Raw genomic sequence first — 47,845 nt, forward strand, 5'->3', positions numbered from 1 at the left:
GCGCACCTCCAGGAACTCCTCGCCGACCGCATCGAGACCCTGGGCGAGGGCTACACCCTGATCCGCCGCGAGTACATGACGGCCATCGGCCCGGTGGACATCCTGTGCCGGGACGCGGACGGCGCGACGGTCGCGGTCGAGATCAAGCGCCGGGGCGAGATCGACGGCGTGGAGCAACTCACGCGCTATCTCGACCTGTTGAACCGCGACCCGCACCTGGCCCCGGTCCGCGGTGTCTTCGCCGCCCAGGAGATCAAGCCCCAGGCCCGCGTCCTCGCCACCGACCGCGGCATCAACTGCCAGATCCTGGACTACGACGCCCTGCGCGGCATCGAGGACGACAAGCTGCGGCTGTTCTGACGAGCCTGTTCCGCGCCGCCCGCCCCGTTCGAGAGGGGCGGGCGGCGCGGGGCGGTCAGGCCACCGTGCCGGAAGGCTGCGGTGCGCTCTGAGGCGCCGACGCGCTGCTCGTCGTGGTGCCGGACGTGCCGGTGGTGGATCCGCCGGTCGTGCCGCCCGAGCCGCCCGTGGTGCCGCCCCCCGTGGTGCCGCCCCCCGTGGTCCCGCCCGGGGTGCCACTCGTGGAGCCTCCGGTGGTGGTCCCGCCGGTGCCGCTGCCCGTCGTACCGCCCGTGCCGCCGCTGGTCGTGCCGCCGGTGCTGCCACTGCTCGTGCCGCCCGACGGGCTCCCGCTGGAACTGCCCGTGGACCCTCCCGTGCCGCTGCCGGACGTCCCGCCCGTCGGCGAGGTGGAAGACCCCGACGGCTTGGGCGACTTGGACGGCGGGGTCGAGGTCCTGCCGGACCCGGACGGGCTGATGCTCTCCGACGGCCGGGCCGGGTCCGTCGACGGCCCCGAGCCGCCCGTCGTGGCGGACGTGCCGCCCGAGCCGGCGGTCGTCGGCCGCCCGGCCGCCCCGCCCGTCGTACCGCCGCCGCGGCTCTGCCCGGGGTCCGCGCCGAGGGAGCCGCCGTCCGTGCCCTCGCTGATGGAGGGGTTGACGTCGACCTTGCCGGCCGGGTTCTTGTCGGCGTTCTCGTGGGACGTCATGCCGAGCGTGACGACCGTGCCGAGGACCGCGGCGAGCAGCGCGCCGGAGCCGGCCGCCACCAGGTTGCGGCGGGCCAGCCGGCGGACGCCACCGATCCCGCCGCGCGCCGGGGCCGCGGGCAGCTGCTGGGTGACCAGGGGCTCGCCGAGCGGAGCGTACGGCGGCGGCGCCGACTCCTCGTGCCGTATCTCCGGCAGCTCCTCCCCCGCCATGGCCGCGATCCCGGGCAGCTCGCCCGAGCGGTCGGCGACCAGCGCGAGGGCCCGGCGCCCGGCGACGGTGCCCCGCTTGTCGGCGAGTGCGCCGCGCAGCCCGATGGACGCCTCCAGCTCGGCGCGGGCCCGGTCCAGCTGGCCGCAGCAGAGCGCCAGGACACCCAACTCATGGTGAAAATAGGCCTGTTCATGTACGTCACCGGCCGGCCGGGCGGCCTCCGCTCCGGAACGCAGCGCACGCTCCCACGCGCCCCACTGGAGCCCGGCGGCGAAGGAGGGGGCGGCCGTACGGGCGAGCCGTATCGCACAGCTCTCCTCGCCGTCGACGGGCGCGGCGGCCTGCGGGACGACGGCGGCGAGGGCGGCCAGCACCGCGTCGGCCTCCGCGCTCACCCGCTCGGGGGTGACCGAGGGGTGGCCGGTCCACCAGGTGTAGTGCTCGGCGGCGGCGAGCGCCCGGTCCGGGGCGTCGTCGGCGTATCCGGCGGCCTCCAGCTGGGTCTGCACCCCGGCCGCGAGCCGGTAGCGGGCGCCCACCGGGGAGACCAGTCCGCAGGCGGTCAGCTCGCCGAGGGCGGCGTCGGCGTGGGTGTCGCCGACCAGCGCCGGCAGATGCGCCTGGTGCGGCACCTCGCCGCCGAGGGCGACGGCGAACCGCAGGGTGGCGCGGGCGGAGGCGCTGAGCCGGGAGGCGAGCAGCGGGGCGGGCGCGGCGGCCTCGCCGAGGGCGGGCAGCGGGACGGCGTCCGCCGGCTCCGCGGCCGGGTCCACGGTCAGGTCCACGGCCACGGGCAGGCGCACGTCCGGTCGTACGTCATCGAAGACGCCGTACTCGCCGTACGCGCCGTACTCGTCGTGCCGGTCCACCGCCTCCGGGCCGGCCCGGAGCTCCTCGCGCTGCCTGAGCAGGGCACCGGCCTGGACGAACCGCAGGGGCAGACCCTCGGACTCGAACCACAGGTCGCCTGCCCAGTTGGCCTCCTCCTCGGTGAGGACGCGGCCGACGGTGCGCTCCAGGATCTGCACACCGGCGGCGCGGTCGAGGCCGCCGAGGAAGACCTCCTCGACCGCGGAGGCGGCGGAGGGCGCGGGCACGTCGGGGGTGGCGCCGATCAGGAAGGCGCACTCGCGGGCGGTGTCGAGGAGCTCGTCCAGACCGGCGCCGCCGAACTCGATGTCGTCCAGGACGACGACCGCGCCGATCTCGGCGACGAGCGCGCGCAGGTCCTCCGGGGCGGGGCGGTGGCCGGGGGCGTCGTACGCGGCGTGGAAGAGGTCGTGGAGGACGTCGCCGGCGGTGCGGCGGAAGCCGCTGAGCCGGACCACGCCGTCGGGGGCGAGGTCCTGGCAGTCCTCGGCGACGAGGTCGAGCAGGGCGGTGCGGCCGGAGCCGCCGGGGCCGGTGAGGCGCACGGAGCGGCCGCGGGCCAGCAGCCGGACCAGGCGCTCGCGCTCGTCCTGGCGTTCCAGCAGGGCGAGGGGCGGCTGGGCGGGACCGGCCGGGGCGGGCGGCCTGGCGGCCCGCTCGGTCTCGGCGCGCTCGGCGGCGGTGCGCTTGCGGGGCGCGGCGGGGCGCCGGGCCGGCGGGCAGGGCTCTATCTCGCTGCCGTCGACGGGGTTGACGGTCAGCAGCAGATCACCGGCGACGAGCTGCGCCGTGCGGGCGGGCGCGGGCGTGCTCGTGCCGAAGTCGGAGGTGAGGGATTCCCGGGGCGCGCGGCGGGCCGGCGCCTGTCCGTGTCCCTCGGGTCCCTCGGGTCCCAGGTGGCCCGGGTGGCCCGGATGTCCCGGGCCGATCGGGTCGGTGGGTTCCATCGGTTCCATGGGTTTCCTGCCCCCCAAAAGCGTCGTGTGCCCGTGATCCGGCCCCTCCCGGCCTTGTCGCACACAGCGTCGTCGCTTCTGGTCCGGGCCCGCTCGGTCGAGGGTTGCGAGGCGGCGGGCGACCGAACCCTAAACCTTGGCTCAGTATCTCCGACAGGGCGGGGTGCCGTACGGTCCGGCACGTCACGGTCCGGTGAGGATTGCCCACGCAGTGCGCACCCGTCCCGGCCGCCCGGCGCTTCACATCCGGGGACCGGCCGTGCGGCGCGTCACACGCGGGGCAGCGACTCCACGCCGATGCCGCCCTCGATGGCGAGGATGCGGTGCAGCCGGGTGGCCACCAGCAGGCGCTGCATCTGCGGCGGGACGCCGCGCAGCACCAGGCGGCGACCGCAGCGGCCGGCCCGCCGGTGGGCGCCCATGATCACCCCGAGCCCGGTGGCGTCCCAGGAGTCCAGTTCCGACAGGTCGAGCACCAGGTCGCCGATGCCGTGATCGACGGCGCGGTGCAGGGCCGTACGGGCGTCCGCCGCGCTGCGGACGTCGAGGCGGCCCCCGACGACCAGCTCGGCATGGTCGCCCCTGATGTGCATAAGCGCTCCCCGTTGAGTGCGGTTGGCGGACTCCGTGACGCTGCCTCGTCCTGATCGGTACCCGTGACGTTGCAACGTCTGACTGTGCGAGTGGTGGTGCGGTTGCTGTTTGTAAGCGAACCGATACCGAATTCACCCCGGGGAGTGATACTCCCGGGGGTGAGATCCGGCGGATGTCCGTACAGATGGTGCTCAGTACTTGTAGAAGCCCTGCCCGCTCTTGCGGCCGATGTCACCGGCATCCACCATCCGGCGCATCAGCTCCGGCGCGGCGAACTTCTCGTCCTGGGACTCGGTGTAGATGTTGCTCGTGGCGTGCAGCAGGATGTCGACGCCCGTGAGGTCGGCGGTCGCGAGCGGGCCCATGGCGTGGCCGAAGCCCAGCTTGCAGGCGAGGTCGATGTCCTCGGCGGTGGCGACCCCGGACTCGTAGAGCTTGGTGGCCTCCACGACGAGCGCGGAGATGAGCCGGGTGGTCACGAAGCCGGCCACGTCGCGGTTGACGACGATGCAGGTCTTGCCGACGGACTCGGCGAACTCCCGTGCGGTGGCGAGGGTTTCGTCGCTCGTCTTGTACCCGCGGACCAGCTCGACGAGCTGCATCATCGGCACCGGCGAGAAGAAGTGGACGCCGACGACCCGCTCGGGGTGCTCGGTGGCCGCCGCGATCTTGGTGATCGGGATGGCGGAGGTGTTGGAGGCGAGCACGGTGTCCGGGCGCACGATCTTGTCGAGCGCGCGGAAGATCTCGTGCTTGACCTCCAGCTTCTCGAAGACGGCCTCCACGACGACATCGGCGTCGGCGGCGGCGTCCAGGTCCGTGGTGGCGGTGATGCGGGCGAGGGCGGCCTCGGCGTCCGCCGCCTCCAGCTTCCCCTTGCTGACGAACTTGTCGTACGAGGCCTCGATGCCGTCGGTGCCACGCTTCAGTGCCTCGTCGGTGACATCGCGCAGGACGACGTCCCAGCCCGCCTGCGCGGCGACCTGAGCGATGCCGGACCCCATGAGTCCGGCTCCGATGACGGCGAGCTTCCGTGCCACTGACGACTCCCTTGAATCGCGCTCCAAGTCTGCTTCTCCGGCGGACCCTAGCGCTCTGGAGGCGCTGTGTGAGCGGTTAGTAACGCGTGTCACGGTCTCAGGTGGTGAGACGCCGGTCACTCCGCGATCCCGAATTCCTCGCGCTCTCACGCCGGTTGGCGTTTCGGGTGATGCGGCACGGTTGTCCGCTTCGGATCGATACGCTACGTGCCCGACCTGTCACACAACGACCATGTGAGGGGGCACCATGCCCGTGCGGAGGGTGGTCACCGGACGCAGCCAGGAGCCCCGGCGGCGCTACGCGGAAGAACTCCGCCGCCTGCGCACGACCAGGGGCCTGAGCCTGCGGGCACTGGCGGATGCGGTGGGCTGGGACCCGTCGCACTTCAGGAAACTGGAGAGCGGGGAGACTCCGGGCGGCCCGGAGGTGGCGGAGGCGCTGGACCAGTTCTACGGGACGCCGGGGTTGTTGCTGGCGATGTGGGAGATGGCCCTGGCAGATCCGACGCAGTTCAAGCAGCAGTACCGGCGGTACATGATGCGGGAGGCGGAGGCGGTGAGGCTGTGGCACTTCGGGGTGAGCATCCTGCCGGGTTTGTTGCAGACGGATGCCTACGCCCGCGAGGTGCTTGCCCTTGGCGGCTACAAGGGCAAGGAGTTGGACCAGCAGGTGGCGGCTCGCACCGGGCGGCGGATGTTGCTGGAGGGGGATCACGCCCCGCCGTTCCGCGCGCTCATCGCCGAGACGGTGCTGCGCACGCCACTGCGCGACACGGGCGCATGGCGGGAGCAACTGGAGTATCTCCTAGAGATGTCGGAGCGTCCGAACATCAGCCTTCAGGCGTTGCCGGACCATTCCGGCCTGCACGGCCTGGTGAGTACCGCCGTCATGTTCCTGCGACTGACGAACGGGACTACGGTGGCCTACACGGAGAACGCGCACCGAGGTGAACTGATCGAAGAACACGCGGCAGTTGAGAAGTTGCAACGTGCGTACGATGCCATGCGCGACCAAGCGCTGAATCCAGCCGAGTCGCGGAAATTCATCCTGCGGATGTTGGAGGAAGTGCCGTGCGAGCTGTCGACCTGAGCAGCGTGACCTGGCGGAAGAGCAGCTACAGCAACCCCGACGGCGGCAACTGCCTCGAAGTCTCCGACGATCTCCTGACCACCGTCCGCTGGCGCAAGAGCAGCCACAGCAACCCCGACGGCGGCGAGTGCCTCGAAGTCTCCGACAGCCTCCCCGCCACCGTTCCCGTCCGCGACAGCAAGGCCCCTGACGGCCCGGTGCTCCTCTTCGCGGCCCGGCCCTGGGCGTCGTTCGTCGCGGCCGTCGGGGGCGGGGAGTTCCGCTAGGCCCTCCCCCGTACCGCGTACCCGAGGACCCGTTCGCTCAGCAGGTCCTCGATCTCGTCGATGAGGGCGAGCACCTCGCGGGACACTTCGCCCGGTTCGCGGCCGGCCATCATCTCGCGGCCGATGGTGACGAAGACCGTCTGGTGGATCCAGCAGATCTGGCCGGCCATCAGGTCCGGCAGCGGGTCGCCGTCGGCGGCGCCGGTCTCCTCGCGCAGGGCGGCGGTCACGTTGTCGTGCACCTCCTGCTGGAGGGTCCACAGCCGGGAGCGCAGCGCCGGCGCCTCGTGGATGACCCGCATGAAGCGGTCGTAGCCCGTCATCAGGCCGACCCGGGGTGAGACGGCCTGGACCTCGCCGCGCAGCTCGCGCAGGACGGCGCCCGCGGCGGACTCCCCCGCGTCCCGGCTGCGGATCCAGCGGGCGAGCCGGTCGACCATGCCGGCCGAGCGGTCGAAGAAGAGGTCTTCCTTCGCCGGGAAGTAGTTGTAGACCGTGTTGACGGAGACGTTGGCGGCCTCCGCGATCTCCGCGACGGTCACGGCCTCGAAGCCGCGCTCCAGGAACAGACCCGTGGCGACATCCGAGATGTACTGCCTGGTCTGCCGCTTCTTCCGCTCCCTGAGCCCCTCTGCCATGTCCGCATCCTAGCTTCGCTGGACCAACTGAAAAGTTGGAGAGGGGGAAATTTTGGGGACGTTGCAAAATTTCAGGAACTCTGTTTTTCTGGTCGGCATGGCAGCAGTCATCAGCGCGGCGGGCCTCGCCCGCACCTTCCAGAGCAGGACCGGCCCCGTCGAGGCCGTCCGGGGCATCGACCTCACCGTCCACGAGGGCGAGATCCTCGGCTTCCTCGGACCCAACGGCGCAGGCAAGACGACCACCCTGCGGATGCTCACCACCCTGCTGAAACCGACGGGCGGCGCGGCCACCGTCGCCGGGCACGACCTCGCGAGCGACCCGGCCGGGGTGCGCCGGGTGTCCGGGTACGTCGCCCAGTCCGGCGGGGTCGATCCGCAGATCACCGTGCGGGAGGAACTGGTCACCCAGGGCCGGATGTACCGGCTGTCCAAGTCCGAGGCGACCGGGCGGGCCGAGGAACTCGCCCGCGACCTGGACCTCGGCGACCTCCTCGACCGGAAGACGGCCGCCCTCTCCGGCGGGCAGCGCCGCCGCCTCGACATCGCGATGGCGCTCACGCACCACCCGAAGGTGCTCTTCCTGGACGAGCCGACGACCGGACTCGACCCCGCCAGCCGCGCCGACCTGTGGGACCTGGTCCGCCGGCTGCGCGACCGGCACGGCACGACCGTGTTCCTGACCACCCACTACCTGGACGAGGCCGACGCCCTCGCCGACCGCCTGGTGATCGTCGACCGGGGCACGGTCGCCGCCGAGGGCACGCCGGGCGCGCTCAAGCTCCGGCACGGCGGCTCGCTCGACGCCACCCTCCAGGACACCTTCCTCGCCATCACCGGCCGCGGCGCCGCCCCGGCCGGCACCACCCCCGTATCCGTCTAGCGATCCGGCGAAAAGGAAGAAGAAAAGGGAAGAAGATGCTGCTCCACGACACGGCCCTCATCTACGGCCGTTATCTGCGCCAGTCCCTGCGCTCCCGCTTCGCGCTGCTCTTCGGCGTGCTCACCCCGCTGCTCTATCTGCTCTTCTTCGGACCGCTACTCACCCGTCTCCCGCTGGGCGGCGGCGGCAGCTCCTGGCAGGTGCTGGTGCCCGGCCTGCTGCTCCAACTCGGCCTGTTCGGCGCCCTGTTCGCGGGGTTCACGGTCATCATCGAGAAGGGGCAGGGGGTGCTGGAGCGGATGCGTGTGACCCCCGTCAGCCGGCTCGCCCTGCTCCTCGGCCGGGTGCTGCGCGACGCCACGGTGTTCGTCTTCCAGGCGGTGCTGCTGGTGCTGGCCGCGCTGGCGATGGGCCTGCGGGCGCCGCTCACCGGCATCCTGATCGGCTTCGCGTTCGTCGCCCTGCTCACCCTCTCGCTGGCCTCGCTGTCGTACGCGCTCGGCATGGTGGTGCGCACCCCGCAGGAGTTCGGCCCGCTGATCAACGCGGTGTCGATGCCGTCGATGCTGCTGTCCGGCCTGATGCTCCCGATGACCCTCGCGCCCACCTGGCTGGACGTGCTCTCGCACTTCGTGCCGTTCCGCTATCTCGTGGACGCGGTGCGCGACGCGTACATCGGGCAGTACGCCACCGCGCACATGCTCTACGGCAGCCTCGTCGCCGTCGGCTTCGCGGTGCTCGCGGTGACGGTGGGCACACGAGTGTTCCGAACGGCCGGGGCGTAACTAGGCTGGCCTTATGGTCAATCTGACGCGCATCTACACCCGGACCGGCGACAAGGGCACCACCGCCCTCGGTGACATGAGCCGGGTGCCCAAGACCGACCTCAGGATCTCCGCCTACGCCGACGCCAACGAGGCCAACGCCGTCATCGGCACCGCGCTCGCGCTGGGCGGCCTGGAGGCGGAGGTCGCGCAGGTCCTCACCCGCGTCCAGAACGACCTGTTCGACGTGGGTGCGGACCTGTCGGCGCCCGTCGTGGAGAACCCTGAGTTCCCGCCGCTGCGGGTCGAGCAGTTCTACGTCGACCGGCTGGAGGCGGACTGCGACCGCTTCAACGAACGCCTGGAGAAGCTGCGGTCCTTCATCCTTCCCGGCGGCACCGCGGGCGCGGCCCTGCTCCACCAGGCCTGCACGGTCGTCCGCCGCGCCGAGCGCTCCACCTGGGCGGCCCTGGAGGTGCACGGCGAGACGATGAACCCGCTCACCGCCACCTACCTCAACCGCCTGTCCGACCTGTTGTTCATCCTGGCGAGGTGCGCCAACGGGGAGACGGGCGACGTGCTGTGGGTGCCGGGCGGGGAGCGCTGAGCAACACCCCCGCTCCCCGCCGGGTCACCGGTCCGCCGTGCTCGTCGCGTCCTGGTCGGCCGCGGCCGCGGCGGACTCGGCCGCGTTCACCTTCTGCTGCATCTGCGCGTATCCCGAGGGCGCGCCGGAGGAGGCCGGAGCCTTGGGGGACGCGCCGTCGTGGTGCGCGCAGCCCGCGGTGAGCGCCACGAGCAGCGCCACCGCCGGCAGCACGGCAGAGCGGGCCCGCATCAGCTCGCCGCCTTGCCCTCGCCGTTGTCCTTGCACCAGGTGGAGACGGCGGCCAGGTCCTTCTGCCGCTGCTCCAGGGTCGTCACCAGCGACGTGCGGAAATTCAGCCTGTCCTGAAGATAGGTGGCGATCGCCGTGTGGCCCGCCTTCTTCGCGTTGTCCACCCGCTTCTCCAGCCGGGCCACCGAGCCGCGCGTGCCCGCCCCGGCTTCGAGCCGCTTCAGGGCCCGTGCGATCCGCCGGTCGATCTTCGGCAGCCGCTTGCACAGCGACTTCGCCCCGTCGCCGGTGGGACCCGGTGCGGGGGTGCTGCCGGCGGCGGCAGCCGTGCCCGCCGTGCCGCCCGCCAGGACGGCCGTCACGGCGAGCCCCGCGAGCAGCGTGCGCGTGTGTCGTCGTACGTACATCTGCCTCTCCGTTCACTTACCGGGCGGCCTCGGCGGCCGTCCGTCGCGGACGGAGGCTAGGCAGTGTCTTTGGGGAAACTCTGTGACCGGTTTGCTCCGGCTGTTCCGATCAGCCAGTCCCGCCGGTCGGACATGCCCGGCGGTTCGCCGCCGTCCACGGGCAGCCGTACCGCGAAGCGGGCACCCACGCCGTCCGGGCCGTCCGTCACCGCCACGCTCCCCCGGTGCAGCGCCGCCTGCTGCGCGACGAGCGTGAGGCCGAGTCCGGAGCCGGTGCTGTCCCGGCCGCGCTGGAACCGCTCGAAGACCCGGGACCGGGCCTCGGCCGGCACGCCCGGACCCTGATCGTCCACGGTGATCAGCACCTCGCCGGCACCGCCCCGGTCCACGGCCACCCGCACCCGGGCCCGGCCCGCCCGGTCCCGGCCGTGGGCCAGGGCGTTGGCCAGCAGGTTGTCCAGGAGCAGCCGCAGCCCCGGCTCCCAGCCGTGCACGGTGAGCCCGGGCGGCGCGTCCAGGGTGATCGCGGCGTCGGGCGCGCGGCGGCGGGCCTCGGCCACGGCCGCGTCGGCCACCTCGGACAGGTCGACGGACCGGAACGCCTCCGCCTCCACCAGGTCGCCGCGCCCCAGCTCCCGGAGCATCACCAACAGGCCGAGCAGCCGGGCGTGTTCGCGTCGCAGATCGTCCATGACCTCGGTGCGGTCCGGCTCCGGCAGGTCGGGGTGGCCGGCGAGGATGTCGAGGTTGGTGCCCATGCTCATCAGCGGGGTGCGCAGTTCGTGCGCGGCCGCCGACGAGAAGGAGCGGGCGGTGTCCAGGGCCTCGGCGGTGCGCGCGGCCTGTTCGTCGTAGCGGGCCAGGACGGTGCGCACGGTGGCCGCCAGTTCGTCGACCTCGACCACGCCGGTCCGCCACTGGCCCAGCCGGGCGCCGCTGGTGCGCGGGTCGAGGCCCGCGGTGCGGCGGGTGAGCCGGCGCAGCGGGGCGCTCGTCCCGGTGGCCAGGCCCCAGGCGAGCAGCCCGGACAGCGGTGCGGCGAGGATCGCTGTGCCGACCACCCGGCGGCGGACGAGCGGGATCTGCACGCGCTGCGCGGTGTCGGGCGAGAAGAGCCACAGCGTGCCGGAGGCCGTCCCGGCGCGCAGCGGCCGGGCCAGGGCCCGCCAGGTGCGGCCGCCGGCGTGGACGACGGCGAAGCCGGACGTGCGGTCGGGCAGCGCCACCGCGGGGTCGGGCTGGGGGCCGCCGCTGAAGGCCGAGTCCTGACCGACGACGCGTACGCCGACGTCGAGGGCCGCGTCGAACAGCTGCCGCTGCCGTGTGTCGGCGGCCTTGGGGCGGTCGTTCGCCGCGGCCCGCAGCAGGGATCGGGCGTCCGGGGCGAGGGCCGCCGCACGCTTGCGCAGGTGCTGGTCCTCGGCCCGGCGCAGATCGCCGGAGACCAGGTGCAGCAGCAGCCAGCCGCCGGCCAGCACGAGCAGCGGGACGGTGCAGCCGACGGCGAGGCCGATGCGGGTGGAGAGCCTCATGGTGCGTCCCCAGGCTGCCGGGGCTCCTGCGGTTTTCCGGGCTCCCTGGGCTCCCTGAGGACGAAGCCGACGCCGCGGACGGTGTGGATGAGCCGGGGGCGGCCCCGGGTCTCCAGTTTGCGCCGCAGATAGCTGACGAAGGTGTCGACGGTGTCGGTGCGTACGTCGAAGTCGTAGCCCCACACCCGTTCCAGGAGCTGGTCGCGGGTGAGGACCAGTCCGGCGTTGCGGGCGAGCACCTCCAGCAGCTCGAACTCGCGCCGGGTCAGCTCCAGCGGGATGCCGTCGCGCTCGGCGGTGCGGGCGTCCGGGTCGATCACCAGGCCGGCCGTGCGCAGCGGCGCCGTGCGGCCGGTGCCGGCCGGCGGGCGACGGCGCAGCAGGGCGCGCAGCCGCAGCACCAGCTCCTGCAGGGCGAAGGGTTTGACGAGGTAGTCGTCGCCGCCCGCCTGGAGCCCGGCGATCCGGTCGGCGGTCTCGTCCAGCGCGGAGAGCATGAGCACGGGCAGGTCCCGGCCCGCGTCGCGCAGCCGGGTGCACACCTCGATGCCGCTCATGCCGGGCATCGACACGTCGAGGACGAGCACGTCCGGCGGGGCGTCCTCGATCGCGGCCAGCGCCCCGGGGCCGTCGGCGGCGGTCCGCACCGCGAAGCCGCCGAGTCTGAGCCCGCGCTCCAGCGAGCGCCGGATCGCCGCGTCGTCGTCGACGACCAGCACCGCGCCGGACCCCGCCCCGTCACCCATACGCCCTCCTCATCGTCCGGTCAGCGTACGGCCCTCCGCCTCGCGCGCGGCAGTGCCGGCCGGTGCCTTCTTCGGCCACAGCAGATAGGTCAGGGCGATGACCCCGTGGATCGCGAGGACCCGCAGCGCGGTCCACTGCCAGGAGCGCAGCGAGCCGGTGGCGGTGCCGTCGCCGACGTACCAGATCGCGCACTGGAGCAGGGCGAGGGAGACGGCCGCCGCGAGCAGCGTGCGCAGCCAGAGCCGGCCTTCGTACCGGGCGCGGGCGAGGCCGTACCTGGGCGGCCTCGGGGGCCGGGGGGCGCCCGCGAGACGATGGGCGGCGTGGCCGTCCAGCCAGGTGATCGTGGAGTGGCCGTAGGCGACGGTGAAGCCGATGTAGAGCGCGGCCAGGCCGTGCTCCCAGCTCGGCCGGGCGCCGCCGCGCAGGTCGACGGCCGTCGCGAGGAACAGCACCACCTCCAGCAGCGGCTCGCACAGCAGCAGCGCCACGCTGGTGCGGCGCCATTTCAGCAGGTAGCGGACGGCCAGTCCGGCCGCCAGCAGTACCCAGAACGCCACCTCGCAGGCGATGACCAATCCGACGACCACGGCTCGCTCCTTCCCGTCGTCCTCCCAGCCTCGCCGCCGTTCTGTCCGCTTTCGTCGTCTGCGGGGGCGACCTCGCCGTAAACGAAAGTTGCAGTTCGGGACCCTTCCCAAGGACCAGGCGGGGGCCGGGCCGAGCGTGTTGGATGGACCCATGGCACGAGCGCTCGCCCACCCCCACCCCGACGACCTGCGCATCGCGCTGGGCGGACTGCTCGGCGGGGTGGTGCTGTGGACGCTCGGGATCCATCCGCGCACCGCCTCGGACCCGCTGGTGCTGTGGCACGCGGCCTGGGCCCCGCTGGTGCCGCTGGCGGTGACGGCCGTGTGCGAGCCGCTGCGCCGCTCCCGGCCCCGGCTCGGCGTGTTCGTCGGCACGCTCGCGCTGACCCTGGACACGGTGACGCTGGGCAACGTCGTCACCGTCGTCATGTACACCGACCTGATCTACGCGTCGGTCCTGTACGGCGACCCCGCCTCGGCCCGCCGCGTCCCCTGGATCACCGGGATGCTGACGGTGCTCGGCGGTGTCGTGCCCGCGGCGGTCTGGCGCGATCCGCAGGCGCTGCTGATCGGTGTGGGGATCGGTGTGGTCGCGTTCGCGCCGGCGGCGACCGGCTGGGTGGTGCGCAACCACCGCGACGCCGCCGAGGCGGCCCGGCTGCGCGCCGAACAGACCGCGCTGCTCGCCGAGATGGACCGCAGCCAGGCGGTCACGGCCGAACGGTCGCGGATGGCACGGGAGTTGCACGACATGGTCGCCAACCACCTGTCCGCGATCGCCATCCACTCCACGGCCGCACTGTCGCTCGACGACGCGCGGACCTCCCGGGACGCCCTCACGGTGATCCGGGAGAACAGCGTGGAGGGGCTGGCCGAGATGCGCCGGCTGATCGGTATCCTGCGGGACAGCAGCGGCGACCTGGAGCCCGCGGCCACCCCGACGCTCGACGGCCTGGCCACGCTGGTCAAGGGCGCCCGCGCCAACGGGCTGGACGTCCGCCTCGCGGACGGTCACGGCCGGGTTCCGGCGCCGGTGGAGCTGGCCGCGTACCGGATCGTGCAGGAGTCGTTGACCAACGCGCTCAAGCACGCGGCCGAGGGGCCCGTCGAGGTCTCGCTGCGGCAGGAGGAGAGCATGTTGCACGTCCACGTGACCAGCGCCTACCGGCATGGTGACACCCCGCGCGCGCCCGGCTCGGGCTCCGGGCTCACCGGGATGCGGGAGCGGGCGGCACTGCTCGGCGGCACCTTCGAGGCCGGGCCCGGAACAGGCCCCGGCATCGACCGCTGGACCGTACGCGCCACCCTCCCCCTCGACCGGGAAAACCCCGCATGACCCGCACCCCGCACACCCGCGCCGCCGACCACCGACCCCCTCCCCGCCTGGGACGTGCGCGCCGCGCTGCCGTGCGCCGAAGGAGACCCGCATGACCGCCTCCGCCATCCGGGTCCTCGTCGCCGAGGACCAGTCCGCCGTGCGCGCCGGGCTCGCGCTGATCCTGCGCAGCGCGCCCGACATCGAGGTGGCCGGTGAGGCGGCGGACGGCGAGCAGGCGGTGGAGCTGGCCCGGGAACTGCGGCCGGACCTGGTCCTGATGGATGTGCAGATGCCGCGCCTGGACGGGGTGTCGGCGACCCGGGCCATCGTCGCGGAGGGCCTCGCGGACGTGCTCGTGCTGACCACGTTCGACCTGGACGAGTACGTCTTCGGGGCGCTCAGGGCGGGGGCGTCCGGGTTCCTGTTGAAGCACACCGAGGCACGGGACCTGCTGGAGGCGGTGCGGACGGTGGCGCGCGGCGAGGGGATCGTGGCCCCGGCGGTCACCCGTCGGCTGATCGCCGAGTTCGCCGCCGTACCGGCGCACGCGGCGACGTCCGACCCGGCCGTGCTGGAGGCGCTGACCCGGCGCGAGCGCGAGGTGCTGTCGCGCATCGGCGAGGGCCTGTCCAACGCCCAGATCGCCGAGCGGCTGGGGATGGCCGAGGGCACGGTGAAGACCCACGTCAGCCGGCTGCTGGGCAAGCTCGGGCTGCGCAGCCGGGTCCAAGCGGCCGTACTGGCACAGGAGTTGGGGATCTAGCGGCTGTCAGGACCGGGTCCTGTGAATTGGTCCAGACCTATTGACCCGTGGTCCAGACCTTTCTACTCTCGCAGCACCATGGGCGTGAAGGCTCAGTCATGCCCACGACACCCCCATACATTCCCCGATACGGAGGAGGCGCACCATGCGCTTCAGACACAGAGCCGCGGCAGGCTTCGCGACCCTGTTGCTCCCCCTGGCCGGCCTCGTCGGACTCGCCGACCCGGCCCATGCCGCGACGGCCGAGGCCACGGCGAGCTTCACCAAGACCACCGACTGGGGAACCGGCTTCGGCGGCCAGTGGACCATCAAGAACACCGGCTCCAGCAGCATCAGTTCGTGGACCGTCGCGTGGGACTTCCCTTCCGGCACGTCCGTCACCTCGGCCTGGGACGCGGACGTCACCAACTCCGACAACCACTGGACCGCCAAGAACAAGTCCTACAACGGCACCCTCGCCCCCGGCGCCTCCGTCTCCTTCGGCTTCAACGGCTCGGGCCCGGGATCGCCGAGCAACTGCACGCTCAACGGCGGCAGTTGCGACGGCGGTACGACCGTCCCCGGCGACAACCCGCCCTCCGCACCCGGCACCCCGACCGCCTCCGGCGTCACCGACACCTCGGTGAAGCTCAGCTGGGGCGCGGCCACCGACGACAAGGGCGTCAAGAACTACGACGTCCTGCGGGACGGCAAGGTCGTCTCCACCGTGACGACGACCTCGTACACGGACACCGGTCTGACCGCCGGCACCGACTACTCCTACACCGTGCAGGCCCGCGACACCGCCGACCAGAGCGGCCCGGTCAGCGGCGCCGTCGCCGTCCACACCACCGGCGGTGGCTCCACTCCCCCGGCCACCGGCGACAAGGTCAAGCTGGGCTACTTCACCGAGTGGGGCATCTACGGCCGCAACTACAACGTCAAGAACCTGGTGACGTCCGGCTCGGCCGCGAAGATCACGCACATCAACTACGCCTTCGGCAACGTGACGAACGGCCAGTGCGCGATCGGTGACGCCTACGCCGACTACCAGAAGACGTTCACCGCCGACCAGTCGGTCAGCGGTACCGCGGACACCTGGGACCAGCCACTGGCCGGCAACTTCAACCAGCTGCGCGAGCTGAAGGCCAAGTACCCGAACCTCAAGATCCTGTGGTCCTTCGGCGGCTGGACCTGGTCCGGCGGCTTCGCGCAGGCCGCGGCCAACCCCACCGCGTTCGCGGACTCCTGCTACAACCTGGTCAACGACCCGCGCTGGGCCGACGTCTTCGACGGCATCGACATCGACTGGGAGTACCCGAACGCCTGCGGCCTGTCCTGCGACACCAGCGGGGCCGCGGCCTTCAAGAACGTGCTGTCCGCGCTGCGCGCCAAGTTCGGCAGCGGCAAGCTCGTCACGGCCGCGGTCACCGCCGACGGCTCGGCCGGCGGCAAGATCGAGGCCGCCGACTACGCCGGGGCCGCGCAGTACGTCAACTGGTACAACGTGATGACGTACGACTTCTTCGGCGCCTGGGACGCCCAGGGCCCGACCGCCCCGCACTCCCCGCTCACCTCGTACTCCGGCATCCCGAAGGCGGGCTTCACCACCGCCGACGCGATCGCCAAGTACAAGTCCGTCGGGGTGCCGTCGGGCAAGCTGCTCATCGGCATCGGGCTGTACGGCCGCGGCTGGACCGGCGTCACCCAGGACGCCCCGGGCGGCACGGCCACGGGCCCGGCGGCCGGCACCTACGAGCAGGGCATCGAGGACTACAAGGTGCTCAAGACGTCCTGCCCGGTCACCGGCACCATCGCGGGCACGGCGTACGCGCACTGCGGCAGCAACTGGTGGTCGTACGACACCCCGTCCACCATCGCCGGGAAGATGAGCTGGGCCAAGTCCCAGGGGCTCGGCGGCGCCTTCTTCTGGGAGTTCAGCGGTGACACCAGCGACGGCGAGCTGGTGAACGCGATCAGCAGCAACCTGTAGTCGGGCAGCCCATCAGAGCCACATTCGCTCCCCCCGGCTTCGTCTGGGGGAGAGTGAATGTGGCTACGCCACATTCACTCGCTGTCCGGGCGGGGCTGCCTCCAGCCACGCGAGAAATCCGGTCAGCGCGTCTTCGCTCATGGCGAGTTCGAGGCGGGTGCCCCGATGCGTACAGGCGAGGACCACCGCGTCGGAGAGCAGCGCCAGCTCCTCCTCGCCCTCGGGCAGCCGGCGCCCGGCCACCTCGATGGCGGCGCGCTCCAGCGTGCGGCGCGGGCGGAAGCCGTAGGAGAAGACGCGGTACCACTCGATGCGGTCGCCGTTGTAGCGGGCGACGCCGTAGCTCCAGCCCTTGCCGCTGGCGTCCGGGGGCTCGGCCACGTCCCAGCGCAGGGAACAGTCGAAGGTGCCGCCGGAGCGCTGGATCAGTCTGCGGCGCAGTCCGAACAGGAACAGTCCCGCCACCACGAGCGCGACCACGACCCCGCACACAGTCAGAGCGAGGATCATCGGCACCGACCTCCTCGTCTCCCAGGTAGCGGAACTGCTTCTGTTACTGAGTAATGAAACTTAAAAAACACCCACATCTGCCTCAGCCGCGACCGGCACCGGATTGCTCCGGGCCGGCCGCGGCTGAGTGACGTCATACGGCAGCCGTGCTGTGGGCTCAGCTCGCCGCCGCCGCACGAAGGCGGACATCCGCGCGGCGCTCGGCGGCGGCGTCGCCCTCCGCCTTCGCACGCTCCAGCTCCCGCTCCGTGCGCTGGACATCGATCTCGTCCGACAGCTCGGCGATCTCGGCCAGCAACGACAGCTTGTTGTCCGCGAACGAGACGAAACCGCCGTGCACCGCGGCGACGACCGTTCCGCCATCACTCGTACGGATGGTCACCGGGCCCGACTCCAGCACACCGAGCAGCGGCTGGTGACCGGGCATGACGCCGATGTCGCCGGACGTGGTGCGCGCGACGACCAGGGTGGCCTCGCCGGACCAGACCTCTCGGTCGGCCGCGACCAACGCGACGTGCAGCTCAGCAGCCAAGGTGGCTCCTCGGGTCACCACCCGGCGGTTGTGCCGGGTGTTGGTTACAAGTCTAGTGGGCGTGGATGAGGGGGCGGGACGCGCCCGCCCCCTCACACGAACTCAAGGAGTTCACACGAACTCAGGGAGTTCAGGAGACGCCCAGCTCCTTGGCGTTGGCCTTGAGGTCCTCCAGGCCACCGCACATGAAGAACGCCTGCTCCGGGAAGTGGTCGTACTCGCCGTCGCAGATCGCGTTGAACGCCGCGATCGTCTCGTCCAGCGGGACGTCCGAACCGTCCACGCCGGTGAACTGCTTGGCGACGTGGGTGTTCTGGGACAGGAAGCGCTCCACGCGACGGGCACGGTGGACGACGAGCTTGTCCTCCTCGCCGAGCTCGTCGATACCGAGGATCGCGATGATGTCCTGGAGGTCCTTGTACTTCTGCAGGATGTTCTTCACGCGCATCGCGGCGTTGTAGTGGTCCGCCGCGATGTACCGCGGGTCGAGGATGCGGGACGTCGAGTCCAGCGGGTCCACGGCCGGGTAGATGCCCTTCTCGGAGATCGGACGGGAGAGCACCGTCGTCGCGTCGAGGTGGGCGAAGGTGGTGGCCGGGGCCGGGTCGGTCAGGTCGTCCGCGGGGACGTAGATCGCCTGCATCGAGGTGATCGAGTGACCACGGGTCGAGGTGATGCGCTCCTGGAGGAGACCCATCTCGTCGGCCAGGTTCGGCTGGTAGCCCACCGCGGAGGGCATACGGCCGAGCAGGGTGGAGACCTCGGAACCGGCCTGCGTGAAGCGGAAGATGTTGTCGATGAAGAACAGCACGTCCTGCTTCTGGACGTCACGGAAGTACTCGGCCATGGTGAGGCCGGCCAGCGCGACGCGCAGACGGGTGCCCGGGGGCTCGTCCATCTGACCGAAGACCAGCGCGGTCTTGTCGATGACGCCCGAGTCGGACATCTCCTCGATCAGGTCGTTGCCCTCACGGGTGCGCTCGCCGACACCGGCGAACACGGAGACACCGTCGTGGTTGTTGGCGACACGGTAGATCATCTCCTGGATGAGCACCGTCTTGCCGACGCCGGCGCCGCCGAACAGGCCGATCTTGCCGCCCTTGACGTACGGGGTGAGCAGGTCGATGACCTTGACGCCGGTCTCGAACATCTCGGTCTTCGACTCGAGCTCGTCGAAGTTCGGGGCCTTGCGGTGGATGCCCCAGCGCTCGCCGTCGTACTGCTCGTCGACGTTCAGCACCTCACCGAGGGTGTTGAACACCTTGCCCTTGGTGAAGTCACCGACGGGCACCGTGATGGCGTTGCCAGTGTCCGTCACCGGGGCCTGGCGGACCAGACCGTCGGTGGGCTGCATGGAGATGGTGCGGACCAGGCCGTCACCCAGGTGCTGGGCGACCTCCAGGGTCAGCGTCTTCTTCTCGCCCGCGTTCGCCGGGTCGGCGACCTCGACGTGGAGGGCGTTGTAGATGTCCGGCATCGCGTCGACGGGGAACTCCACGTCGACGACCGGGCCGATGACCCGGGCGACGCGGCCCGTAGCCGTCGCGGTCTCAACAGTGGTGGTCATTTATCGGTCACTCCCCGCGGTCGCGTCGGCCAGGGCGCTCGCGCCACCGACGATCTCGCTGATTTCCTGGGTGATTTCGGCCTGGCGGGCCGCGTTGGCAAGACGGGAGAGCGTGTTGATCAGCTCGCCCGCGTTGTCGGTGGCCGACTTCATCGCGCGCCGCGTGGCGGCGTGCTTCGAAGCGGCCGACTGGAGCAGCGCGTTGTAGATGCGGCTCTCCACATAGCGCGGCAGCAGGGCGTCGAGGACGTCCTCCGCCGAGGGCTCGAAGTCGTACAGCGGCAGGATCTCGCCCTTCGGCGCCTCCTGCGCGACCTCTTCGAGACGCAGCGGAAGGAGCCGGGCGTCCAGCGCCGTCTGCGTCATCATCGAGACGAACTCGGTGAAGACGATGTGGAGTTCGTCCACGCCGCCCTCGGCCGTCTCCTTCTCGATGGCCTCGATCAGGGGCGCCGCGACCTTCTTGGCGTCCGCGTACGACGGCTCGTCCGTGAAGCCCGTGAACGACTCCGCGATGGTGCGCTCACGGAAGTTGTAGTGGGCGACACCGCGCCGGCCGACGATGTACGTGTCGACCTGCTTGCCGTCGCGCTCCAGGCGCTCGGTGAGCTGCTCCGCCGTCTTGATGGCGTTGGAGTTGAAGGCGCCGGCCAGACCGCGGTCGCTCGTGAGGAGCAGGACCGCGGCACGGGTCGGGTTCTCCGTCTCCGTGGTGAGCGGGTGCTTGGTGTTCGAACCCGTGCCGACCGCCGTGACCGCGCGGGTCAGTTCCTGCGCGTACGGCGTGGAGGCCGCCACCTTGCGCTGCGCCTTGACGACGCGCGAGGCGGCGATCATCTCCATCGCCTTGGTGATCTTCTTGGTCGCGGTGACGGATCGGATGCGACGCTTGTAGACCCGGAGCTGGGCTCCCATGAGTCAGGTCCCTTCCTTACGTCACTTGGCGGCAGCGGCCGGAGTGTCCTCGCCGAGCAGCTTGCCGTCCGAGGTCTCGAACTGCTTCTTGAACTCGGCCACGGCGTCGTCGACCGCCTGGATCGTGTCGTTCGACATCTTGGCGCCCTCCTTGATGGAGGTCATCAGGCCCTGGTGCTTCCGGTGCAGGAAGTCGATCAGTTCCTTCTCGAAGCGGCGGATGTCGGCGACCGGGACGTCGTCCATACGGCCGTTGGTGCCGGCCCAGACGGAGACGACCTGGTCCTCGGTGGCCATCGGCTGGTACTGGTCCTGCTTCAGCAGCTCGACCATGCGCGAACCGCGCTCCAGCTGGGCCTTGGAGGCCGCGTCCAGGTCGGAACCGAAGGCGGCGAACGCCTCCAGCTCACGGAACTGGGCGAGGTCCACACGCAGACGGCCGGAGACCTGGCGCATCGCCTTGTGCTGCGCGGAACCACCGACTCGGGAGACGGAGATACCGACGTTCAGCGCGGGACGCTGACCGGCGTTGAACAGGTCCGACTCCAGGAAGCACTGGCCGTCGGTGATGGAGATGACGTTGGTCGGGATGAACGCCGAGACGTCGTTGGCCTTGGTCTCGACGATCGGCAGACCGGTCATCGAACCGGCGCCCATGTCGTCGGAGAGCTTGGCGCAGCGCTCCAGCAGGCGGGAGTGCAGGTAGAAGACGTCACCCGGGTAGGCCTCGCGGCCCGGCGGGCGGCGCAGCAGCAGGGACACGGCGCGGTAGGCGTCGGCCTGCTTCGAGAGGTCGTCGAAGATGATGAGGACGTGCTTGCCCTCGTACATCCACTGCTGGCCGATGGCCGAACCGGTGTACGGCGCGAGGTACTTGAAGCCGGCCGGGTCGGACGCCGGGGCGGCGACGATGGTCGTGTACTCCAGGGCGCCGTTCTCCTCCAGCGCGCGGCGCACGCCGGCGATGGTGGAGCCCTTCTGGCCGATGGCGACGTAGATGCAGCGGACCTGCTTCTTCGGGTCGCCGGTGCGCCAGTTGTCACGCTGGTTGATGATCGTGTCGACGGCCAGGGCGGTCTTGCCGGTCTGGCGGTCACCGATGATCAGCTGACGCTGGCCGCGGCCGATCGGGGTCATCGCGTCGACGGCCTTGTAGCCCGTCTCCATCGGCTCGTGCACCGACTTGCGCTGCATGACCGTGGGGGCCTGCAGCTCAAGGGCGCGGCGGCCGGACGTCTCGATCTCGCCGAGGCCGTCGATCGGGTTGCCGAGCGGGTCGACGACACGGCCGAGGTAGCCCTCGCCCACCGCGACGGAGAGGACCTCACCGGTGCGCGTGACCGGCTGACCCTCCTCGATGCCGCTGAACTCACCGAGGACGATGGCACCGATCTCGCGCTCTTCCAGGTTGAGCGCGAGGCCGAGGGTGCCGTCCTCGAACTTCAGCAGTTCGTTGGCCATGGCCGAGGGAAGACCCTCGATCTTCGCGATGCCGTCGCCGGCAAGGGTGACCGTACCGACCTCCTCGCGCGAGGCCGCGTCCGGCTTGTACGACTGGACAAAGTTCTCCAGCGCGTCCCGGATCTCCTCCGGCCGGATCGTGAGCTCCGCCATCTGGGTTCCCTGCTCTCCTTGTTGGGCCCGAAGTTTCACTTTGGGGGTCTGGGGGCGACCCCCAGGATTCTTCTGCACGGCCCAACCAGGGCCGTTCTGAGTACTACTGCTGTTCTCGAATACCGAGCGTCAGCTCGCCATGCGGCGGGCGGCGTCCTCCAGCCGGTCCGCGAGGGAGCCGTTGATGACCTCGTCACCGACCTGTACGCGGATACCGCCGACGACCTCGGGGTCCACGTCCAGGTTGAGGTGCATCCGGCGGCCGTAGAGCTTGGCGAGGGCGGCGCCGAGGCGCTGCTTCTGGCCATCGCTCAGCGGCACCGCCGAGGTGACGACGGCGACCATGCGGTCCCGGCGGTCGGCGGCCAGCTTGGACAGGGACTCCAGTCCCGCTTCCAGGCTACGTCCACGCGGCGCGGTCACGAGGCGCGCGACCAGACGCTCGGTGGCGGGCTTGGCCCGTCCGCCCAGCAGCCGGTGCAGCAGCTCGGTCTTGGCCTCGGCGCCGGCGGCGCGGTCGGTCAGCGCGGCGCGCAGCTCGGTGCTGGAGGAGACGATCCGGCCGAACCGGAACAGCTCGTCCTCGACCTCGTCCAGGTTGGCCCGCTTGTCGGCGGCGGTGAGGTCGGCGATGTTCGCCAGCTCCTCCAGCGCGTCGACCAGGTCGCGGGACTGCGACCAGCGGGCGCGGGCCATCCCGGACACCAGGTCGGCGGTGGGACCGCTGACCTGGCCGCCGATCAGGCGCTGGACCAGCTCCGCCTTGGCCTCCGCCTGCTGCGCCGGGTCGGTGAGGACCCGGCGCAGGCCGGCCTCGCGGTCGAGCAGCGCGGTGACCGCCGCCAGCTCGTCGGCGAGCTGAGCAGCGTCCACCGACGTGGAGTCCGTCAGCGTGTCGAGACGCTCACGGGCGGCAGCCAGGGCCTCGCGGCTCGCTCCGTTCATCGAGTCGCCTCGGCCTTCTCCTCGAGCTCGTCGAGGAAGCGGTCGATCACACGGCTCTGACGGGCGTGGTCCTCAAGGGACTCGCCGACGAGCTTGCCGGCCAGTTCGGTGGCGAGCTTGCCGACGTCCTGACGCAGGGTCTGGGCGGCGGCCTTGCGGTCGGCCTCGATCTGGGTGTGGCCCGCGGTGACGATCTCCTCGCGCTGCCGCTGGCCCTCGGCCCGCATCTCGGCGATGAGCGCGGCACCCTGCTCCTGCGCCTCCTGGCGCAGGCGCGCGGCCTCGTGCCGGGCCTCGGCGAGCTGAGCCTTGTACTGCTCAAGCACGCTCTGGGCCTCGACCTTCATGGCGTCGGCCTCTTCGATACCGCCTTCGATCGCCGCTCGGCGCTCCTCCAGAACCTTGTTGATGTTCGGAAGCAGCTTCTTCCAGAAGAAGAAGAACACGATGGCGAAGGCGATGGTGCCGACGAGCAGCTCGGGACCGGCGGGGACGAGCGGGTTCTGCTTCGTCTCCTCGGCCGCCAGCTGTGCCAGGTTGGCGATCACATCAGTGCCTTTCGTCGTTACGTGTCGGTAGGGAGTCTTACTTCACACCGAACACGAACGGCATGACGATGCCGATGAGGGCGAGCGCCTCACAGAAGGCGAAGCCCAGGATCTGGTTGGCGCGGATCAGACCAGCGGCCTCGGGCTGACGGGCGAGGGCCTGGGTGCCGTTACCGAAGATGATGCCGACGCCGATGCCGGGGCCGATGGCGGAGAGGCCGTAACCGACGGAACCGATGGAACCGGAGACAGCGGCGAGGGTCTCAGTGGCAGCCATGCTGAATCTTCCTTCTCTTTACGGACCGGTGGGGGTTGGCCACCGGACGACAGGGGGGTGGGGTGGTGCTCAGTGGTGCTCGGCGAGAGCGCCCTGAACGTACGAGCAGGCCAGCAGTACGAAGACGTACGCCTGAACCGCCTGGACGAAAAGCTCGAAGCAGATCATGGCCATGGTCATCACGAAGGAGACACCGGCGGCCGGGACCATCCAGCTGTTCAGCAGGTACCAGGAGGCGACGGTGAACATCACCAGCATCAGGTGACCGGCGAACATGTTGGCGAAGAGTCGCACCGCGTGCGTGAACGGGCGGACCAGCAGGTTCGAGAAGAACTCGATGACCATGACCAGCGGGAGCACCGCACCGAGCGACTTGTCGTAGCCCGTGACGTTCTTGAAGAAGCCCACGAAGCCGTGGCGCTTGAAGGTCAGCCCGACCCAGAGGATCCAGACGATCGCGGCCAGCACCATCGGGAAGGCGATGACCGAGGAGACGGGGAACTGCGCCAGCGGGATCACGGACCAGATGTTCATGATCCAGACGAAGAAGAAGAGGGAGACCATGAACGGCACCCACTTCTCGCCCTCGCGCTTGCCGAGGGTCTCGTACACGATGCCGCGGCGCACGAAGTCGTAGCCGGCCTCGCCGATCATCTGCAGTTTGCCGGGAACGACCTTGGCCTTGCCGAACGCCGTCCAGAAGAACGCGACGACGAGCACGGAGGTGATGAGCGCGAGCAGCATCACCTTGTTGAACTCGAAGCCTCCGACCGTGGCGAGCGGCTTGAACAGAAAGGAGTGCAGGCCCGGAGCCGGGAAGCCACACCCGTTGTCGGACATGATCCGACAACTCCAGTCAAAGGCGAGCTGGGTCTGGTCAGCACTCACCACGGGCTCCTTCGGCGTGACGCATGGGTACGGCAACCTCGTTGTGTCGGCGCGGCGCGTGGCCGCGGATCGGCACCGGACTGGTGTTACGGATGTGGGGGCGGCTGGGGGGCGTCGAGCCTCGCCATTGAGCAGGCGTCAGCTCGGCTGCCCGCGCCCGCGATGCCGCAGTTGGCACCGGACGATAGCAGGAGATCTCACAAGCCTTTATCCCGCCCCTACCTCTCACGACGACGGCCCTGTCTTCTCGGGCTTATCGCTCTTCTCGGAGTCCGGGTCGACGTAGAAGATCTTGGCCTTCATGTGTGCACGGGCCTGCGCGGCCATCCACACGACTGTCGCGACCACGATCCCCGCGGCGAACGCCCTCGGGTTGAAGAGAGAGGTGCCCTTGAAGACGGCGACGAAGATGAAGAGGAGCAGCAACTGGGCCATGTAGAGCATGAGGCCCATGGCCTGGAACAGCTGCGGGAGCGTTTTTGCCGTCCACTGGAGGACGTAGAGGCCGATTCCCATGAACAGGATGGCCAGCAGCGTGCCGACACCCGCGCCGAGCGCACCCTTGCCCCCCGCGACCGCTGCGCTCACGGCGACAGTGATCACGCCTGCGACCGCTGTGGGCACAGCGATCTGCAGAAGGTTCCGGGCGTCTTTGGACGGCATGGCGGCAACTCCGCTTTCACAAGGGGGCAGGGTGTCGTCATGGACGAGCGTAGTCCCGGGCTGAGTGATCGAGACCTCACACCAATGGACCGTCGCACTACGGTCCTTCGGCTCTATCCGGGGTTCTCGTGAACCGTATCACAAACTATTTGATGAGGTCTTTACCCGCTTGGTGTGCTTGCTGTCACACATGAGAGTGACGGTGCGCGTCTGTGCAAAAATGGCGCCCACTTGTCTGGTATTAGGGGGCTTTGGTCCCCCACGAATTGGCAATGCTCTCGCCAGATTCTTACCTTGTGCGTCTCAGTGACGATCAACAAAACGCGAACGAGGGCCAATGGCGGTCGCCCCGTTGACGCCCGCGATCCCGGCCGTGACCGGCGCCCGTTCGGTGGTCTCCTCCGCCTCCCGGACCGCCCCCGCCACGGCGGCCTCGGCCGCCTCGGCAGCCCGGCGCCGCCTGCGGTAGCGGGGCGGCACGAAGGCCTGCGCCCACACCGGCACACGCGGGGTGAAGCGCGGGAGCAGCAGCAGGACCAGTCCGATCGCGCTGAGGAAGACGACGCCGAGCACGATCCACATGGACGCCGAGTTCACTGAGTAGGCGAGGGCGCCGAAGGCGATCAGGGCCGACCAGAAGTACATGATCAGCACGGCCCGGCTGTGCGAGTGGCCGATCTCCAGCAGCCGGTGGTGCAGGTGCCCGCGGTCGGCGGCGAACGGCGACTGGCCGCGCCAGGTGCGGCGGACGATCGCGAGGACCAGGTCGGCGGCCGGCACGGCGATGATCGTCAGCGGCAGGAGGAGCGGGATGTAGACCGGCACCGTCGCGTGCACCGCGGCCCTCTCGGAACCCACGTACAGGCCCAGCGCGTCCGGGTCCAGCTGACCCGTGATCGAGATCGCGCCCGCGGCCAGCACCAGGCCGATCAGCATCGAGCCCGAGTCGCCCATGAAGATCCGCGCGGGATGCATGTTGTGCGGCAGGAAGCCCAGGCACATGCCCATCAGGATCGCCGAGAACAGGGTGGCCGGGGCGGCCGCCTCGATGCCGTACGAGTACCAGATCCGGTAGGCGTACAGGAAGAACGCGCCGGCCGCGATGCAGACCATGCCGGCGGCGAGGCCGTCCAGGCCGTCCACGAAGTTCACCGCGTTGATCGTGATGACGACGAGGGCGACGGTCAGCAGGGTGCCCTGCCACTGGGTCAGCGCCACGTTGCCGACGCCGGGGACGGGCAGCCACAGGATCGTCAGACCCTGCATCACCATGACGCCCGCGGCGATCATCTGGCCGCCCAGCTTGATCAGCGCGTCGATCTCGAACTTGTCGTCCAGGACGCCGATCAGCCAGATCAGGGCCGCGCCGGAGAGCAGGGCGCGCGGCTCGTTGGACTTCTCGAAGACCTCGTTGAGGCCGGTCAGGTGGTCCGCGACGAGCAGGCCCGCGCACAGGCCGAAGAACATGGCGATACCGCCGAGCCGCGGAGTCGGTTCCCGGTGCACGTCACGGGCCCTGATCTCCGGCATCGCCCCGGCCACGATCGCGAACTTCCGCACCGGCCCTGTCAGCAGGTACGTCACCGCGGCCGTGATGCAGAGCGTCAGCAGGTATTCACGCACGGGCTTCCCCACAGGTCTCGCTGGCCATCACAGCCCCACACCCTAGCGATGGACGTATATGGATGGGGACTTCCGGGTAGCGACGATGGTTGCACGTGTGGCTGTGGTGTACGGCGCACATAGGGGTGTACGGCCCGACGCCTGCCCCGGTTCAGGCCGGATACGGCGGAAAATCACCGGTCAGTTCCCGCACCTCCTCCCGCGCCCGGGCCGGCTCGACGGTGCCCCGCAGCACCCCGGCCATCAGTGCCGCGATCCGGGCCATCTCCGGCTCGCCCATGCCCTGGGTGGTCACCGCGGCCGTGCCCAGGCGCAGCCCGCGGCCGTCGTCGTGCGGCAGCACACAGCAGTCCAGGACGATCCCGGCGGCGGCGAGGCGGCCGCGGGCGGTGCGGCCGTCCACGCCGAGCGGGGCGGGGTCGACGGTGATCAGATGGGTGTCGGTGCCGCCGGTGGTGACGGTGAAGCCCTCGGCCTCCAGCAGCGCGGCCAGCGTCCTGGCGTTGGTGACCACCCGATGGGCGTACGCGGCGAACGCCGGAGTGGCCGCCTCGCCGAACGCGACGGCCTTGGCGGCGATGGTGTGCATCTGGGCGCCGCCCTGGGTGAAGGGGAACACGGCCCGGTCGATCCGCTCGGCCAGCTCGGGGGTCCCGCACAGGATCATGCCGCCGCGCGGCCCGCGCAGCACCTTGTGCGTCGTCGCGCACACGACATCGGCGTACGGCACAGGATTCGGCGCCGCTCCCCCGGCGACCAGCCCGATCGGATGCGCGGCGTCGGCGATCAGATAGGCCCCGACCTCGTCGGCCACCTCGCGGAAGAAGGCGTAGTCGAAGTGGCGGGGGTAGGCGATGGACCCGCACACGATCGCCTTGGGCCGGTGGTTGCGCGCCAGATGGCGCACCTGGTCGTGGTCGATGAGCCCGGTCTCGGCGTCGACGCCGTAGCCGACGAAGTCGAACCAGCGGCCCGAGAAGTTCGCGGGCGAGCCGTGCGTGAGGTGACCGCCGGAGTGCAGACCGAGGGCGAGGACGGTGTCCCCGGGGCGCAGCAGGGCGGCGTAGGCGGCCAGGACGGCCGAGGAGCCCGAGTGGGCCTGGACGTTGGCGTGCGCGGCCCCGAACAGCGCCCTGGCCCGCTCCACGGCGAGCCGCTCGGCGATGTCGACCAGTTCGCAGCCGCCGTGATGGCGGGCGCCGGGATAGCCCTCGGCGTACTTGTTGGCGAGCGGCGAGCCGAGCGCGGCCAGCACGGCGGGCGAGGTGAAGTTCTCGGCGGCGATCAGCTGGAGCGATGTCGACTGCCGGCGCAGCTCGCCCAGCAGGATCTCGGCCAGTTCGGGGTCCTGTTGCCGCAGGACATCGGTCGGGAGGGCAGAGGTGACCGACATGGCGGGCTCCCGGGCGGTCGACGGTGACGTAAACCCAATGTAGGCCCGCCCCGCGCCCCCCGCGCGACCGTTACACCCGCGTGTATCCCTTATGTACGAGTGGCCACGCCGGTCAGCGCCGTCACCACCGGGTCCAGCGCCTGGTGTATCTCGCCCCCGACGGACCGGAAGAACGGCAGCGGGGCGCCGTACGGGTCGTGCACCTCGTCCGCCTCCGCCGTGGGCGCGAGCAGCCAGCCCCGCAGCGCCGCGGCCGCCCGCACCAGCGCACGGGCGCGCATCACCACACCGTCCTCCAGCGGCGGCAGCGTGGCGGGGTCTATCGCGCGGACCAGCCGGGTGAACTCCTTCAGCGTGAACGTCCGCAGCCCCGCCGAATGCCCCATCGAGATCACCTGCGCCCGGTGGTCCCGCGTGGCCGTGAGCACCAGGTCGGCCCTGATGACGTGCTCGTCCAGCAGTTCCCGGCCGAAGAAGCCGGAGGCGTCCGCGCCGAACTCGGCCAGCACCGCCTCCGCGTTGGCCTCCATCGGGGCGCCCTCGTGGCCCCAGGTGCCCGCGCTCTCCACGATCAGCCCGCCGCCGAGCACGCCGAGCCGCTCCGCGACGAAATGGCGGGTCAGCCGCTCGGTGATGGGCGAGCGGCACACGTTGCCGGTGCTGACATGGAGGATGCGGAAGGTGTCGCGCGGAAAGCCGAACGTCGTGGTCGTCTCTGCCGCACTGGCCCCGATGCCTATGCCACGCCCCGCTTCAGGGGCCGTCAATTCGCCACCTCGAGGTCAGGTACGACCTTCCGCAGCTCCTCCGCCGAGATCGCGCCCTCGCGCAGCAGCACCGGCACGGAACGGCTGACGTCCACGATGGACGACGGCACGATGCCGGGGGTCGGGCCGCCGTCGAGGTAGACCGAGACGGAGTCGCCGAGCATCTCCTGGGCGGCGTCGCAGTCCTCCGGCGCGGGGTGCCCGGTGAGGTTCGCCGACGACACCGCCATCGGGCCGACCTCGGTGAGCAGCTCGATCGCGACGGGGTGCAGCGGCATGCGGACGGCCACCGTGCCCCGGGTGTCGCCGAGGTCCCACTGGAGCGAGGGCTGGTGCTTGGCGACGAGCGTGAGGGCGCCCGGCCAGAACGCGTCGACCAGCTCCCAGGCCAGCTCGGAGAAGTCCGTGACGAGGCCGTGCAGGGTGTTCGGGGAGCCGATGAGTACAGGGGTGGGCATGTTGCGGCCCCGGCCCTTGGCGGCGAGCAGGTCGGCGACGCCCTCCGAGGAGAACGCGTCGGCGCCGATGCCGTAGACCGTGTCGGTCGGCAGCACCACCAGCTCGCCCCGGCGGACGGCGGACGCGGCCTCGCGCAGACCCGTCGCGCGGTCGGTCGCGTCGTTGGTGTCGTATCGCCGTGCCATGTCTAGCGGGCCTCCTCGTACACGTACAGCCGGATGGAAATCGTCGGGGTGCTCACGGCAGCGCCTTGCGGGCGGTCGCGAACCGGGGGCGGTTGTTGAGGTCGGGGTGGTCGGCCGCGTCGGCCCAGCCCCGCTCCTCGGTGAAGATCCACGGCACCTGGCCGCCCTGGGTGTCGGCGTGCTCGATCACGACGACCCCGCCGGGGCGCAGCAGCCGGTGGGCGGTGCGCTCGATGCCGCGGATCAGGTCGAGGCCGTCCTCACCGGAGAAGAGAGCCAGCTCCGGGTCGTAGTCGCGGGCCTCGATGGCGACATACTCCCACTCGGTGAGCGGGATGTACGGCGGGTTGGAGATGACCAGGTCGACCTGGCCGTCGAGGTCGGGGAAGGCGGTCAGGGCGTCGCCCTGGCGCAGGTCGACCCTGGAGCCCGCCACGTTCTTGCGGGTCCACACCAGGGCGTCCTCGGACAGCTCCACGGCGTGCACCCGCGAGCGCGGGACCTCCTGTGCGAGGGCCAGCGCGATGGCGCCGGAGCCGGTGCACAGGTCCACGATGCACGGCTCGACGACGTCCATGGCGCGCACGGCGTCTATGGCCCAGCCGACCACGGACTCGGTCTCCGGCCGGGGCACGAACACGCCCGGCCCGACCTGGAGTTCCAGGTAGCGGAAGTAGGCCCGCCCGGTGATGTGCTGGAGCGGCTCGCGCTGCTCGCGCCGGGCGATGACCTCCCAGTACCGGGCGTCGAAGTCGGCGTCCTTCACGGAGTGCAGTGCGCCGCGCTTCACCCCGTGCACGAACGCGGCCAGCTCCTCCGCGTCGTTGCGCGGCGAGGGCACGCCGGCGTCGGCCAGCCGCTGGGTGGCCTGGGCCACCTCCGCGAGCAGCAGGTTCACGCGAGTCCTCCGTGTCGTACTGGGTCGAGCGTAGATGCCTTTATGCAGCTGCCAGCTTCGCCGCCGAGTCGGCGTCGACGCAGGCCTGGATCACCGCGGCGAGGTCGCCGTCCAGGACCTGGTCCAGGTTGTACGCCTTGAAGCCGACGCGGTGGTCCGAGATGCGGTTCTCCGGGAAGTTGTAGGTGCGGATCTTCTCGGAGCGGTCGACGGTGCGGACCTGGCTGCGGCGGGCGTCCGCGGCCTCCCGCTCGGCCTCCTCCTGCGCCGCGGCGAGCAGCCTGGAACGCAGGATACGCAGCGCCTGCTCCTTGTTCTGGAGCTGGCTCTTCTCGTTCTGGCAGGAGGCGACGACGCCGGTCGGCAGGTGCGTGATGCGCACCGCGGAGTCGGTGGTGTTGACGGACTGGCCGCCGGGACCGGAGGACCGGTAGACGTCGATACGGAGGTCGTTCGGGTTGATCTCCACGTCCACCTCCTCGGCCTCGGGGGTCACGAGGACACCGGCGGCGGAGGTGTGGATACGGCCCTGCGACTCGGTCGCCGGCACGCGCTGCACCCGGTGCACACCGCCCTCGTACTTCAGCCGCGCCCACACGCCCTGGCCGGGCTCGGTGGCGCCCTGGCCGCCCTTGGTCTTCACCGCGACCTGGACGTCCTTGTAACCGCCCAGCTCGGACTCGGTCGCGTCGATGATCTCGGTCTTCCAGCCGACGCGCTCGGCGTAGCGCAGGTACATGCGCAGCAGGTCGCCGGCGAACAGCGCCGACTCGTCACCGCCCGCGCCCGCCTTGATCTCCAGAATGACGTCCTTGTCGTCACTCGGATCGCGCGGGACGAGCAGCAGACGCAGCTTCTCGGTCAGCTCCTCGCGCTGCTTCTCCAGGTCCTTGACCTCGGCGGCGAAGTCGGGGTCGTCGGCGGCCAGCTCGCGCGCGGTCTCGATGTCGTCGCCCGACTGCTTCCAGGAGCGGTACGTGGCGACGATCGGGGTCAGCTCGGCGTAGCGCTTGTTCAGCTTGCGCGCGTTCGCCTGGTCGGCGTGGACCGACGGGTCGGCGAGCTGCTTCTCCAGATCGCCGTGCTCGGTGACGAGTTCCTCGACGGCCTCGAACATCTTGGGCTCCTGTACTGCGGTGACGGGAAGGGCGGGCGACCAAAAACGCCGGTCCCGGGCACACCCCGGGGAGGGTGTGGCCGTGGACCGGCGAATGGGGGCTCGCTACTTCTTGGAGCCGGCGGCAGCCTTGCCGAAGCGGGCCTCGAAGCGGGCCACACGGCCACCGGTGTCGAGGATCTTCTGCTTGCCCGTGTAGAACGGGTGGCACTCGGAGCAGACCTCGGCCCGGATGGTGCCGGACTCGATGGTGCTACGGGTGGTGAACGACGCGCCACAGGTGCAGCTGACCTGCGTCTCGACGTACTCGGGGTGGATGTCGCGCTTCAAGGTGTCTCCTAGGTTTCGGGAGGGCGCCGGGTCGCCGCCGCGGGATGCGGGAGCGTGAACCGGAGCCGACGTACCAGTCTGCCAGGACTGGCGCCATCCCCCAAAACCGGGGGTGCTCGTCATCTATTCCCCGGGGGCGGCGCCGGGGAATGGAGAGGGGGAATCACCCCTCAGGAGCTCACCACGCCCTTGGCCTCGCCCGCGGCCGTACCCTCCGTCGCCGACTTCGGGATCGGCCGGTCGTTCTTCAGGGCGGACCAGACCTGCTGGGCCTTGGCGGTCTCCAGGACCACCCGGTTCGGGTCGGCCGGGTCGTACTGGACCGGCATCGTGACCATGTCCATGTGCTTCGCGCTGATGCCCTTGAGGCCGTTGGCGAAGTCGATGAGGGAGTTGACCGAACCCAGGTCCGAATCGGTGGTCACGGCCTTGGTGGCGGTGTCGGCGAGGTCGTACAGCTTCTTGGGGTTGCTGAACACGCCGACGTTCTTGACCTGGTCGAGCAGCGCCTTGACGAACGCCTGCTGGAGCTGGATGCGGCCCAGGTCGGAGCCGTCGCCGACGCCGTGCCGGGTGCGGACCAGGCCGAGGGCCTGCCTGCCGTTCAGGGTGTGGGCGCCGGCCCGGAGGGTCAGGTGGCTCCGCGGGTCGTCGATGTTCTTCGTGGTCGTGACCGGGACGCCGCCGAGGTCGTCGATGAGCCGCTGGAAGCCCTCGAAGTCGACCTCCAGGTAGTGGTCCATGCGGATGCCGGTGAGCGACTCGACGGTCTTCACGGCACAGGCCGCGCCGCCGGTGGAGTACGCCTCGTTGAACATCACGCCGGTCGCGGCCGGGTGCGCGGTGCCGGCGGTGTCGGTGCACGAGGGGCGGTCGACGAGGGTGTCCCGGGGGATGGAGACGACGCTGGCCTTCTTGTGGCCCTCGTAGACGTGGACGATCATCGCCGTGTCGGAGCGGGCGCTGCCGTCGTCGGTGCCGCCGCCGAGCTTCTTGTTGGAGCCGGAGCGGCTGTCCGAGCCGAGGACCAGGATGTTCTCGGAGCCGTTGTCGGCCTTCGTGGGCCGGTCGGCACCGAGCGCCTGGTTGATGTCGACGCTCTTGAGGTTGCCGTTGAGCTTGAAGTAGACGTACCCGGCGCCGGTGCCGCCGAGGACGACCACGCCCGCGGCCGTCCAGGCCGCGACCCGCAGCGCCCTGCGGCCCTTGCTCGGGGCCTTGCGGCGGCGTCCCCTGCCGGTGCGGGGACCTGCCCCGTCCGGCTCGGCTATGACGGGCTCCGGCGTGCTCTGGGCGGACACATCGCTCCTCGGTCTCGTCGGTCGGTGGTACCCCCTGCTTTCAGGGTCGGGCGGGCGTCACCGCTCCATCGTCGCTCCGTACGGTCGGACGGAGAAACTCGGGACAGAGTTGCACAACGCAGAGTGCCCACCGCGTACAGCGATGGGCACTCTGTGTAGTCACTCCTGGTGGGCGACGCCCGTGAACCCTGTGGCAGGGATCTCGGTTGTGACCTTTCCGACGCTCTTGTCCTAGTCGCCGTTGCCGGGCATCGGCGTCGTCTTCTGGATCTGCAACAGGAACTCGGCGTTCGACTTCGTCTGCTTCATCTTGTCCAGAAGCAGCTCGATCGCCTGCTGCGAGTCGAGCGCGTGCAGCACTCGGCGCAGCTTCCAGGTGATGGCCAGCTCCTCGGCACCGAGCAGGATCTCCTCCTTGCGGGTGCCGGACGCGTCCACGTCCACCGCCGGGAAGATGCGCTTGTCGGCGAGCTTCCGGTCGAGCTTGAGCTCCGCGTTGCCGGTGCCCTTGAACTCCTCGAAGATCACCTCGTCCATGCGGGACCCGGTGTCCACCAGGGCGGTGGCGAGGATGGTCAGCGAGCCGCCGTCCTCGATGTTGCGGGCCGCACCGAAGAAGCGCTTCGGCGGGTACAGGGCGGTCGAGTCGACACCACCGGACAGGATGCGGCCGGAGGCCGGCGCCGCCAGGTTGTAGGCACGGCCCAGACGCGTGATGGAGTCGAGCAGGACGACGACGTCGTGACCCAGCTCCACGAGACGCTTGGCGCGCTCGATGGCCAGCTCGGCGACCGTGGTGTGGTCCTCGGCCGGGCGGTCGAAGGTCGAGGAGATGACCTCGCCCTTGACCGACCGCTGCATGTCGGTGACCTCTTCCGGACGCTCGTCGACGAGGACGACCATCAGGTGGCACTCGGGGTTGTTGTGCGTGATCGCGTTGGCGATCGCCTGCATGATCATGGTCTTGCCGGTCTTCGGCGGGGCCACGATCAGACCGCGCTGGCCCTTGCCGATCGGCGACACGAGGTCGATGATGCGGGTGGTCAGCACGCCCGGGTCGGTCTCCAGGCGGAGCCGGTCCTGCGGGTAGAGCGGGGTCAGCTTGTTGAACTCCGGTCGGCCGCGGCCGTGTTCGGGCGCCATGCCGTTGACGGAGTCGAGGCGGACCAGCGCGTTGAACTTCTCGCGGCGCTCGCCCTCCTTCGGCTGGCGGACCGCACCGGTGACGTGGTCACCCTTGCGCAGGCCGTTCTTGCGGACCTGGGCGAGGGAGACGTACACGTCGTTCGGACCCGGCAGGTAGCCGGAGGTCCGGATGAAGGCGTAGTTGTCGAGGATGTCCAGGATGCCCGCGACGGGGATCAGGACGTCGTCCTCGGCGAGCTGCGGCTCGTTCGCGAACTCCTCGCGGCCACGGCGGCCACGGCGGTCGCGGTAGCGCCCGCGACGGCCCCGGCGGCCGCCCTCGAAGTCGTCGTCGTCCTGCGGGCCGTTGTCGCGCTGGCGGTCCTGACGGTCCGGCCGGCCGCCGCCCTGCTGCTGGCCGCCCTGCTGCTGACGGTCCTGACGGCCGCCCGGGCCCTGCTGGTCGTCGCCCTTGCCGCGACGGTCGCGGTCCCGGCCGCGCTCACGGCGGTCGCGGCGGCCGCGGCCCTCGCCCTCGGCGGCGTCGCCCTTGGCACCCTCGCCCTGCTGCTGGGCTTCGGTCCTGGGCTCGGCCTTCGCCTCGGCGACGACCGTCTCGGCGCCGCTCGCGGTGGGGCTGCCGGCCTCGGCGGTGGCGCGGCGGCGACGGCGCTCGGTGGGCGCGTCGTCGGAGGCCGGCTGGCCGGGGATCTCGATCTGCTGCTGGGCCACGGCCTTCTCGGCCGGAGCCTCCGCCTTCTTGTCGCCGTCGGCGGCGTCACCCGTGCGGGCCTTGGAGGTGGCGCGGCGCTTGGGCTTGGTCTCGGTGGCGGTCTCGGCCTTGGCGGCGGCTCCCCCGGAGGGGGCACCCCCACCGGCGGCCTGCGCCTCCTTGATGACCTCGATCAGCTGGCTCTTGCGCATCCGCGCGGTGCCCCTGATGCCGAGGCCCGAGGCGACCTGTTGCAGCTCGGCCAGCACCATGCCCTCAAGGCCGGTACCGCGGCGCCGCCGGGAGCCGGCACCGGTGGCAGGCGCGGAGGCGTCCGTGGCGGGCGCGGCAGCGGTCTCCTCGACACGTGCGCCCATCAGATCGGTGGTGTCGCTCACGAAGGGTCCTTCCCTGGAGCGGACGTCGGCCTGTCTGGCTCGGCGACCGGTTGTGCTGTCCGGCTACGGTCCTGCTTCTGTGAACCGCGCCGGGGCGGTGGTCCGCCAAAGCGGCGGAAGAGAAATGTGCGGTGATCGGCGCTTCCGCGAGTCGTGGCACCCAGTGTCACGTGGCGTGGTAGCACCGGTTCCGGAGCGTGCCCGGCGGCCCGCTCAGTGCTCGCATACGTCGTACTGCCCAGGTGCGGCGCAAGGAACACGGAGTGGCGTGGGAGGCTCCCGGAAGAATGTCTGTCCCGGACGGGGACACGAGGCACCTCGCCATGGTGGGGTCGGGTGCAGACTTGAGATTAACACTACCGGATCCAACAAACATTCCCCCTCTCCAAATCCGGCAACCGGACGCAGTTAATCAACACCGGAGGTCGCGAGCGGCAGCACGCTCGCGCCCTGTACGTCCAGGTCCAGCCGGTTGGCGGCCCAGCCCTCACCCGCGAGGTGAGAGACCTTGTCGGCGCTGTCGGCGTCGGCCAGCGCCATGACGGTGGGGCCGGCGCCCGAGATGACGGCCGGGATGCCGTCGGCGCGCAGCCGCTCCACGAGCGCGGCGCTCTCCGGCATGGCCGGGGCGCGGTACTCCTGGTGAAGGCGGTCCTCGGTGGCGGGCAGCAGCAGCTCGGGGCGCCGGGTGAGGGCCTCGACGAGCAGGGCGGCACGGCCCGCGTTGGCGGCGGCGTCGACGTGCGGCACGGAGCGCGGGAGCAGGCCGCGCGCGGTCTCCGTCAGGACCGGCTTTCCGGGGACGAAAACCACCGGAACGATGGAATCGCTGGGCTCCATCCTGATCGCCCGGGCGGCGCCGGCCTCCATCCAGGACAGGGTGAATCCGCCGAGCAGACAGGCGGCGACGTTGTCGGGGTGACCCTCGATCTCGGTGGCCAGTCCGAGGAGGGCGGCGTCGTCGAGCCTGGCCTCCCCGCCTATGGTCACCGCGCGGGCGGCGACGATGCCGGCGCAGATGGCGGCGGAGGAGGAGCCCAGGCCGCGGCCGTGCGGAATGCGGTTGGCGCAGACGATTTCCAGGCCGCGGGGCTGTCCGCCCAGCAGATCGAAGGCGGTACGCATCGAGCGGATGAGGAGGTGGCTCTCGTCACGCGGAAGGGTCTCGTTGCCCTCGCCCGCGATGTCGATGTGCAGCCCGGCGTCGGCCACCCGGACGACCACGTCGTCGTACAGCCCCAGCGCGAGGCCGAGGGCGTCGAAGCCCGGGCCGAGATTGGCGCTGGTGGCGGGGACGCGCACCCGGACGGCGGCGGCGCGGAACGCTGGACCGGCCATCGCTCGTTGACTCTCCTTGAGCTGCGTGACTGTCGAAGACATTCGATGACGTTCGATACGTGCGTGGAGACCCGCGGACCGCGCAGACGGCGCGGCGTCACCCATATGCGCAGGCATATGCAGTGGGCGGGTTCCCTACAGCCTATCGAAGGAAGGTTCTGTGGCGACATAGGGCGCACAGGAGGCGCACGATGCGTGTCGTAAGCCCCCTGTGCACCCTGTCAGGGTTTTACCAGGGCTCAGGCCAGGCCGAGGCGCTCGGCGGCGGTGGCCGCGTCGACCGGCACGGTGACCGGCTGCGGGGCGCCGGCGACGGCCCAGTCGGGGTCCTTCAGACCGTTGCCGGTGACGGTGCACACGATCCGCTGGCCCGGGTCGACCTTGCCCTGCTCGGCCGCCTTGAGCAGACCGGCCACGGAGGCGGCGGAGGCGGGCTCCACGAAGACACCCTCCTGCGCGGCCAACAGCCGGTAGGCGCGCAGGATTTCACGGTCCGTCACCTCGTCGATGGCGCCGCCGGACTCGTCGCGGGCCGCGAGCGCGTACTCCCAGGATGCGGGGTTGCCGATGCGGATGGCGGTGGCGATGGTCGAGGGGTCCTTGACGACCTCGCCGCGCACGATCGGCGCGCTGCCGGAGGCCTGGAAGCCCCACATCCGGGGGGTCTTCGCGCAGATGCCGTCGGCGGCGTACTCCTTGTAGCCCTTCCAGTAGGCGGTGATGTTGCCCGCGTTGCCGACCGGCAGGACGTGGATGTCGGGCGCGTCGCCGAGCATGTCCACGATCTCGAAGGCGGCCGTCTTCTGGCCCTCGATCCGCACCGGGTTGACCGAATTGACCAGCGCCACCGGGTAGTTCTCGCTCAGCTCGCGCGCGAGGGTGAGGCAGTCGTCGAAGTTGCCGTCGACCTGGAGGATCTTCGCGCCGTGCACGAGGGCCTGGCCCATCTTGCCGAGCGCGATCTTGCCCTGCGGCACGAGGACGGCCGAGACCATGCCGGCCCGCACGGCGTACGCGGCCGCGGAGGCCGACGTGTTGCCGGTGGAGGCGCAGATCACGGCCTTGGCCCCGTCCTCCTTGGCCTTGGAGATGGCCATGGTCATGCCGCGGTCCTTGAAGGAGCCGGTGGGGTTGGCGCCCTCGACCTTCAGGTGGACCTCACAGCCCGTGCGCTCGGAGAGCACCTGCGCGGGCACGAGCGGCGTGCCGCCCTCGCGGAGCGTCACGACCGGCGTGGTGTCGGATACCGGCAGCCTGTCCCGGTACTCCTCGATGATTCCGCGCCACTGGTGGGTCATTGCTGGTTACTCTCCTTCAACCCGCATGATGCTGGCGACACCCCGCACGGTGTCGAGCTTGCGCAGCGCCTCGACGGTCCCGGTGAGGGAGGCGTCGGACGCCCGGTGGGTGACGACGACGAGGGAGGCCTCGCCGTCCTTGCCCTGCTGGCGAACGGTGTCGATCGACACCCCGTGCTCGGCGAAGACGGTGGCGACCTGGGCGAGCACGCCCGGCTTGTCCGCGACGTCGAGGCTGATGTGGTAGCGCGTGACGACCTCGCCCATGGGCGAGACGGGCAGGGCCGCGTACGCCGACTCACCGGGCCCCGTTGCGCCGTTGAGCCGGTTACGGCAGACGGCGACGAGGTCGCCGAGCACGGCGGAGGCGGTCGGGGAACCGCCGGCGCCGGGGCCGTAGAACATGAGCTGGCCGGCCGCGTCGGACTCCACGAAGACGGCGTTGTACGCGCCGCGCACGGAGGCGAGCGGGTGGCTCAGCGGAATCATGGCGGGGTGCACGCGCGCGGTGACGGACGCCCCGTCCTGCGCCCGCTCGCAGATGGCGAGCAGCTTGATCGTGCAGCCCATCTCCTTCGCCGAGCGGAAGTCGGCGGCGGTGACCTCGGCCATGCCCTCGCGGTAGACGTCGTCGAGACGCACGCGCGTGTGGAAGGCGATACCGGCGAGGATGGCGGCCTTGGCGGCGGCGTCGAAACCCTCGACGTCGGCGGTCGGGTCGGCCTCGGCGTACCCGAGCGCGGTGGCCTCGTCGAGCGCCTCCTGATAGCCGGCGCCCGTGGAGTCCATCTTGTCGAGGATGAAGTTGGTGGTGCCGTTGACGATGCCGAGCACCCGGTTGACCTTGTCGCCGGCGAGGGACTCGCGCAGCGGGCGGATCAGCGGGATGGCACCGGCGACGGCGGCCTCGTAGTACAGGTCCCGGTCGTGCTCCTCGGCGACGGCGTGCAGGGCGGCGCCGTCCTGGGCGAGCAGGGCCTTGTTCGCGGAGACGACGGACGCGCCGTGCTCGAAGGCGGTGGTGATCAGGGACCGGGCGGGCTCGATGCCGCCGATCACCTCGACCACGACGTCGATGTCCCCCCGTTTGACGAGCGCGGTGGCGTCGGTGGTCACGAGTTCCGCCGGGATGCCCTCGCGCACCTTGGAGGGCCGCCGTACGGCGACGCCCGCCAGCTCCACCGGGGCGCCGATCCTCTGGGCGAGGTCGTCGGCGTGCGTCGTCATGATGCGCGCCACCTCTGAGCCGACAACCCCACAGCCCAGCAGCGCCACCTTCAGCGGACGCGTACGCATCATCCGACCTCGTTTCCTCATACCGTCTACGGTTGGACCAGTCTCACTCACCGGACGGGAGTTTCTACCCTTGGTCCGGATCGTGAGACATGAATTTCATTTGTACGGGGCCGGCCGACAGGAGATCTTCCAGCCCCTCTTGTTCGGCCGGTGACTAGCCGACGTCGAGACGCAGCAGGTCCTCCTCCGTCTCACGCCGGACGATCACCCGGGCCTCCCCGTCCCGCACGGCGACGACGGGCGGCCGGAGCACATGGTTGTAGTTGCTGGCCATGGACCGGCAGTACGCGCCCGTGGCCGGTACGGCGATGAGGTCCCCCGGCGCCAGGTCGGCCGGCAGGAACGCGTCCTTGACCACGATGTCCCCGCTCTCGCAGTGCTTGCCGACCACGCGGGCGAGCATGGGCTCGGCGGTGGAGGTGCGCGAGACGAGGGCGACGCTGTACTCGGCGTCGTACAGCGCCGTCCGGATGTTGTCGGACATGCCGCCGTCGACGGACACGTACGTCCGCAGCCCGTCGAGCGGCTTGACGGTGCCGACCTCGTAGAGGGTGAAGGCGGTGGGCCCGACGATGGCGCGGCCGGGCTCGACGGAGATCCGGGGGGTGCGCAGCCGGGCGGCCTCGCACTCCCGGGTGACGATCTCGGTGAGGGCCTTGGCGATCTCGTGCGGCTCGCGCGGATCGTCGTCGCTGGTGTAGGCGATGCCGAGCCCGCCCCCGAGGTCGATCTCGGGCAGCTCGACGCCGTGCTCGTCCCGGACGTCCTTGAGCAGTCCCACCACGCGGTGCGCGGCGACCTCGAAGCCGGACATGTCGAAGATCTGCGACCCGATGTGGGAGTGGATGCCGATCAGTTCGAGCCCGTCGAGCTGGAGGGCCCGCCGCACGGCCTCGGCGGCCTGCCCGCCGGCGAGCGGGATCCCGAACTTCTGGTCCTCGTGGGCGGTGGCGATGAACTCGTGCGTGTGCGCCTCCACGCCGACCGTGATCCGGATCTGGGCCTTCTGCCGCTTGCCGAGGGACTGCGCGATGTGGGCGACCCGCACGATCTCCTGGAACGAGTCGAGCACGATCCGCCCGACCCCGGCCTCGACGGCGCGACGGATCTCGTCCGTGGACTTGTTGTTGCCGTGGAAGGCGATGCGCTCGGCGGGCATGCCGGCGGACAGGGCGGTGGTCAGCTCCCCGCCGGAACACACGTCGAGATTGAGCCCCTCCTCGTCGAGCCAGCGCACGACGGCACGCGAGAGGAAGGCCTTGCCGGCGTAGAACACGTCGGCGTCGGGCCCGAAGGCGGTGCGCCAGGCACGCGCCCGCGCTCGGAAGTCCGCCTCGTCGAGGACGTACGCGGGAGTCCCGAACTCCTCGGCGAGCCGGTTGACATCGACCCCGCCGACGGTGACGACCCCGTCGGCGTCCCGCCCGACGGTCTGGGCCCACACCTTGTGGTCGAGGGTGTTGAGATCGGCGGGCGGCGCGGAGTAGTGGCCCTCGGGCAGGACATCGGCGTGACGGGGCCCGGCGGGATGGGCGGAACGGCTCATGACGGTGACTCTCAGACTCTCTGTCTCTCTCCGGGGCACGTCTGCACTGGGGCCTCAGAGATGTTCGGGTGCGTCGATACCGAGCAGGGACAGGCCGCCGGCCAGCACCGTCCCGGCGGCTTCGGCGAGCGCGAGCCGGGCGCGGTGGGCGGCCGAGGGTTTCTCCTCGCCGCAGGGGAGCACGGAGGCGAGGAAGGGCAGCGCGGCATCGGCGACGGTGACGAGATGCCGGGCGAGCCGGTCCGGGGCACGGTGGGTGGCGGCCGCGGCGAGGATACGGGGGTGTTCGGCGAGGGCGGCGAGCAGTTCGCGGTGAGCGGTACCGCTGTCGAAGCCGGTGTCGGTGTCGCTGTCGAGCCCGAGAGGCCCGGGTTCGGCGCTGAAGCCCAGGCGGCCGGCGTTTCTGCCGAGGGACCGGACACGCGCATGGGCGTACCGCACCCGGAACAGCGGATTGCTCTCCCGCTGGACGAGATGGTCGGCGGTGATCCGGGGCCGGTCGTGCGGCGCGGGATGCAGCAGCGCCCACTGGGCGGCGTCGGCCCCGAGCGGGGCGGGGTCCTCCGGCGCGGGCACCGGCCGCAGATTGACGGGCTCGCCGTGCTCGACGGTGGCCCGCCCGCCCTGCGCGGCGACCAGCCGTACGACGGCGTCGGCGAGGACCTCGGCCCGGACCTCGTACGGCACGCGCAGCGCGACGATCCGCCCGGCGAGGGCGTCGCCGTGGCCGTACGCGGCACCGCGGGCGCCGATCTCCCGGACGACGGCGGTGACGAGGTCGGCCTGCGCCCGCTCGGCGAGGCTGATGTTGAGGAACCCGGGGCCGGTGACGACGACGTCGCGGATGCCGTCGGCGTCGGCGAGCCGGGGCACCAGGATCTCGGCGACCCGTCGCGAAGGCCGCCCGGCCGACCGGGCGAGCTGGAGGGCGATGGTCGTGGCGTAGTCCCCGCACCCCCCTGGCCCCGGCACGGTCACCACGGCCCGCTCGGGCACCGTCACACTCAGCTCCCCGTCATCGACAGCACGGCGCACCGCATGCAGCACGGTGCGGGACAACTCGACGGGGGTCACGGGACAAGCGTAGGGGAGGGAGGGGGTGGGTATGCGACGTGGTTTCTCACTGTGGGACGGGCGGGCGATTTACGGGCTTTCGGGAGGGGCGAGCGGCCAGCACATCCCTGCTCACGACCCACCGACCGCACGGGCTGCGGTCTAGCCGCCGTAGAAGATCCGGTGGCTCGGAACGCCGTCGGCGGCGCTGTCCTGCCTGCCCCCGCCGCCCGGTTCCTCGTCGCCGTCGCCCTCGCCGTCGTCTCCCCCGTCCTCGCCGCCGCGGCGGCCGCCGTCTCCCCCGTGCCCCGCTCCCCCGCGGCCGTCCCCGCACTGGATGAGCTGCTTGACGAGCCGGACCAGGTCGGCCGGTTCGAAGGGCTTGGCGAGGAAGGCGTCGACGCCGACGTCGAGGCCGCTCTCGACCTCGTGCTGCGTGCACGCGCTGATGATGGCGAGCGGCAGATGGTGCGTACGGGGATCGGCGCGCAGCCGGGCCGCGGTGCGCAGGCCGTCCAGCCGGGGCATGACGACGTCGAGGGTCACGACATCGGGCCGCACCTGGTGCACCACGTCCAGGCACTCGGCACCATCGGCCGCGGTCACGACCTCGAGCCCTTCCAGCTCGAGATTGACCCTGATCAGCTGCCGGATGACCTTGTTGTCGTCCACAACAAGCACCCGACCCGAGGCGCCTGGCACACGTCGAGAGTAGGTCCGGACCGGCCACCGCGTCCGGGTTTTCCCCACTTCCGCCCCGTACAGGGGACCCGTTCCGCCGACCACCGCACACCGGCCCCGCCGCACCCCGCTCCCCACCCCCGGAAACGGGTTCCTGATCACCCCGCCGGACCTGCTAGTGTTCTACCCGTCGCCGCGAGCGAAGCGCTCAACAGCCGACACGCCCCCGTAGCTCAGGGGATAGAGCAACGGCCTCCGGAGCCGTGTGCGCAGGTTCGAATCCTGCCGGGGGCACCCAGCATGAGGTGCCCAAAGACCCCGTCACCAGCGGAAACGCTGAGGCCGGGGTCTTCGCGTATGTGCAGCCGTATGCGGCCCGGAGCGGCCGCATGTCGGGGTCTGTGGACGAGGCGTGGACGGGATCTTGCAGCGTCCACCGAGGCCAGCCGCCCCATTCGACGGCCCGTCAGCTGCATCCGGCCGCCCCTCCGAGGGCTCCGACGCCGCCAACCGCTCCGCTCGGCACCAAGTGGGCGCGTGGCGCCATGTCCGGCTCCAGCGGCACCCGATCCTGCTCAAGCGCCGCCCCCTGCTCGACGGTCAGACCGTGACGTAACTCATTAAGCGGTCAGATATGAACTATCTCGTAAAACCGATACAGCCCATATCAAACCGGTCACGACCGTGCAGGAGACAGCCCGACACGCGAAGGTCCCGCTGCCGCCTGGACTGAAGCGGTGCGACAACCAGGCCGGCATGCACCCTCGATGGGGTGCCCAGACCATGCGGAACACGCTCGATATGGGCATAGAGCAGCGAATCGGATGAAGCAGTGACAAGCCACACAGGGGCAAACCCTTGCCTCATGGACGGCCTCGGAGTGAGATCGACGGTCAACGGGCCGAGCATGGTCTAGTCCACTTCGAGGAGCATCTATGCGCAGGATTCATGCGCGGCGGCGCACTGCGGTCGCCGCAGCCTGGATCACCAGCCTCACCAGTTTCGCAGCGATAGCAGGGCTTTTCTCTGGTTCCGTCGCCGTCGCTGCACCCGTGCAACCGGCGCAAGGAGTCAAGCTCGTGCCGGCGGCCGGACAGCATTCGAAGAGCGCGCCCGGCAGCCTGATGACCACTGCGCAGTGCCGGGAGCAGTGGGGGTTCGACTGCTACAACGCGCTCCAGTACCGCCAGGCGTACAACCTGGACCCGCTATACAAGGCAGGAGTGACCGGCAAGGGGCGCACGATCGTGATCGTGGATCCGTTCGGCTCGCCGACCATCCAGAAGGACCTGGACGTCTACAGCGCCCGGTTCGGCATGAAGAGCACCCATGTCGACGTGGTCAAGTGGGGCAACGTCCCGCGCTTCGACCCCAGCGACCCCGACCAACTCGGCTGGGCCGGGGAGACCACCCTCGACGTGGAGATGGCGCATGCCATCGCCCCGGACGCACACATCGTCCTGGCGGAGACCGCGGTCGGCCGGATCGGGGACGGCACCACCGGCCTGCGGGAGGTCATGGACGCCGAGAAGTCGCTCATCGACCGCGGCGTGGGCGATGTGATCAGCCAGAGCTGGGGCGTGGCGGAGAACAACTTCCCCGGCTTCAGCAAAGGTGACTTCTCCAGCATCCAGAACCTGCGGTACGCCTTCAAGGACGCAGCCAAGCACGGTGTGACCGTCACCGACGCTTCCGGCGACAGCGGACCCACCGACACCACCTCGAACGGCCAGACCACCTATCCGTACAGGGTCAACGCCTGGCCGACCGACGACCCCCTGGTGGTCTCGGTCGGCGGGACCCAGCTGCACCTGGACGCCAACGGCAACCGCATCGCGCCGGACAGCGTCTACAACGACCACGGCGCCAGCGGCGGCGGCCAGTCCCACGTCTTCGCGCGTCCCTCGTATCAGAACGGGGTGGCCGGCAATCACCGCAGCACCCCGGACGTCTCCATGTCCGCCTCTCTGAAGGGCGGCGGATGGGTGTACTCCAGCTACAACCCGAAGCGGGTCGGCTGGGACGTCTACGTCGGCACCAGCGAGGCCAGCCCGCTCTTCGCAGGAATCGTGGCCCTGGCCGACCAGGTCGCCGGGCACCGGCTGGGGGACATCCACCAGGCGCTGTACTCGCTGTACGCGCAGTCCTCGTCGAACCCGTCCACCGGGATCGTGGACGTGAAGGACGGCACGAGCAACAGCTATGCGGGAGTCCCCGGCTACACCGCGGTGAAGGGCTACGACATGGCGACCGGTGTCGGAACGATCGACGCGGAGCGCTTCGTCCCGGCCCTCGCCAAGGCGGGCTGACCGCATCCTGTCCCCGAGTCGCGGGCGCCCGGCGTACCACTGCCGGGCCCCGCGCCGGGACGGCGGCTCGTACACGCAGACGTACGCCGCCGGAAGTGGTCGTATACCGGGGTCTGTGCACGAAGCGTGGACGGGATCTTGGAGCGTCGCTGCAGGTGCGGGCCAGGAAATGGCGAGGCCCGCACCACCTCCAGGCGCCCCGCCCCACACGAATCATCACGCCGCGGGGCTAACAACGGGCGTCCATGAGGACCGCTGGCACTCCGCTGAGGCGACCAACTCAGGCCTGGTTCCAAGCCTGACGATGGCGAGCGACGCTGTACACCTGCTCCACCTGGTCTGCTGTGAGTACGCCTGAGAGTGGAGCGAGTGCCGATACTTGGCGCTCCTGGTAGACCCGGACACTGAGCTGCGTAGCCACCACTTTCAGCTCGGTGACGCCGACGAAGACGAGCACTGGCTCCACCGGTACCGGGAAGTCGCAATAGCGCTCAAGCACTCGGGCGACCCGCTTGGCCTCCGCCCGGCTCTTGCGTGCGTAGGGCGCCGGTTTCCCGTGATCCACTCTCACGGAATCGTCGCCGACCCATACGGCGCGCTTGTGGTGGTGCTTCGTATTGATGCTGAACACTCCACCAGGCCCGATCAGTAGGTGATCGATATCCACTTTGTTGGCCAAGGGGATGGAGTGCAGGACGCGCCATCCGTGGCGCCCCAACCGGTTCAGCTCGGCTCCCACTCGCCGCTCCCCCGCCAATCCCTTTCGCCAGGAGTCCCACTCAGTGGGGCGCCGTAGAAGCCGTGAGACGACTCGCTTCGTTAGCCCCGGGCCGGATTCATCGAGCAGGTCGCGTATGGACTTCCCGGGAAGGTTGATGGCCAGGTCGTCGGCCGGCGTCAGAGGCGGCAGCATCGGATGCGACTGAGTCTCCGGTGCCCCGCCGGGCGGAACAGGCTCGGTGAGGTGCTGTAAGTGCTTCGTGAGCACGGCGATCACGTCGTCGCGACACTCGGCCCGCAAGACCGTGATGTCCGCCGTCGTGACATCCGCCCAACCGACCGCGGTGCCATCAGGCAGGTTGGCGTACAGACGGTCATGTCCGTACCGCTTCCAGCGCGTGACGTTCAGCTCCACAAGGCCCCCTGTGCTCCCGCGATGACGTTGCAGATATGCCAGCAGCAAGCGAGGCGAGGCCACAAGACCGCAGGGCAAGCAGCTCGACTCAGCTCGACCTTTCCGGACGAAGCATCGGCGCAGGTAGGACACGAAACGAGGGAGGCCCCAGGCGGCATGCCTGAGGCCTCGGTGTGAGTGCAGGTTGCCTCACTCGTACTCGCGCAGCAGGTCCTCGATGCGACGGTTGGCGACGTCCTGCCGACCGTCGAGGCACTTCGCGTACCGGGTCAGTAGGACCTCGACGCTGTTGCCGGCGCGCTCGGCAACCTCGGTGGGATCCACTCCGGCATTGAGCCACGTCGACAGCGCCGAGTGCCGAAGGTCGTACGGCCTACTCGCGAGCGGCGAGGCCGTGACAGCCGGCGGAAGCGCCAGGAGCCGAGCCTCCTGCCACACGCGGTAGTAGGTCGAGGACGGGACAACCGAACCCTTCTCACTGAAGAAGAGCCGCCCGTCTTCCGCCGTGCCGAACGTGGCCAGGTGCTCGCGCAGCACGGCGACGAGCTGGGGCGGAATAGGCACACGCCGAACGTCCTCAGTCGGCCGATTCTTAAGCCCGCGGTCGTCGTGGGTCTCTCCCGAGTCGGTCCATTGCTTGCCGACCGAGGGACGAGTCCGGTGGAGCAGCGCCGATCCCCAGCCCTGCTCAGGGAGGACGAGGTCAGTCTCGACCAGGCCGACCGCCTCAGCGGGCCGGAGGCCACCGAAGTACATCGCCGCGAACAGCCCGACGAGACGTCGGCCGCGAGCACGCCGGTAGCCGCCGACGTAGGACACTGCCGCCAAGAGATTGCGAGCCTGCTCCGGGTTGGCGACAACGCGCGGATCGACCTGGTTCGAGAGCTTGGGCTTCTGCCAGCGAACCGCCGTGATCGGATTCTCCCGCAACTCCCCCAGGTCGACCGCGTAGTTCGCAGCGTTCACGAGCGTCCGGCGCTTACGTCGCACCGTTTCCGCCGCTGCGGCCGTGCCGTCGAGCTTGAGTTTCAGCGAGTCGAGCACTGCACGCGCCGTGGCGGGTTCAGCGAGATCCGAAGTCCGGCATCCATCCCCCAACGCCACCCACGGCCGAGGACTGGGCATGGTCGCCGCACTCGCCGATAACGTCGTGATCCAGGGCGACAACTCCGGCCGCACCGTCACCGCCGAACTCCGCATCCCGGCAAGCCGCAGCAGCCGTGCGGTCACCGCAAAGCTCTCCGCGGCCACTCATCTCGGAGACCGCCCGTGCTGACAGACAAGCCCCGACGCGGCTACTGGTGCGAGTGCTGGACCGAAGACCTCACCGAGGAAAGGCCGCCGACACTCCGGGCATCCACCGACGCCTACTCGGCACCCCAGGCAGACAGATGGGTCGCGGTCGCACTCTGCACCATCTCACCGGCGCTCGATCCCGACGCATCCGACGAGGTGTGGGAGCGGCTGTACAACGGCCGCATCGAGACCAGGAGAGCCCTGCTGCGCGCCGAGCCTTGCACGGTGTCAGTCACCCAGGCCAGCACCCGTATCACCTGGACGATCCGACCAGTGCTCTTCGTGCCGCTCGCTCACCGGCAGGGCATCGAACTCCCGGCGTGCGCATACGACTTCAAGCCCCATGCGACCGACTGAGTTACAGCTTTCTCTACTGGTTCAAGGCGGCTCCGTAAGTTGTTGGATGGCCCGGAAGGGCGGGGTGTGGCTCAAGGCGGCTTGCCGGATGTGGCTCGGAGCGAGTGGCCGCCGCGCCCTTCGGGGCACCTTGGCTGCTGATTGAGATGTGCGCGCCTTGTGCGGTCGCTGTTTACGGAGCAGACAGCAGGGTGTTCCTCGGGCCGATGGAGTGCCGTGCGGCGCGAGGAGGGGCG

General features: G+C 70.5%; 47 protein-coding genes, 1 tRNA gene and 1 pseudogene (1 of these 49 cut by a window edge). 13 read left to right on the plus strand and 36 right to left on the minus strand.

Going from position 1 to position 47,845, the window contains the following annotated elements; all coding sequences use genetic code 11:
- A protein-coding gene (gene nucS, locus ACZ4MF_RS35675) for an endonuclease NucS (RefSeq protein ID WP_071376419.1) crosses the window boundary here: on the plus strand, positions 1–360 show its 3' portion. It extends 312 nt beyond the left edge of the window; 360 of the gene's 672 nt are visible here — the last part of the coding sequence; its start codon lies off the left edge, out of view; it ends in the stop codon at positions 358–360.
- 55 nt (positions 361–415) lie between these two features.
- On the opposite strand, the gene ACZ4MF_RS35680 is transcribed toward nucS, so the two are convergent.
- The 3 genes from ACZ4MF_RS35680 to ACZ4MF_RS35690 all read right to left on the minus strand — a co-directional run bounded on the left by ACZ4MF_RS35680 (position 416) and on the right by ACZ4MF_RS35690 (position 4,725).
- Positions 416–3,091: an ATP-binding protein gene (locus ACZ4MF_RS35680; RefSeq protein ID WP_467496719.1), complete on the minus strand. Its 2,676-nt coding sequence runs from the start codon at positions 3,089–3,091 to the stop codon at positions 416–418.
- A 269-nt stretch (positions 3,092–3,360) separates the two neighbouring features.
- Positions 3,361–3,684 (minus strand): STAS domain-containing protein, encoded by a 324-nt coding sequence (locus ACZ4MF_RS35685; protein WP_356027785.1) that lies wholly within the window; start codon positions 3,682–3,684, stop codon positions 3,361–3,363.
- Positions 3,685–3,876: 192 nt separating this feature from the next.
- Positions 3,877–4,725 (minus strand): 3-hydroxyacyl-CoA dehydrogenase family protein, encoded by an 849-nt coding sequence (locus ACZ4MF_RS35690; protein ID WP_467496721.1) that lies wholly within the window; start codon positions 4,723–4,725, stop codon positions 3,877–3,879.
- Positions 4,726–4,972: 247 nt separating this feature from the next.
- Between ACZ4MF_RS35690 and ACZ4MF_RS35695 the strand changes: the two genes are divergently transcribed.
- Together ACZ4MF_RS35695 and ACZ4MF_RS35700 are read left to right on the plus strand one after the other, a co-directional pair.
- Positions 4,973–5,815 carry a helix-turn-helix domain-containing protein gene (locus ACZ4MF_RS35695; RefSeq protein ID WP_467496723.1) on the plus strand — a complete coding sequence of 281 codons (843 nt, stop codon included), beginning with the start codon at positions 4,973–4,975 and terminating at the stop codon, positions 5,813–5,815.
- The gene (locus tag ACZ4MF_RS35700; protein WP_467496725.1) at positions 5,797–6,081 is read left to right on the plus strand and encodes a DUF397 domain-containing protein; all 285 of its coding nucleotides are present in this window, start codon (positions 5,797–5,799) and stop codon (positions 6,079–6,081) included. Before ACZ4MF_RS35695 ends, ACZ4MF_RS35700 begins: the two co-directional genes overlap by 19 nt.
- Here ACZ4MF_RS35700 and ACZ4MF_RS35705 read toward each other — a convergent pair.
- Positions 6,078–6,719, minus strand: coding sequence for a TetR/AcrR family transcriptional regulator (locus ACZ4MF_RS35705; protein ID WP_467496727.1), 642 nt, complete (start codon positions 6,717–6,719; stop codon positions 6,078–6,080). The two genes, ACZ4MF_RS35700 and ACZ4MF_RS35705, sit on opposite strands and share 4 nt — an antisense overlap.
- 97 nt (positions 6,720–6,816) lie before the next feature.
- On the opposite strand from ACZ4MF_RS35705, the gene ACZ4MF_RS35710 reads away from it, so the two are divergent.
- The 3 genes from ACZ4MF_RS35710 to ACZ4MF_RS35720 are packed head-to-tail and all read left to right on the plus strand — an operon-like array spanning position 6,817 to position 8,973.
- Positions 6,817–7,602: an ABC transporter ATP-binding protein gene (locus ACZ4MF_RS35710; RefSeq protein ID WP_467496729.1), complete on the plus strand. Its 786-nt coding sequence runs from the start codon at positions 6,817–6,819 to the stop codon at positions 7,600–7,602.
- 35 nt (positions 7,603–7,637) lie between these two features.
- Positions 7,638–8,387: an ABC transporter permease gene (locus ACZ4MF_RS35715; RefSeq protein ID WP_467496731.1), complete on the plus strand. Its 750-nt coding sequence runs from the start codon at positions 7,638–7,640 to the stop codon at positions 8,385–8,387.
- A gap of 13 nt (positions 8,388–8,400) precedes the next feature.
- The gene (locus ACZ4MF_RS35720; protein ID WP_467496733.1) at positions 8,401–8,973 is read left to right on the plus strand and encodes a cob(I)yrinic acid a,c-diamide adenosyltransferase; all 573 of its coding nucleotides are present in this window, start codon (positions 8,401–8,403) and stop codon (positions 8,971–8,973) included.
- 24 nt (positions 8,974–8,997) lie between these two features.
- Here the strand turns inward: ACZ4MF_RS35720 and ACZ4MF_RS35725 are convergent, their stop codons facing one another.
- From ACZ4MF_RS35725 to ACZ4MF_RS35745, 5 genes are read right to left on the minus strand one after another with little or no spacing between them, the layout of a single operon-like run.
- Positions 8,998–9,204 (minus strand): hypothetical protein, encoded by a 207-nt coding sequence (locus ACZ4MF_RS35725; RefSeq protein WP_467496735.1) that lies wholly within the window; start codon positions 9,202–9,204, stop codon positions 8,998–9,000.
- Positions 9,204–9,611: a hypothetical protein gene (locus tag ACZ4MF_RS35730; RefSeq protein WP_467496737.1), complete on the minus strand. Its 408-nt coding sequence runs from the start codon at positions 9,609–9,611 to the stop codon at positions 9,204–9,206. Before ACZ4MF_RS35730 ends, ACZ4MF_RS35725 begins: the two co-directional genes overlap by 1 nt.
- A gap of 56 nt (positions 9,612–9,667) precedes the next feature.
- Positions 9,668–11,143: a sensor histidine kinase gene (locus ACZ4MF_RS35735; protein ID WP_467496739.1), complete on the minus strand. Its 1,476-nt coding sequence runs from the start codon at positions 11,141–11,143 to the stop codon at positions 9,668–9,670.
- A complete protein-coding gene (locus ACZ4MF_RS35740) occupies positions 11,140–11,889 on the minus strand; it encodes a response regulator transcription factor (protein WP_467496741.1) in 750 nt (249 codons plus the stop codon). The genes ACZ4MF_RS35735 and ACZ4MF_RS35740 overlap by 4 nt, the downstream gene beginning before the upstream one ends.
- 9 nt (positions 11,890–11,898) lie before the next feature.
- Complete coding sequence (locus ACZ4MF_RS35745; protein WP_467496743.1) at positions 11,899–12,480, minus strand: hypothetical protein; 582 nt, start codon at positions 12,478–12,480, stop codon at positions 11,899–11,901.
- A gap of 151 nt (positions 12,481–12,631) precedes the next feature.
- Here ACZ4MF_RS35745 and ACZ4MF_RS35750 point away from each other — a divergent pair, with 151 nt between their 5' ends.
- The 3 genes from ACZ4MF_RS35750 (at position 12,632) to ACZ4MF_RS35760 (ending at position 16,533) form a co-directional block, all read left to right on the plus strand.
- On the plus strand, positions 12,632–13,816 hold the full coding sequence (locus tag ACZ4MF_RS35750) for a sensor histidine kinase (RefSeq protein ID WP_467496744.1): 1,185 nt from the start codon (positions 12,632–12,634) through the stop codon (positions 13,814–13,816).
- Between the two features lie 91 nt (positions 13,817–13,907).
- Complete coding sequence (locus ACZ4MF_RS35755) at positions 13,908–14,561, plus strand: response regulator (protein WP_467496745.1); 654 nt, start codon at positions 13,908–13,910, stop codon at positions 14,559–14,561.
- 145 nt (positions 14,562–14,706) lie between these two features.
- Positions 14,707–16,533 carry a glycosyl hydrolase family 18 protein gene (locus ACZ4MF_RS35760; protein ID WP_467496747.1) on the plus strand — a complete coding sequence of 609 codons (1,827 nt, stop codon included), beginning with the start codon at positions 14,707–14,709 and terminating at the stop codon, positions 16,531–16,533.
- A gap of 63 nt (positions 16,534–16,596) precedes the next feature.
- Here ACZ4MF_RS35760 and ACZ4MF_RS35765 read toward each other — a convergent pair whose 3' ends face one another.
- The 25 genes from ACZ4MF_RS35765 to ACZ4MF_RS35885 form a co-directional block, all read right to left on the minus strand.
- Positions 16,597–17,043: a DUF2550 domain-containing protein gene (locus ACZ4MF_RS35765; protein WP_071385887.1), complete on the minus strand. Its 447-nt coding sequence runs from the start codon at positions 17,041–17,043 to the stop codon at positions 16,597–16,599.
- 157 nt (positions 17,044–17,200) lie between these two features.
- Entirely contained in the window at positions 17,201–17,575 is a 375-nt protein-coding gene (locus tag ACZ4MF_RS35770; RefSeq protein ID WP_356027752.1) for a F0F1 ATP synthase subunit epsilon, read from the minus strand.
- A gap of 130 nt (positions 17,576–17,705) precedes the next feature.
- Entirely contained in the window at positions 17,706–19,142 is a 1,437-nt protein-coding gene (atpD, locus tag ACZ4MF_RS35775) for a F0F1 ATP synthase subunit beta (protein ID WP_467496750.1), read from the minus strand.
- Entirely contained in the window at positions 19,143–20,057 is a 915-nt protein-coding gene (locus ACZ4MF_RS35780) for a F0F1 ATP synthase subunit gamma (RefSeq protein ID WP_356027747.1), read from the minus strand.
- Positions 20,058–20,078: 21 nt separating this feature from the next.
- Positions 20,079–21,671, minus strand: coding sequence for a F0F1 ATP synthase subunit alpha (gene atpA / locus ACZ4MF_RS35785; protein WP_071385890.1), 1,593 nt, complete (start codon positions 21,669–21,671; stop codon positions 20,079–20,081).
- A 129-nt stretch (positions 21,672–21,800) separates the two neighbouring features.
- The gene (locus ACZ4MF_RS35790; protein WP_467496753.1) at positions 21,801–22,616 is read right to left on the minus strand and encodes a F0F1 ATP synthase subunit delta; all 816 of its coding nucleotides are present in this window, start codon (positions 22,614–22,616) and stop codon (positions 21,801–21,803) included.
- The gene (locus tag ACZ4MF_RS35795; RefSeq protein ID WP_356027740.1) at positions 22,613–23,164 is read right to left on the minus strand and encodes a F0F1 ATP synthase subunit B; all 552 of its coding nucleotides are present in this window, start codon (positions 23,162–23,164) and stop codon (positions 22,613–22,615) included. The genes ACZ4MF_RS35790 and ACZ4MF_RS35795 overlap by 4 nt, the downstream gene beginning before the upstream one ends.
- 37 nt (positions 23,165–23,201) lie before the next feature.
- A complete protein-coding gene (locus ACZ4MF_RS35800) occupies positions 23,202–23,441 on the minus strand; it encodes an ATP synthase subunit c family protein (protein WP_003992984.1) in 240 nt (79 codons plus the stop codon).
- Between the two features lie 69 nt (positions 23,442–23,510).
- Positions 23,511–24,281 (minus strand): F0F1 ATP synthase subunit A, encoded by a 771-nt coding sequence (gene atpB / locus ACZ4MF_RS35805; protein WP_356027893.1) that lies wholly within the window; start codon positions 24,279–24,281, stop codon positions 23,511–23,513.
- A 273-nt stretch (positions 24,282–24,554) separates the two neighbouring features.
- A complete protein-coding gene (locus tag ACZ4MF_RS35810; RefSeq protein ID WP_467496755.1) occupies positions 24,555–24,992 on the minus strand; it encodes a hypothetical protein in 438 nt (145 codons plus the stop codon).
- A 303-nt stretch (positions 24,993–25,295) separates the two neighbouring features.
- Positions 25,296–26,615 carry an MraY family glycosyltransferase gene (locus ACZ4MF_RS35815; protein WP_467496757.1) on the minus strand — a complete coding sequence of 440 codons (1,320 nt, stop codon included), beginning with the start codon at positions 26,613–26,615 and terminating at the stop codon, positions 25,296–25,298.
- Positions 26,616–26,766: 151 nt separating this feature from the next.
- Entirely contained in the window at positions 26,767–28,008 is a 1,242-nt protein-coding gene (locus ACZ4MF_RS35820) for a serine hydroxymethyltransferase (protein WP_467496758.1), read from the minus strand.
- An 89-nt stretch (positions 28,009–28,097) separates the two neighbouring features.
- The gene (locus tag ACZ4MF_RS35825; protein ID WP_467496760.1) at positions 28,098–28,775 is read right to left on the minus strand and encodes an arsenate reductase/protein-tyrosine-phosphatase family protein; all 678 of its coding nucleotides are present in this window, start codon (positions 28,773–28,775) and stop codon (positions 28,098–28,100) included.
- Positions 28,772–29,419, minus strand: a complete 648-nt coding sequence (locus ACZ4MF_RS35830; RefSeq protein ID WP_071376449.1) for an L-threonylcarbamoyladenylate synthase — start codon at positions 29,417–29,419, stop codon at positions 28,772–28,774. Before ACZ4MF_RS35830 ends, ACZ4MF_RS35825 begins: the two co-directional genes overlap by 4 nt.
- A 52-nt stretch (positions 29,420–29,471) precedes the next feature.
- The gene (gene prmC / locus ACZ4MF_RS35835; RefSeq protein ID WP_071376450.1) at positions 29,472–30,317 is read right to left on the minus strand and encodes a peptide chain release factor N(5)-glutamine methyltransferase; all 846 of its coding nucleotides are present in this window, start codon (positions 30,315–30,317) and stop codon (positions 29,472–29,474) included.
- Between the two features lie 40 nt (positions 30,318–30,357).
- Positions 30,358–31,434 (minus strand): peptide chain release factor 1, encoded by a 1,077-nt coding sequence (gene prfA / locus ACZ4MF_RS35840; protein WP_071376451.1) that lies wholly within the window; start codon positions 31,432–31,434, stop codon positions 30,358–30,360.
- Positions 31,435–31,539: 105 nt separating this feature from the next.
- Complete coding sequence (rpmE, locus tag ACZ4MF_RS35845; protein ID WP_019326867.1) at positions 31,540–31,764, minus strand: 50S ribosomal protein L31; 225 nt, start codon at positions 31,762–31,764, stop codon at positions 31,540–31,542.
- Positions 31,765–31,934: 170 nt separating this feature from the next.
- Positions 31,935–33,065: an LCP family protein gene (locus ACZ4MF_RS35850; protein ID WP_467496762.1), complete on the minus strand. Its 1,131-nt coding sequence runs from the start codon at positions 33,063–33,065 to the stop codon at positions 31,935–31,937.
- Positions 33,066–33,296: 231 nt separating this feature from the next.
- Positions 33,297–35,300 (minus strand): transcription termination factor Rho, encoded by a 2,004-nt coding sequence (rho, locus tag ACZ4MF_RS35855; protein ID WP_467496764.1) that lies wholly within the window; start codon positions 35,298–35,300, stop codon positions 33,297–33,299.
- A gap of 408 nt (positions 35,301–35,708) precedes the next feature.
- Positions 35,709–36,638: a homoserine kinase gene (gene thrB / locus ACZ4MF_RS35860; protein WP_467496766.1), complete on the minus strand. Its 930-nt coding sequence runs from the start codon at positions 36,636–36,638 to the stop codon at positions 35,709–35,711.
- 239 nt (positions 36,639–36,877) lie between these two features.
- Positions 36,878–37,936, minus strand: coding sequence for a threonine synthase (gene thrC / locus ACZ4MF_RS35865; RefSeq protein WP_467496768.1), 1,059 nt, complete (start codon positions 37,934–37,936; stop codon positions 36,878–36,880).
- Between the two features lie 6 nt (positions 37,937–37,942).
- Positions 37,943–39,235 carry a homoserine dehydrogenase gene (locus ACZ4MF_RS35870; RefSeq protein ID WP_356027717.1) on the minus strand — a complete coding sequence of 431 codons (1,293 nt, stop codon included), beginning with the start codon at positions 39,233–39,235 and terminating at the stop codon, positions 37,943–37,945.
- Positions 39,236–39,386: 151 nt separating this feature from the next.
- The gene (gene lysA, locus ACZ4MF_RS35875; RefSeq protein WP_467496770.1) at positions 39,387–40,778 is read right to left on the minus strand and encodes a diaminopimelate decarboxylase; all 1,392 of its coding nucleotides are present in this window, start codon (positions 40,776–40,778) and stop codon (positions 39,387–39,389) included.
- Between the two features lie 54 nt (positions 40,779–40,832).
- A complete protein-coding gene (nrtL, locus tag ACZ4MF_RS35880) occupies positions 40,833–41,852 on the minus strand; it encodes an ArgS-related anticodon-binding protein NrtL (protein WP_467496772.1) in 1,020 nt (339 codons plus the stop codon).
- 141 nt (positions 41,853–41,993) lie between these two features.
- Positions 41,994–42,581: a response regulator gene (locus ACZ4MF_RS35885; RefSeq protein ID WP_467496774.1), complete on the minus strand. Its 588-nt coding sequence runs from the start codon at positions 42,579–42,581 to the stop codon at positions 41,994–41,996.
- Positions 42,582–42,734: 153 nt separating this feature from the next.
- On the opposite strand from ACZ4MF_RS35885, the gene ACZ4MF_RS35890 reads away from it, so the two are divergent.
- Positions 42,735–42,806: transfer RNA gene (locus ACZ4MF_RS35890), tRNA-Arg, on the plus strand.
- Between the two features lie 785 nt (positions 42,807–43,591).
- Positions 43,592–44,821, plus strand: a complete 1,230-nt coding sequence (locus ACZ4MF_RS35895; RefSeq protein ID WP_467496776.1) for a S53 family peptidase — start codon at positions 43,592–43,594, stop codon at positions 44,819–44,821.
- A gap of 280 nt (positions 44,822–45,101) precedes the next feature.
- On the opposite strand, the gene ACZ4MF_RS35900 is transcribed toward ACZ4MF_RS35895, so the two are convergent.
- Both ACZ4MF_RS35900 and ACZ4MF_RS35905 read right to left on the minus strand, forming a co-directional pair.
- Positions 45,102–45,956, minus strand: a complete 855-nt coding sequence (locus ACZ4MF_RS35900) for a nuclease-related domain-containing protein (RefSeq protein ID WP_467496778.1) — start codon at positions 45,954–45,956, stop codon at positions 45,102–45,104.
- 189 nt (positions 45,957–46,145) lie between these two features.
- Positions 46,146–47,033 (minus strand): annotated as a pseudogene (locus tag ACZ4MF_RS35905) (tyrosine-type recombinase/integrase); the annotation flags it as partial.
- A 46-nt stretch (positions 47,034–47,079) separates the two neighbouring features.
- Here ACZ4MF_RS35905 and ACZ4MF_RS35910 point away from each other — a divergent pair.
- Together ACZ4MF_RS35910 and ACZ4MF_RS35915 are read left to right on the plus strand one after the other, a co-directional pair.
- Positions 47,080–47,232: a hypothetical protein gene (locus ACZ4MF_RS35910; RefSeq protein WP_467496786.1), complete on the plus strand. Its 153-nt coding sequence runs from the start codon at positions 47,080–47,082 to the stop codon at positions 47,230–47,232.
- A complete protein-coding gene (locus tag ACZ4MF_RS35915; RefSeq protein WP_467496780.1) occupies positions 47,226–47,609 on the plus strand; it encodes a hypothetical protein in 384 nt (127 codons plus the stop codon). Before ACZ4MF_RS35910 ends, ACZ4MF_RS35915 begins: the two co-directional genes overlap by 7 nt.
- Positions 47,610–47,845: the final 236 nt, after the last annotated feature.

The sequence above is a fragment of the Streptomyces sp. NPDC025793 genome (assembly GCF_055558375.1).

Coding starts and splice junctions, on each gene's coding strand:
- ACZ4MF_RS35680 (WP_467496719.1), bottom strand. CDS start 3,091: ATGGAACCGATGGAACCCACCGACCCGATCGGCCCGGGACATCCGGGC.
- ACZ4MF_RS35685 (WP_356027785.1), bottom strand. CDS start 3,684: ATGCACATCAGGGGCGACCATGCCGAGCTGGTCGTCGGGGGCCGCCTC.
- ACZ4MF_RS35695 (WP_467496723.1), top strand. CDS start 4,973: ATGCCCGTGCGGAGGGTGGTCACCGGACGCAGCCAGGAGCCCCGGCGG.
- ACZ4MF_RS35705 (WP_467496727.1), bottom strand. CDS start 6,719: ATGGCAGAGGGGCTCAGGGAGCGGAAGAAGCGGCAGACCAGGCAGTAC.
- ACZ4MF_RS35710 (WP_467496729.1), top strand. CDS start 6,817: ATGGCAGCAGTCATCAGCGCGGCGGGCCTCGCCCGCACCTTCCAGAGC.
- ACZ4MF_RS35715 (WP_467496731.1), top strand. CDS start 7,638: ATGCTGCTCCACGACACGGCCCTCATCTACGGCCGTTATCTGCGCCAG.
- ACZ4MF_RS35720 (WP_467496733.1), top strand. CDS start 8,401: ATGGTCAATCTGACGCGCATCTACACCCGGACCGGCGACAAGGGCACC.
- ACZ4MF_RS35725 (WP_467496735.1), bottom strand. CDS start 9,204: ATGCGGGCCCGCTCTGCCGTGCTGCCGGCGGTGGCGCTGCTCGTGGCG.
- ACZ4MF_RS35730 (WP_467496737.1), bottom strand. CDS start 9,611: ATGTACGTACGACGACACACGCGCACGCTGCTCGCGGGGCTCGCCGTG.
- ACZ4MF_RS35735 (WP_467496739.1), bottom strand. CDS start 11,143: ATGAGGCTCTCCACCCGCATCGGCCTCGCCGTCGGCTGCACCGTCCCG.
- ACZ4MF_RS35740 (WP_467496741.1), bottom strand. CDS start 11,889: ATGGGTGACGGGGCGGGGTCCGGCGCGGTGCTGGTCGTCGACGACGAC.
- ACZ4MF_RS35750 (WP_467496744.1), top strand. CDS start 12,632: ATGGCACGAGCGCTCGCCCACCCCCACCCCGACGACCTGCGCATCGCG.
- ACZ4MF_RS35755 (WP_467496745.1), top strand. CDS start 13,908: ATGACCGCCTCCGCCATCCGGGTCCTCGTCGCCGAGGACCAGTCCGCC.
- ACZ4MF_RS35760 (WP_467496747.1), top strand. CDS start 14,707: ATGCGCTTCAGACACAGAGCCGCGGCAGGCTTCGCGACCCTGTTGCTC.
- ACZ4MF_RS35765 (WP_071385887.1), bottom strand. CDS start 17,043: ATGATCCTCGCTCTGACTGTGTGCGGGGTCGTGGTCGCGCTCGTGGTG.
- atpD (WP_467496750.1), bottom strand. CDS start 19,142: ATGACCACCACTGTTGAGACCGCGACGGCTACGGGCCGCGTCGCCCGG.
- ACZ4MF_RS35780 (WP_356027747.1), bottom strand. CDS start 20,057: ATGGGAGCCCAGCTCCGGGTCTACAAGCGTCGCATCCGATCCGTCACC.
- atpA (WP_071385890.1), bottom strand. CDS start 21,671: ATGGCGGAGCTCACGATCCGGCCGGAGGAGATCCGGGACGCGCTGGAG.
- ACZ4MF_RS35790 (WP_467496753.1), bottom strand. CDS start 22,616: ATGAACGGAGCGAGCCGCGAGGCCCTGGCTGCCGCCCGTGAGCGTCTC.
- ACZ4MF_RS35800 (WP_003992984.1), bottom strand. CDS start 23,441: ATGGCTGCCACTGAGACCCTCGCCGCTGTCTCCGGTTCCATCGGTTCC.
- atpB (WP_356027893.1), bottom strand. CDS start 24,281: ATGTCCGACAACGGGTGTGGCTTCCCGGCTCCGGGCCTGCACTCCTTT.
- ACZ4MF_RS35810 (WP_467496755.1), bottom strand. CDS start 24,992: ATGCCGTCCAAAGACGCCCGGAACCTTCTGCAGATCGCTGTGCCCACA.
- ACZ4MF_RS35820 (WP_467496758.1), bottom strand. CDS start 28,008: ATGTCGGTCACCTCTGCCCTCCCGACCGATGTCCTGCGGCAACAGGAC.
- ACZ4MF_RS35830 (WP_071376449.1), bottom strand. CDS start 29,419: ATGGCACGGCGATACGACACCAACGACGCGACCGACCGCGCGACGGGT.
- prfA (WP_071376451.1), bottom strand. CDS start 31,434: ATGTTCGAGGCCGTCGAGGAACTCGTCACCGAGCACGGCGATCTGGAG.
- thrB (WP_467496766.1), bottom strand. CDS start 36,638: ATGGCCGGTCCAGCGTTCCGCGCCGCCGCCGTCCGGGTGCGCGTCCCC.
- thrC (WP_467496768.1), bottom strand. CDS start 37,936: ATGACCCACCAGTGGCGCGGAATCATCGAGGAGTACCGGGACAGGCTG.
- ACZ4MF_RS35870 (WP_356027717.1), bottom strand. CDS start 39,235: ATGATGCGTACGCGTCCGCTGAAGGTGGCGCTGCTGGGCTGTGGGGTT.
- lysA (WP_467496770.1), bottom strand. CDS start 40,778: ATGAGCCGTTCCGCCCATCCCGCCGGGCCCCGTCACGCCGATGTCCTG.
- ACZ4MF_RS35910 (WP_467496786.1), top strand. CDS start 47,080: ATGGTCGCCGCACTCGCCGATAACGTCGTGATCCAGGGCGACAACTCC.